Annotated in this window: 45 protein-coding genes (1 of these 45 running past the window's edge); 28 read left to right on the top strand and 17 right to left on the bottom strand. The window is 48.9% G+C overall.

All coding sequences use genetic code 11. From position 1 onward, the window contains the following. Window positions 1-2,199 carry the 3' portion of a T9SS C-terminal target domain-containing protein gene (locus EA392_11165; protein TVR38119.1) on the top strand. The gene continues 792 nt to the left of window position 1, outside the view, so 2,199 of the gene's 2,991 nt are visible here — the last part of the coding sequence; its start codon lies off the left edge, out of view; the stop codon is at window positions 2,197-2,199. A gap of 436 nt (window positions 2,200-2,635) precedes the next feature. On the opposite strand, the gene EA392_11160 is transcribed toward EA392_11165, so the two are convergent. Continuing rightward, entirely contained in the window at window positions 2,636-3,274 is a 639-nt protein-coding gene (locus tag EA392_11160) for a hypothetical protein (GenBank protein TVR38118.1), read from the bottom strand. Window positions 3,275-3,452: 178 nt separating this feature from the next. On the opposite strand from EA392_11160, the gene EA392_11155 reads away from it, so the two are divergent. The 6 genes from EA392_11155 to EA392_11130 are packed head-to-tail and all read left to right on the top strand — an operon-like array spanning window position 3,453 to window position 7,025. Next, on the top strand, window positions 3,453-4,019 hold the full coding sequence (locus EA392_11155; protein ID TVR38117.1) for a YeeE/YedE family protein: 567 nt from the start codon (window positions 3,453-3,455) through the stop codon (window positions 4,017-4,019). Between the two features lie 12 nt (window positions 4,020-4,031). After that, complete coding sequence (locus EA392_11150; protein TVR38116.1) at window positions 4,032-4,448, top strand: YeeE/YedE family protein; 417 nt, start codon at window positions 4,032-4,034, stop codon at window positions 4,446-4,448. Between the two features lie 16 nt (window positions 4,449-4,464). Then, window positions 4,465-4,998 carry a polyisoprenoid-binding protein gene (locus EA392_11145; GenBank protein ID TVR38115.1) on the top strand — a complete coding sequence of 178 codons (534 nt, stop codon included), beginning with the start codon at window positions 4,465-4,467 and terminating at the stop codon, window positions 4,996-4,998. Window positions 4,999-5,052: 54 nt separating this feature from the next. Continuing rightward, window positions 5,053-5,664: an SIS domain-containing protein gene (locus EA392_11140; GenBank protein TVR38114.1), complete on the top strand. Its 612-nt coding sequence runs from the start codon at window positions 5,053-5,055 to the stop codon at window positions 5,662-5,664. 1 nt (window position 5,665) lies between these two features. Then, window positions 5,666-6,448 (top strand): 3-deoxy-8-phosphooctulonate synthase, encoded by a 783-nt coding sequence (locus tag EA392_11135; GenBank protein TVR38113.1) that lies wholly within the window; start codon window positions 5,666-5,668, stop codon window positions 6,446-6,448. A gap of 1 nt (window position 6,449) precedes the next feature. Beyond that, window positions 6,450-7,025 carry an MOSC domain-containing protein gene (locus EA392_11130; protein ID TVR38112.1) on the top strand — a complete coding sequence of 192 codons (576 nt, stop codon included), beginning with the start codon at window positions 6,450-6,452 and terminating at the stop codon, window positions 7,023-7,025. Here the strand turns inward: EA392_11130 and EA392_11125 are convergent. The 6 genes from EA392_11125 to EA392_11100 all read right to left on the bottom strand — a co-directional run bounded on the left by EA392_11125 (window position 7,022) and on the right by EA392_11100 (window position 11,353). Continuing rightward, a complete protein-coding gene (locus tag EA392_11125; protein ID TVR38111.1) occupies window positions 7,022-7,669 on the bottom strand; it encodes an ATP-binding protein in 648 nt (215 codons plus the stop codon). The genes EA392_11130 and EA392_11125 overlap by 4 nt on opposite strands. A gap of 31 nt (window positions 7,670-7,700) precedes the next feature. Beyond that, window positions 7,701-8,249: a DUF4924 family protein gene (locus EA392_11120; protein TVR38110.1), complete on the bottom strand. Its 549-nt coding sequence runs from the start codon at window positions 8,247-8,249 to the stop codon at window positions 7,701-7,703. Window positions 8,250-8,257: 8 nt separating this feature from the next. Further along, entirely contained in the window at window positions 8,258-8,926 is a 669-nt protein-coding gene (locus tag EA392_11115) for an OmpH family outer membrane protein (GenBank protein ID TVR38109.1), read from the bottom strand. A gap of 81 nt (window positions 8,927-9,007) precedes the next feature. Continuing rightward, window positions 9,008-9,472: a DUF1987 domain-containing protein gene (locus EA392_11110; GenBank protein TVR38108.1), complete on the bottom strand. Its 465-nt coding sequence runs from the start codon at window positions 9,470-9,472 to the stop codon at window positions 9,008-9,010. Between the two features lie 98 nt (window positions 9,473-9,570). Continuing rightward, the gene (locus tag EA392_11105; protein TVR38107.1) at window positions 9,571-10,302 is read right to left on the bottom strand and encodes a response regulator; all 732 of its coding nucleotides are present in this window, start codon (window positions 10,300-10,302) and stop codon (window positions 9,571-9,573) included. After that, window positions 10,283-11,353, bottom strand: a complete 1,071-nt coding sequence (locus tag EA392_11100) for a hypothetical protein (GenBank protein TVR38106.1) — start codon at window positions 11,351-11,353, stop codon at window positions 10,283-10,285. Before EA392_11100 ends, EA392_11105 begins: the two co-directional genes overlap by 20 nt. A 59-nt stretch (window positions 11,354-11,412) precedes the next feature. On the opposite strand from EA392_11100, the gene EA392_11095 reads away from it, so the two are divergent. The 9 genes from EA392_11095 to EA392_11055 all read left to right on the top strand — a co-directional run bounded on the left by EA392_11095 (window position 11,413) and on the right by EA392_11055 (window position 22,957). After that, window positions 11,413-12,027, top strand: coding sequence for a DUF479 domain-containing protein (locus EA392_11095; GenBank protein TVR38105.1), 615 nt, complete (start codon window positions 11,413-11,415; stop codon window positions 12,025-12,027). A 57-nt stretch (window positions 12,028-12,084) separates the two neighbouring features. Further along, the gene (locus EA392_11090) at window positions 12,085-12,912 is read left to right on the top strand and encodes a hypothetical protein (protein TVR38104.1); all 828 of its coding nucleotides are present in this window, start codon (window positions 12,085-12,087) and stop codon (window positions 12,910-12,912) included. 111 nt (window positions 12,913-13,023) lie between these two features. Continuing rightward, a complete protein-coding gene (locus tag EA392_11085) occupies window positions 13,024-14,463 on the top strand; it encodes a lytic transglycosylase F (protein ID TVR38103.1) in 1,440 nt (479 codons plus the stop codon). Between the two features lie 224 nt (window positions 14,464-14,687). Continuing rightward, window positions 14,688-15,338 (top strand): hypothetical protein, encoded by a 651-nt coding sequence (locus EA392_11080; GenBank protein TVR38102.1) that lies wholly within the window; start codon window positions 14,688-14,690, stop codon window positions 15,336-15,338. An 82-nt stretch (window positions 15,339-15,420) separates the two neighbouring features. Then, complete coding sequence (locus tag EA392_11075; GenBank protein TVR38101.1) at window positions 15,421-15,789, top strand: BlaI/MecI/CopY family transcriptional regulator; 369 nt, start codon at window positions 15,421-15,423, stop codon at window positions 15,787-15,789. A gap of 5 nt (window positions 15,790-15,794) precedes the next feature. Beyond that, window positions 15,795-16,979, top strand: a complete 1,185-nt coding sequence (locus EA392_11070; GenBank protein TVR38100.1) for a TonB family protein — start codon at window positions 15,795-15,797, stop codon at window positions 16,977-16,979. A 121-nt stretch (window positions 16,980-17,100) separates the two neighbouring features. Then, window positions 17,101-18,915, top strand: a complete 1,815-nt coding sequence (locus tag EA392_11065; protein TVR38099.1) for a T9SS C-terminal target domain-containing protein — start codon at window positions 17,101-17,103, stop codon at window positions 18,913-18,915. Between the two features lie 790 nt (window positions 18,916-19,705). After that, the gene (locus tag EA392_11060; GenBank protein ID TVR38098.1) at window positions 19,706-21,877 is read left to right on the top strand and encodes a S9 family peptidase; all 2,172 of its coding nucleotides are present in this window, start codon (window positions 19,706-19,708) and stop codon (window positions 21,875-21,877) included. Window positions 21,878-21,898: 21 nt separating this feature from the next. Next, window positions 21,899-22,957, top strand: coding sequence for a DUF3810 domain-containing protein (locus tag EA392_11055; GenBank protein ID TVR38097.1), 1,059 nt, complete (start codon window positions 21,899-21,901; stop codon window positions 22,955-22,957). 29 nt (window positions 22,958-22,986) lie between these two features. On the opposite strand, the gene EA392_11050 is transcribed toward EA392_11055, so the two are convergent. After that, on the bottom strand, window positions 22,987-24,102 hold the full coding sequence (locus EA392_11050) for a PKD domain-containing protein (GenBank protein ID TVR38096.1): 1,116 nt from the start codon (window positions 24,100-24,102) through the stop codon (window positions 22,987-22,989). 2 nt (window positions 24,103-24,104) lie between these two features. Continuing rightward, complete coding sequence (locus tag EA392_11045) at window positions 24,105-24,668, bottom strand: sigma-70 family RNA polymerase sigma factor (GenBank protein TVR38125.1); 564 nt, start codon at window positions 24,666-24,668, stop codon at window positions 24,105-24,107. Window positions 24,669-24,918: 250 nt separating this feature from the next. On the opposite strand from EA392_11045, the gene EA392_11040 reads away from it, so the two are divergent. From EA392_11040 to EA392_11030, 3 genes are read left to right on the top strand one after another with little or no spacing between them, the layout of a single operon-like run. After that, on the top strand, window positions 24,919-25,584 hold the full coding sequence (locus EA392_11040) for a carboxypeptidase-like regulatory domain-containing protein (protein TVR38095.1): 666 nt from the start codon (window positions 24,919-24,921) through the stop codon (window positions 25,582-25,584). Between the two features lie 12 nt (window positions 25,585-25,596). Then, on the top strand, window positions 25,597-28,170 hold the full coding sequence (locus EA392_11035) for a TonB-dependent receptor (protein ID TVR38094.1): 2,574 nt from the start codon (window positions 25,597-25,599) through the stop codon (window positions 28,168-28,170). A gap of 16 nt (window positions 28,171-28,186) precedes the next feature. Further along, window positions 28,187-28,567: a hypothetical protein gene (locus EA392_11030; protein ID TVR38093.1), complete on the top strand. Its 381-nt coding sequence runs from the start codon at window positions 28,187-28,189 to the stop codon at window positions 28,565-28,567. Window positions 28,568-28,576: 9 nt separating this feature from the next. Here the strand turns inward: EA392_11030 and EA392_11025 are convergent, their stop codons facing one another. Both EA392_11025 and EA392_11020 read right to left on the bottom strand, forming a co-directional pair. Beyond that, window positions 28,577-28,999: an NUDIX domain-containing protein gene (locus EA392_11025; protein ID TVR38092.1), complete on the bottom strand. Its 423-nt coding sequence runs from the start codon at window positions 28,997-28,999 to the stop codon at window positions 28,577-28,579. Window positions 29,000-29,001: 2 nt separating this feature from the next. Beyond that, on the bottom strand, window positions 29,002-29,685 hold the full coding sequence (locus EA392_11020; GenBank protein TVR38091.1) for an SAM-dependent methyltransferase: 684 nt from the start codon (window positions 29,683-29,685) through the stop codon (window positions 29,002-29,004). 113 nt (window positions 29,686-29,798) lie between these two features. Between EA392_11020 and EA392_11015 the strand changes: the two genes are divergently transcribed. The 3 genes from EA392_11015 (at window position 29,799) to pbpC (ending at window position 41,203) form a co-directional block, all read left to right on the top strand. After that, the gene (locus tag EA392_11015) at window positions 29,799-33,146 is read left to right on the top strand and encodes a T9SS C-terminal target domain-containing protein (GenBank protein TVR38090.1); all 3,348 of its coding nucleotides are present in this window, start codon (window positions 29,799-29,801) and stop codon (window positions 33,144-33,146) included. A gap of 202 nt (window positions 33,147-33,348) precedes the next feature. Further along, complete coding sequence (locus tag EA392_11010) at window positions 33,349-38,886, top strand: hypothetical protein (protein ID TVR38089.1); 5,538 nt, start codon at window positions 33,349-33,351, stop codon at window positions 38,884-38,886. Next, the gene (gene pbpC, locus EA392_11005) at window positions 38,882-41,203 is read left to right on the top strand and encodes a penicillin-binding protein 1C (GenBank protein ID TVR38088.1); all 2,322 of its coding nucleotides are present in this window, start codon (window positions 38,882-38,884) and stop codon (window positions 41,201-41,203) included. Before EA392_11010 ends, pbpC begins: the two co-directional genes overlap by 5 nt. A gap of 45 nt (window positions 41,204-41,248) precedes the next feature. Here pbpC and EA392_11000 read toward each other — a convergent pair whose 3' ends face one another. From EA392_11000 to EA392_10990, 3 genes are read right to left on the bottom strand one after another with little or no spacing between them, the layout of a single operon-like run. After that, window positions 41,249-45,637, bottom strand: coding sequence for a hypothetical protein (locus EA392_11000; GenBank protein TVR38087.1), 4,389 nt, complete (start codon window positions 45,635-45,637; stop codon window positions 41,249-41,251). Between the two features lie 5 nt (window positions 45,638-45,642). After that, entirely contained in the window at window positions 45,643-46,707 is a 1,065-nt protein-coding gene (locus EA392_10995; GenBank protein ID TVR38086.1) for an efflux RND transporter periplasmic adaptor subunit, read from the bottom strand. Beyond that, window positions 46,704-47,192, bottom strand: coding sequence for a MarR family transcriptional regulator (locus EA392_10990; protein TVR38085.1), 489 nt, complete (start codon window positions 47,190-47,192; stop codon window positions 46,704-46,706). Before EA392_10990 ends, EA392_10995 begins: the two co-directional genes overlap by 4 nt. A gap of 438 nt (window positions 47,193-47,630) precedes the next feature. On the opposite strand from EA392_10990, the gene EA392_10985 reads away from it, so the two are divergent. Genes EA392_10985 through EA392_10975 form a run of 3 tightly spaced genes read left to right on the top strand, consistent with a single transcriptional unit; the run spans window position 47,631 to window position 49,935 of the window. Further along, window positions 47,631-48,170 carry a DUF2911 domain-containing protein gene (locus tag EA392_10985; protein ID TVR38084.1) on the top strand — a complete coding sequence of 180 codons (540 nt, stop codon included), beginning with the start codon at window positions 47,631-47,633 and terminating at the stop codon, window positions 48,168-48,170. A gap of 40 nt (window positions 48,171-48,210) precedes the next feature. Beyond that, window positions 48,211-49,194, top strand: coding sequence for a GTP 3',8-cyclase MoaA (gene moaA / locus EA392_10980; GenBank protein TVR38083.1), 984 nt, complete (start codon window positions 48,211-48,213; stop codon window positions 49,192-49,194). Between the two features lie 12 nt (window positions 49,195-49,206). Continuing rightward, a complete protein-coding gene (locus EA392_10975; protein TVR38082.1) occupies window positions 49,207-49,935 on the top strand; it encodes a sulfite exporter TauE/SafE family protein in 729 nt (242 codons plus the stop codon). A gap of 55 nt (window positions 49,936-49,990) precedes the next feature. On the opposite strand, the gene EA392_10970 is transcribed toward EA392_10975, so the two are convergent. Both EA392_10970 and hemB read right to left on the bottom strand, forming a co-directional pair. Next, a complete protein-coding gene (locus tag EA392_10970) occupies window positions 49,991-50,791 on the bottom strand; it encodes a DUF1566 domain-containing protein (GenBank protein ID TVR38081.1) in 801 nt (266 codons plus the stop codon). Between the two features lie 4 nt (window positions 50,792-50,795). Further along, on the bottom strand, window positions 50,796-51,770 hold the full coding sequence (gene hemB, locus EA392_10965) for a porphobilinogen synthase (GenBank protein ID TVR38124.1): 975 nt from the start codon (window positions 51,768-51,770) through the stop codon (window positions 50,796-50,798). A 119-nt stretch (window positions 51,771-51,889) separates the two neighbouring features. On the opposite strand from hemB, the gene EA392_10960 reads away from it, so the two are divergent. Beyond that, window positions 51,890-52,468, top strand: coding sequence for an ABC transporter ATP-binding protein (locus tag EA392_10960; protein ID TVR38123.1), 579 nt, complete (start codon window positions 51,890-51,892; stop codon window positions 52,466-52,468). After that, window positions 52,465-53,754, top strand: coding sequence for an ABC transporter permease (locus EA392_10955; GenBank protein ID TVR38080.1), 1,290 nt, complete (start codon window positions 52,465-52,467; stop codon window positions 53,752-53,754). Before EA392_10960 ends, EA392_10955 begins: the two co-directional genes overlap by 4 nt. A 4-nt stretch (window positions 53,755-53,758) precedes the next feature. Here EA392_10955 and EA392_10950 read toward each other — a convergent pair whose 3' ends face one another. Further along, window positions 53,759-54,514 (bottom strand): DUF4625 domain-containing protein, encoded by a 756-nt coding sequence (locus EA392_10950; GenBank protein TVR38079.1) that lies wholly within the window; start codon window positions 54,512-54,514, stop codon window positions 53,759-53,761. Between the two features lie 341 nt (window positions 54,515-54,855). Between EA392_10950 and EA392_10945 the strand changes: the two genes are divergently transcribed. Continuing rightward, window positions 54,856-57,671: hypothetical protein (locus EA392_10945; GenBank protein ID TVR38078.1), on the top strand; the 2,816-nt coding region annotated here is incomplete at its 3' end.

Below are 57,671 nucleotides of genomic sequence, written 5' to 3'. Positions count from 1 at the left end.
GTGGCCACCAACACTTTTATAGCCGAGGACGACTTTTCGTTGGATATCATATCGCTTGTCACAGACGACCATCACATCTGGGGTAGCTCAGGAATCTATGACAACCGTTTTTCAGGTCTTGAGAAGCCCATTCACATTGAATACTTCACCAACGACGGAACGCTGGAGTGGGAAATCGATGGTGGAATCAAGATACACTCTCCGGATACCCGTCCCCAGCAGAGCCTTCGGTTGTATGCCCGCTCCAATTACGGCTACAACCAAATAGATCACCAGATCTTTCCGATGAAGGATGTTCATTGGTTTAAGCGTTTGGTTCTTCGCAACGGAGCAAATGACGGACAGCAACTGGCCCGAACGCATTTCAGGGATGTGATGGCCCACAAGATTTTTTCGGAGATTGACGACGACAACATTTACGCTGCTTTCAAGCCTGTAAACGTGTATCTAAACGGCGAATACTGGGGGATGTACAATCTTCGTGAGCGTCAGGATCGCTGGTTTATTGAAAGCAACTACGGTTTTACGGATGTAGATTTTCTGGAAAGAGTGGCCACCACTCCCGATTCGCGCGACCAAAAAGCCGGCGACTGGGAAGACTACGACGCCATGCGCGACTACCTGATGCAAAACGACATGGCCGATGAAGAACACTATGCCGTGATTGAAGACTGGATTGATATTCGCAATTATGTGGATTACATGGTTACTGAAATATGGACGGCCAACCGCGACTGGCTTTCCAACAACATTAAATACTACAGGCCGCGCAACATGCCTGAAACCAAATGGAAATGGATACTTTGGGATACCGAATACGGCATGGGATGTTATCCGAACAATGACCACGGAAACCCCAATTTTGACGCGCTTCACATGGCCATGACATGGGGCGGTTGGCCACCCCACTGGGGTATTCAAAACAGTACCTATATGATGAATAACCTCAAAGACAATCCCGGTTTTGTGGAATACTTCATCACCCGTCACGCCGACTTACTCAATAGCTGGCTCAGAACCGACAGAGTGCAGGATCAGATTGAGTATTTTAAAGAACTATACGGTCAGGAAATTGACAAGCAAATTGAACGATGGGGCTACAACCTTTCAGTTTGGAACAACGCAGTGCAAATTCTCGAAAACTGGAATGCCCCGCGTGCGCACTGGTGCCGTCAGCATATCATGAATAAATGGGATCACGTTGAATCCGAACACGTCATCACCCTTAATGTGGAACCAGACGGTGCCGGAACTATTAAAGTGAACACCATCTTTACCGACGAAAACCCATGGAGCGGCTATTATTTTAAAGGAGTGCCTGTGAACCTCACCGCTGTCCCCAACACGGGCTACCAGTTTGTAGAATGGGTGGAATCCGGATTGGAAACGCATCACATTGAAGTTTGGATGCAGAGCGATTCCACCTTTACCGCCTTGTTCGAGCCGAGTAATGCCATTCCCACGCAAATCGTCATCAACGAAATTAATTACAAGTCTGCCCCCTTTCTCGATACGGAAGATTGGGTAGAGCTGACCAATGCCGGGCAAGCTCCGGTACTTTTGGAGAACTGGGAGTTTCGCGATGACAACGACAACAACCAGTATGTGTTTGGACCGGGTGCATGGCTGGCTCCAGGCGAGTTTCTGATTCTTGCCGAAGATCCTGTGGCATTTCTGATGCACCATCCAAACGTGGGTAATGTGCATGGGCCGTTTGACTTTGGCTTCAGTAGTAACGGAGAGTTGTTGAGGCTTTACAATGACAACATGGAGCTGATAGACCATGTGTTTTATGGAGTAAATCCTCCCTGGCCTACTACACCCAATGGACTGGGACCTACCTTGGAGCTGATTGACCCGTTGCTCGACAACACCTTGGCAGAAAACTGGTTTGCACGCCCGGAGGCGGGAGGTACACCCGGAGCACCCAACACCTTTGTAACCTCGTTGCAACAGCAGAGTAACGATTTGTTTGTGACGGTGTTTCCCAATCCTTCGGATGGCAATTTTTACATCCGTACATCTCCCAACGACTTGCCACTTCAACTTGAGGTGTACAACGGAATCGGACAAATGGTGGAGTCCGGTCAAATTCAAGAATCTCAGCACATGTTGAATATTAAAGGAAATGCAGGATTGTATGTTGTGAGATTCGAAAGCGCAAACGGAACCGCAACCATGCGCCTGGTAAAAAAGTAATCTGAGGAATTCAATGTTGCGCTCTGAAATAAGGGTCACAATGGTGCTTAGGTTTTGTAGATTGTCGTTTAGTTGCAAAACGATCTAAAAACAGTCTCTCAACCGCAAACACAACAAAACAAAGCGCTAATAAAAAGATAGTTGCGGCGTTTATGAATTCTAAATGGCAGCCAAAAATCCATAGTATTGGCAATCACTTACACCCCGTACATTCAGTTTCAAACTCCAAGAGGAATCGCTAATTTGGTTCATACTTCAAAGCACTCCGCGGTGATTTTTCACGAAAAGCCCCGATATTTGAAACGTTTTCATAGTAAGGATTAGTTGGTTTGAGTTTGGGTTTGAAGAAACCCTTACGAAACAAAAGCCCCGCTCCCCAGCGGGGCTTTTGTTTTCGGGTAATCCGTTGTGATTAAAATCTGTAGAAGAGTTTCCTCTAACCCTCCTCAGAGAGCAACGCTTTCAGATTCTTCATCGTTTTGTGCGGGCCATTTACGATAAAGGCGTTTACCAGCCACCCGGGAAGGTTTCCTCCGGGATCTGCAAAAAACTCGTATTCCACATCCGTGAATCCGTCGGGCCTGGGAGAAAGCAGCCAATGACCACCGGCTTCCCTGATGCGCACCATCTTCTTGTTTTCGGGATAAAGTTCAGGGGTGCTTTCAAGCTTAAAAACGATGGTGCCATCCGGATCCGATTTACGTGTAGAACGAATCACCACGTCGCGGTCGCTAAATGGGAATGGTGTTGAACTCACATACCGGCCCACCACAATATTGGCTCCATCGCGTTTCACAACCTTGGCTTCGGTGCAGTCTTCCTGCCATTGGGTATAGCGCTCCACATCACTGAGAATATCAGCAATCATCGAAGGTTCATAATTTAACTGCGCCACCACCCTGAACCTTTTGACCCTTGCTCCTTCATCGCGCATGGTGTACACCTGAATGCCATTACCCTCTTTGGCCAGTTTCCATTCATTTTTGCTCTTTTGGGCCAAGCCATCATGAATGCTACCGAAAGCCATTAAAAAGATAAGCGCGCAAGTAAAGGGGATACGTAATTGGTGAATCATGACTCCAAAATAACAGAGCAGCGCCCGGTGTGGGTCTCAGAACTGCAAAAAAAATGTTAAACTCCATATCTCTCCTACACCCTCCCTTTGTTTTGAGTTGGTATGTAACCCATGTTGCGGAGAATAAGAATACGCCTTCGTTACTTTGCACCACTAAAAACTACAAACCTGTCTCAACATGATTGAATGGATTTCTCAACCCTGGCCTTGGTATGTGGCCGGGCCGCTCATTGTTTTTGTAATGTTCCTGATGCTGTGGTTCGGCAAGCAGCTCGGGGTTTCTTCTTCCTTCCGAACAGCCTGCGCCATGACTGGAGCAGGTAAATACATCCCCTTCTTTGATATGAACTGGCGCGAGCAAATGTGGAACATCATGTTCGTGGCGGGAATTTTTCTCGGTGGGTTTATCGGGGGCAATCTTCTTTCTGATGGTCAACCCCTTGAGGTAGCTCCTCAAACCCTTCAGGACTTGAGTGAAATGGGTATTTCAGCCCCTGGCCACGATTTGGTGCCTACCGAAATTTTCTCGTGGGAGCAACTGTTTACTGTGCGCTCGCTCGTATTTCTCGTAGTGGGTGGTTTTCTCATCGGATTCGGAACGCGATGGGCCGGCGGTTGCACCTCAGGGCACGCAATTATGGGACTTTCAAACCTGCAGCTCCCCTCGCTGATTGCCGTAGTTGGCTTCTTCATCGGAGGGCTACTCATGACCCACATCTTGTTTCCATTTTTACTTCAACTTTAATATTCAACAGCTATGCTCAACATCATAAAGTTTCTCGTTGCCGGAACGTTGTTCGGCCTTATACTCACCAAATCTGAAGTGATTTCTTGGTATCGCATTCAGGAAATGTTTCGTTTTCAATCCTTTCACATGTACGGCATCATTGGCTCAGCAGTAATTCTGGGGGCAATCGTGGTGCAGGTCATTAAAAAACTGGGCATGAAGTCTATGGATGGCGAAGCCATATCATTGGCACCAAAAGACATGTCAATCACCCGTTATCTCGTTGGTGGAGCCCTTTTCGGGATGGGATGGGCCATGACCGGCTCATGCCCGGGACCGCTCTACGCCCACGTGGGATATGGTTACACAGTAATGCTGGTGGCCATTGTTAGTGCCGTTGCAGGTACCATGCTTTACGGAGCACTTCGCGAGAAGCTGCCGCACTAATCGTACCTTTGCGTACATGAAAAACCTGCTTCTTTCCATCTTTGCTGCCTCGGGCTTGCTGATGGTTGTTCCAACAACATCTGCCCAGGGTTTCTACCCTGATAAATCTTACATCGAGTTCACTGCCAAGAATTTCTGGGTGCGTACCGTTACAGGAACCATCACCGGATGGAAGGGCTCTGTGCAATTCAATCCATCCGAGCCGAACAAGGCCCAGTTTGATGTACGGGCTAAAGTGAAAACCATTGAAAGCGGTATCGAAGAGCGCGATGATCACCTTCGCTCTTCAGACTTTTTTCATGTTGAAGTGTATCCTGAGATGCGGTTCGAATCCAAGCGTGTTGAACAAAAGAACGAAGGATTTGTAGCTCACGGAAAGCTTACCATCAAGGATGTAACCCGTGAAGTGAGCCTTCCCTTTACAGCCGATGGCAACAAACTGGAAGGAAAGCTATCTATAAAGCGTCGCGATTACAATGTAGGTTTGGATCAGAGCAATTTCTCGGTGGGCAACGACATTGAAGTTCGCATTGTGTGTGTGCTGAAGTAAGTCCACGTGCAATTGCGCGCGGGTTTCGTACATTTGGCCTCCCAGATTGCTGCAATGCTTCAAGATAAAATAAAGCAACTTATTGCCCGCGAAGTAGCGGCTATTCAGAACATTCCGGTTGACGGTTCTATTGCTGGTGTGGTGGATCTCATCCACAAGCAGGTACATGAACGTTCAGGAAAAGTGGTCATCTCCGGAATCGGAAAAGCCGGGCAGATAGGCATCAACATTGCCACTACCCTGAGCTCAACCGGCACTCCGGCCATCTTTCTCCACCCTAGTGAGGCACAGCACGGAGATTTGGGTGTGCTTCAACCCAACGATGTGATGTTGCTGATTTCGAACTCGGGCAAAACCCGCGAAATTCTGGAGTTAGTGCAACTTACCCGCAACCTGTACCCCGAAATCAATATTATTGCCTTAAGTGGTCAGCAGGAATCTCCGCTTGCCGAACATGCGCATCATTTATTGTACACGGGAGACCCTCAGGAAATTTGTCCGCTCGGCCTCACTCCTACTACTTCTACCACGGTGATGACGGTTGTTGGCGACATTCTCATTGTGTTGCTGATGGAAAAGATTGGCTTTACCCGAGAGGAATACGCCAAGCGGCACCACAGCGGATACCTGGGTGATAAAGCGCGCCAAAACACCGATTTTCAATAAGATGACTCGTTTCTTTCTCATATCCGGGCCGTGTGCCATGGAAAATCCCGATACCGCGCTGCACATCGCGCAATCAGTAAAAGCCATCTGCAGCGATTTGGACATTGATTACATTTTTAAGGCCAGCTACCGCAAGGCCAACCGCTCTAGACTGGACAGTTTTACCGGAATCGGCGATGTGGAAGCGCTCAGTTACATCCAGCAAATCGGAAAAGAACTAGGTGTTCCTACCATTACTGATATTCATGAGAGCCACGAGGCAGCCATGGCAGCCGAATATGTTGATCACCTTCAAATCCCGGCTTTTCTGTGCCGGCAAACCGAACTATTGTTGGCAGCCGGCCGCACAGGCAAGGGTGTAAATGTGAAAAAAGGTCAGTTTGTGTCGCCCGAGGCCATGAAATTCGCAGTAGAGAAAGTTCAATCTACGGGTAACAAGAATGTATGGCTTTGTGAGCGTGGGTTCAGTTTCGGCTACCACGATTTGATTGTAGATGCCACGGCCATCGCAAGGCTTAAACAGCACGGGGTTCCGGTTGTGATGGATTGTACCCATTCGGTGCAAAAACCCAATACAACCCACGGTGTTACCGGTGGTGACCCTGAAATGATCGAAACCATTGCCCTGAGTGCCGTTGCCACCGGTGCCGATGGGTTTTTCATTGAAACACACCCCAACCCGGCCGAAGCCCAGAGCGATCCGCACACTATGCTGCAATTGGATAAACTGCGTGGCATCATGGAAAAAACCATGCGTGTGCGCAAGGCGTTGATAAATCAATGATATGGATTGGGAAAAGTTGCCTCAAAACGGAATAGTTCGTGGACTCTACACAACAACCAAGCCCGAGGAATTCATCACAGCGCCGTTTTCTGAACTTACCTTTGAAATAGAAGGCATTCCTGGCGACAGACACGCCGGAATATCGCGCCCAAGCGGCAGCCGCGAAAAGAAACTTTATCCAAAAGGTACAGCTATCAGAAACAATAGGCAATGGTCGGCATTGAGCGTGGAAGAGCTGGATGACATTGCCAAACGAATGGGCCTTGAAAAAATGCTACCCGAATGGGCCGGAGCCAATTTGTTGATTGAAGGGGTTGAGAAGCTGACTCAACTCCCGTCGCTGTCGTTGCTGAAATTTTTTCACGGAGAATTAGCCGGCCCTGTGCTGGTAGTGTACGGAGAGAACAAACCCTGTCATCATCCACACGCAGCAGCCGAAAAAGCATTGCAAAAAAAACTCCAGGTTGCGTTTTCGAAGGCTGCGGCGAATGGCCGGGGATTGGTTGGCTGGGTGGAAAAACCCGGTAAGGTACACGTGGGTGATGCCGTTGAGATTTGGGTTCCTCTAAAAAGTTAATCCAGCTCCTGATCAGCTCCTGGCAATAACTGAAACCTGTACCCTCGCTCGCCAGGCTTCATCTCTATCACTTCCCACTGTATAAGGCTCGCAAGTAGTTGCTCTGTTTCGGCAGGGCTTAACCGAAGTACCTGACGCACAAAACCAAAACCCACAGGACCTTTGCGCCTCATGCGGTCGAGCAGCTTCTGAACAGGTTTTGAAAAGGCAAGTTTTTCACCTTTTCGCTTTTTGTCCATTTTCCACAAACGCTCCATCACACCATTCGCTTCGAGCACCCTGTCTCCATCGCGGTAATAAGCTTTGAACGAGCCATCTGACTCCTTTACTTTGTGTGGACGAAGCATTGATGGCGCGATGATCACTTCAAGCACCGTTTTATCTTCGATATCCCAGATTACGGGTGTAAATGCCACCTCTGGATCGGTGTAGAGGTGCGATGCGGTTTCAATCATGTAGATTTCTTCCTCTGATGAAATACCGGAAATTTTACCGTTGTCTTTTACACCTATGAGGAGTCTGCCGCCGTCGGTATTGGCGAAGCTCACCATGGAACGCGCAATTTTTCGCGCATCATTCACCTGAAATTTAAAGTCGAGCTGTTGGTGTTCGCCCTCTGTTATGAGTCGTTCAATGGGATGCATACGTTAGCAACAGCAACGCCAGAGCTGTGGTTCAATTGTGTGAGAAATCCATTTCGCCGGACTTCATCTGCTTGTATTTGGCCGCAAGGAAGGCTGTGAGCTTACTGATACTGGCCATGGCCGTTTCTGTTTCTTCGGCAATCTGCGCTTTTTGTAAGCGCAGAAGCCACAGCCCATAAAGTGCATTGAACATCATTTCCACCTCGTTGGAAACGCGCCCACTTCGTTTTCGCAGCTCCTGCAGGTGAGTTGCTGCGTCGGCATAAAGCTGCTGGTAGGTTTTGTCTTTGGAGATGTTAAGCAAGGTATTGTGAAGGTAGAACAGCTCTATCACAATATCCTGTACTTCGCGCAGGTGCCCGGCTTGCTCAATCTTTTCGGACTTCATTTGCCGAATCATATTGCGGTACCAGTCTGCAGCGGCATCCACCACGGCATCGCCGTACGAATCAAACTGTTCTGCAATGGCTCCCACCGCATCCGGATTAAGCTCAATGGAACGCAACAAATCTTCCAATTGCCACATGTACAATATGTACTCAGCAATATTCTCGCGTTTTTTCTGATCGGCAATGACCATTGCAGGCTTTACTCTTTGGACGCTTTCTTCTTGCTGTAGGCCTCATTGAGACCATCCACTACATCACGTGTGATATCAAGCCCCTCGTTGGCAAGCAACAATTGCCCCCCTACCTGATAGGTAAGAATGTAATCGTACCGGCCATCTTCGTTCAGATCCTTCAGGTACTCGCGGATGTTTTTAAAGAACTGCTCCTGTGCGCGGGCTTCTTTTTTGCGAAAATCGCTGGCAGCTCGCTCCTGAAACTGGGCAATGTCCTGCTGCAGTCCCTGAAGTTCGATTTGAGCCTGCTCCAATTGAGATTGTGTCATGGTGGGCGCCTGACTTTCGAGCTCCAGGTAACGTTCTTCGGCGGCCCTCATTTTGCGCTCTATTTGCTTTTCGATGCGCATCTGCTCTTTCTCAAGCTCTTCGTACTTATCCACAATAAACTGGTACTCCTCATTGAGGGTTTCGGCATTTACAAACACGATACGTGCCCCTTTGGCAACAGGCAAACCGTCATCGGGTTGAAGAAGGGTATCTACTGCAAGCGTTTTAATTGCTTCTGCGTCTGCCGCATCGGTTTCCTGCGGTGTATCGGGTGCAGATCGGAAAAAGAGGTAAGCCACCGCAAGGAGCAGCACTACGTTGAGCCCGAGATTAATTTTGTTCATAAGCCGGTAAATTTCGGGCAAAAATAGGTGTTTCAACCCAAAGCAGGTCTATGCAATAAAGTACTCGGGTAACCTGAAAAAAAATGACGTGAAAGGAGAAAATCAGCTCACTTTTCGGTTGGGATGGAGCTGAATGGCGTCGTACACCAAAAATTCGAAAGGAATATCGGACACCATTTGGGAGTAGTCTTTTCCTACCTCCAGCATGTCTTCATCGCGTCGGTCGTAGCACCATCGCACCATCACACGGCAACCTTTGGATCGAGCTTCAAGGAGTCGATACAATACAAAGAGGAGTCTTTTGGAGGAGGCAATGTTGAGAAATTCGAGCTCAACTGTGAGGACAATTTTTAAGGGTGGGTCCTGACAAAGGCAATCGAGCCAGCCCAGGATAGATGAGTAAAACATCTCCGCGTTTTCAGGAATGCTTCTTCCTTGAATAATGAAGTCTCCGGACTCAGGATTAAAACTGATGAGCGGGGTAACATTAGTCGGCTCTCTGTACAAAATCTCCATAGCTGTGCGTTTGACCAATTGTACGTCAATGTCCGAAAATTGGTTGTTCATGTAAAGTGCTTTTCGGCAGAAAGCCCACTTGATTAGACCAACCTATGTCCGTTACAGACAAACGAATTTTACATTGGGCAGAAATTAACACCAAGTTGTTACAAACTCATGAGCTCCTTGAATCGGGAGGTTTGCCGACGTGAGACTTCAACCTTGTCGCCACTTTGAAGCGTAAGTTGTAAGCCTCCATTAAACCAGGGCTCTACTTTTTCAATCCACCGTAAATTGACCATGTGGCGGCGGTTTACCCGAAAAAAGTCACGGCCGTCAAGTCTTTTCTCAAGATTATTGAGAGATTTCAGGATCAGGGGTTTAAATTGATTGAAATACACCCTTACATAGTTACCTTCAGATTCGAATAGGCGCACATCTCCCAGGGTTACAAACCAGCATTTTTCGCCGTCTTTCAAAAAAATCTGGTCTGAAGATCGAAGCACACCATCTCGCACAGTGGGCTGATTGGGTGGTGTTTCGGCTTCTTCCAAATCGTTCAGTACTTTTTCGATAGCCAAACCAAGACGCTGCGGTTCTACCGGTTTCATCAGGTAATCCAGCGCATTCACCTCAAAGGCCTTGAGGGCAAACTCGTCATAAGCGGTCACAAAAATGACCCGCGGAACGTATTCCAGATCGTTGAGTAAATCAAATCCCGATTTACCCGGCATTTGGATGTCGAGGAAGATCAAATCAGGTTGGAGCTTATCAATCATATCGGTGGCTTCGTCTGCATTCTGGCACTCGCCCACCACCTCTATTTCGGGATGTTTGGTCAGTAAGCTCATAAGCTCTTTACGGGCAAGACGCTCATCATCAATGATCAATGTTTTCATAAGGATGTATTGTTTTTCGATTGAAAAATTCAATTCTGGCTTCTACCCCATCTGCGGATTGCTGAATTTGGAACCTGGCATCATCGCCAAAAAGTAAGGCGAGTCGCTTGCGCGTATTGGCCAGTCCAATTCCGGTATCGGCCGACTCTGTACTATTTAAAACACCGGTATTGCTCACACTGATATAAAAACCATCGCCCTGTTGGCGGGCAGCAAGTTTAATCTGCCCGCCTTTAACTAATTGAGAAATACCGTGCTTTACAGCGTTTTCTACAAGGGTTTGCAACATCAAGGGCGGAATCAGAACGTTAAACAGGCTATCATCAATATCAAAGCTCACTTCCAGGCGCTCTTCATAGCGAATACGCTCAAGGTCGAGGTAATTTCTTACCACCCGCAGTTCGTTTTCAAGAGGAACCAAAGGCTGTTTCCCTACCATCAATGTATTGCGCAGAATAGCCGAAAGTTGTGTCAGCGATTTCTTGGCAAGTTCGGGATTTTCATCAATAAGCGCGCGAATGCTGTTCATGGCATTGAACATAAAGTGCGGGTTGAGCTGTGATTTGAGGTTGCTCAGCTCGATTTCGCGCTTGCTGGCTTCCAGCCGCAGATTCTTCACTTCTTCTCTTTCGTAGTTTCGCAGATAGTTCCAAGCAAAATAAAGCAACGACCAAATGAAAAGCTGCGGTGCATAGGCCAGCGTAAGTTGTACGAGGTCAAAGAAGGGCCAAGCCACAAGCCGTTTTATTTCGGGGAAAAACAAGTCTGAAACCACCGCATGCAATGAAGCTGCAGCAAAGCCGAGCAAAACCGACATCAAAAACAATCGCCAGATAGCATGGTAAAAGCGAAACCGCAACCAGTGAAAAACCAGAACAATGGCCCGGAATCCGTGACTGGTAACAATACCCACTGTGAATACTGTGGCCCACACCTTCAATACAGGAAGCTCAAACTGACCGGTGAGAACTGTCCACAACGCAAGAATCAGGATGTAGACTAACCAGCCACTCAGCTGCATGACCCAATATAAACTACGCTTGTTTGCCATGTCTTATCTTTGCGAAAGATAAGGCAAACAGCGGCCCTTCGTGAATCAAATTGTGATCAATGGCCTCGTGGCTGTCTGCATGGCCCTGCATGAACTACCTCGCGCACATATACCTGTCGGGAAACGACCAGCAAATTCTCTGTGGAAACTTTATTGGCGATGGCATTCGCCGTAAAGAAAGCATGCACTTCAGTCACGGTGTACGTCGCGGCATTGAATTACACCATTTTATTGATGGCTTCACCGACCACCACCCTGAAACCGAAAATGCCAGAAAGCTGCTCAGACCGGTGTTAAGAAAGTACGCAGGTGTTGCGCTCGACATATATTTCGACCATTTTTTGGGTGCGAAATGGAATCAGTTTCACGAGCAGGCACTGGAGCACTTTGCCCACAACTGCCATGGACTGCTCGATACCTTTGAGCCCCGAATGCCTGAAAAAAGCCGCAGGTTCTATCATTACATGAAGGCGCACAACTGGTTGGTTAACTACCGAGACATGAAGGCGCTCAATACGGTTTTTGCCGGAATGTCGAGGCGTAGCAGGTTCCCCAATAACATGCACATAGCGGTAGAATTGCTGGAGGTTCACTACGAAGAGCTCGGTGCCCATTTTGAGCGCTTTTTTCCGGAATTACAACGGGCAAGCTCACGATTTCTCGATCAAAAATGAGCTGTCGAAAGATAAGTACACCGAGAGAACTGGATATTATGTGGTACTTTATTATCTTTGGGCTCGATTCAAAAGTTTGCAAACCTGCTGACCAACATGAAAAAACTAATACTCCTTGGCGCGGCTTTGATTGTGATGGCCGCAACAACCCACGCTGCTGTCATTGTAATTGAAGGACAGTACCAACTCCGCAACATCTATGTTCTCAACGGAAAATCCGGCTCTGGTGTAGGTTTTTGCACCTACGAAGTAACGGTAAACGGACAGGTAACTTCGGATGAAATAAACTCAGAGGCCTTTGAGGTTGACCTGAGTGTTTTTGGTTTTGAACTGGGCGATGACGTAGTGGTGAAAATCAAGCACCGCGACGACTGCCAGCCCAAGGTGATTAACCCCGGAGCACTGCAGCCCATGCCTACCTTTGAAGTGAAGGATATCTCAATAGGTGATGACGAAATCCTTCGCTGGACCACCGTCAATGAGCAAGGATCACTCCCTTACATCGTACAGCAGAAAAAGTGGAACAAATGGGTGAAGGTTGGTGAGGTAATCGGCAAAGGCACTTCCAACGAAAACACCTACGAGTTTAAGGTGCCCACCGTTTCAGGAAAGAATGAATACCGCGTAGTGCAAAACAATCCCAATGTAGGATATCGCGTATCCGAAACTGCTTCGATGATTTCCAACAAACCTGCCGTAACCTACGACTACGATCGCAGGGCACAGAAAATTCTGTTTAGCAACGAAACATCTTTTGAGGTTTACAATATTTACGGTCAGATTGTAAAGCGTGGGTTCGGATCAGCCATTGACATTTCCAACCTTTCCCGGAACACCTACTACATCACCTACGACGGCAGCACAGACGAATTTGTTAAGCGCTAGCCGCTGAACCAAAACATGGATAAAGGAGTTCTGAAAAGAGCTCCTTTTTTGTTGAGGTAACTTACTGGGCGTTTTAAACGTATAAGCAGGTTGCATGCTATTCCTGTGCACATGTTTACGGATAGCCCTACATATCGCAAACAGGTATGGTACCTGTTTTTAGCGCTCTTTCTGGCTTGCTCACCTCCTGCTGACAGGGATGATATAACAGCCTACTGGCAAGAGGCCGGGTACGCACCCGAGCTGCAAGACCTCAACGATATTATTCAGCGGGGTAAATTAGTAGTGCTTACCATGAGCAGCAGCCATTCCTATTTTCTCTATCGGGGTGAAGCAATGGGGTTTGAATACGAACTCCTGAGTGCTTATGCTTCAAGTATTGGAGTTGAGCTGGAAATAAGAATTGCCAGGGACGTCAATACCATTTTTGAAGAACTGCTTTCCGGCTCTGTGGATTTATTGGCTTGCAATCTCACCGTTACCAGAGAGCGCTCCGAAACGCTGGCCTTTACAGACCCTTACCTCTACTCCAAGCAAGTATTGGTGCAACGAAAACCCACCAACAGACATGATGAAGAGCTACTAAAAAGCCCCCTTGAACTTGCCGGAAGAAATGTGTTTGTGCACCAAAACAGTTCGTACTACAAACGTCTGCAAAGCCTTAGTGATGAGATTGGGGCCTCGCTCAACATTATGGAAGCTCCCGGTGATGTGGACCCTGAGCGGCTGATAAGAATGGTTTCCGAGGGAACCATTGACTTCACCGTTGCAGACGAGCATATTGCCCAACTCAATCAGGGATACTACCCCAACATTGATGTAAGCATGGCCATCAGCTTTCCGCAAAAAATTGCCTGGGCCTGCCGCAAGCAAAGCCGACTGCTTGTTCGCTCCCTCAACAACTGGCTCAATATGATGCGCACCAGTCCGCATATGGCCATCCTGAAGCATAAATACTACCACAGCCCCAAAACACAAACTGCCCGCTACCAGAGCGAGTTTGCATCCATGAGCGGCGGTCGCATCAGTCCATATGATGATCTGATTCAAAAATTCAGCTACCTGGTTGGGTGGGACTGGAGGCTGATTGCCGCACAAATTGCCCAGGAATCACAATTCAATCCGCGGGCCCGGTCGTGGGCCGGGGCATTTGGCCTGATGCAGCTTATGCCGCAAACTGCGGCGCAATTCGGAGTTGACAGTTCATCGTCCATTGAAGCCCATATCAAAGCCGGTATTCAATATCTCATGTGGCTCAACACCTATTGGGAAAATGAGATTCCCGACGACGAGGAGCGCATAAAGTTTGTGCTGGCGTCATACAACGTAGGTCTGGGCCATGTGATTGACGCCCGCAACCTCACAGAGCAGCACGGTGGTGATTCAAGCATATGGCACAACCACGTGAATTACTTCTTGCGGAATAAGTCCAAAGACCCATTTCGCGACAGCGAGTGGGTAAGGTACGGCTACTGCCGCTGTGAGGAGCCGGTGGAATACGTAGACAAAATTCTTAAGCGATACCGCCATTACCAGGAATTAATCAGCTAATCAGCGTGGCCATGTCGAAAAAGGAACTACAGCAAATGATTGATTGGATTGAAGCGCGAATTCGCTTTGTGGATAAGCTGATTACCGATGCCCGCAACACTTGTAACTACGGAAAGGAAATGCATTTTTCAGCACAGCGCGAAGTGTACCATGAAATGCTTGAAAAACTCCGCGCATCGGGCCAATAGAACAGATCCAAACCAATCACCTACTTTTGGAGCACCATGGCTCCTGAAACCACTCACTTCGAAACGCCACGTAATCTGAGGGTTTCGCACTTTACACCCAACGACATCGCTCCCACGCACTGCTGGATGGCCTTACACGGCTACGGGCAATTGGCTCCCTATTTTATCCGAAAGTTTGATGTGTTGGGTGAAGCAGAACATGCTGTATGTGCACCAGAGGGCCCACACCGTTTCTACCTTCAGGGCTTCAGTGGAAGGGTGGGCGCATCCTGGATGACAAAGGAAGATCGCCTCACCGATATTGCCGACAACCACCGCTACCTCAATTCTGTTTGGCAAGAATTTGTACTCAACAAAAAGCCACAGATAAAGGTGGCCCTGGGATTCTCGCAAGGCGCTGCCACACTGGTGCGTTGGGCATGTCAAAGCCCTATTCCACCCGACCACCTCGTTATTTGGAGCGGCTCCTTTCCTGAGGATATCAACTGGTTTACCGACGTTCAAAAGCTCAACACCATGCGGCTAAAAATTGTGGTGGGCACTGAAGATGAATTTATTTCAGAGTTGGCACTGCAGGAGCAAAGTGAAAGGCTGCAATCACGGGGACTGCAGTTTGAGCTTATCCGTTTTGAAGGTGGTCATGACATTCCGCGCGAGGAACTTCTGTCAATCACCCGCTTGCTTTGATTTTTTGACCTTTCCTCGTTTTGAAACTATTTTTTTAGTTGTTGAACTAAATGTTTAGTTACATTTGTGACAAATCGATGTCATGAGAGAACTTACCAAAGCAGAGGAACAAATCATGCAAATTGTGTGGGAGCTAGAGAAAGCCTTTGTGCGCGATATCATTGCCAAGCTTCCGGAGCCTAAACCGGCGTACAATACGGTATCTACCATTGTTCGCATTCTCGAGGAGAAGGCATTTCTGAGTCACCAAGCTTTTGGAAAAAGCCACCAATATTATCCGCTTATCAGCCGCAGCAAATACCGTGACTTTGCCACGCGAAAACTGCTCTCGGGATATTTCGGGGGAAGTTTTGAGAATCTCCTCTCCTATTTTGCCAAAGAACGCGACCTCAGTTTGAAGGACATTCAGCGCATTCTTGATGGCATCAATCAGGATGAAAACCAACACTAATTACGATGGACTCTCTCATTCAACTATTCTTTCAAGCGAACCTCCTTATGGCGGCCGGCTGCATACTCTACATCATTGTGATAGGTAAGCAACCTTTTTTTCAGGCCAATAGGGTGGCCATACATGTTATAGCGCTGCTGTCTTTTGCTGCACCGCAGTTTGCACCCATCACCAATACCCACATGCTCCCTACCATTCAGTTGCCGGTTCTTGAATTGGGTGCAATTTATGAGAATCAAGAAGCTGTGTCATCCATCAACGGGTGGATTATAGCTTATGGCCTGGTAACATTGATCCTGTTGATGCGACTTGCACTAGGATTTATAGCAATCATTCCTGCATTAAAGTCCAGCCGATTAACCAACGAAGGATACCGCGTTGTCTTAAACAACAAAGGCATTAATGCATCATTCTTTGGGCTGGTGTTTCTGGATGAAAAGCTTGGTGACGAAATGCGCCATATCATTCTCACCCACGAAAAAGTACACGTCCGGCAATTTCATTCTATTGATGCGTTGATATGGGAACTGATATGCGCCCTTTTCTGGATCAATCCATTTGTGTGGATAATGCGTTCAAGGCTGTTGCTTAACCTGGAACACATTGCCGATGCCCAAACAGAAATTACGGTTGGTCAGGGCGCCTACATAGAATCACTCGTTGCCAACAGTATGGGTAGCAGTATCCATCGCTTGTCCCTTCCTTTCATCCATAAAAGCAAACTCAAAAACAGAATAGCCATGATGCAGAACAAGCCAACCCGAAAGCCGTTGCGATACCTTATCGCTGCCCCGTTGATCGTCATTCTTGCTTTATCGGTTTCTCAGGCCAGGACCTTCTCAAGTGAGGCGGTGGAGCAGAACCCTTCCGATAGCCTATACACGATTGTTCATCTAATGCCATCCTTTCCGGGAGGAGAAGAAGCCTTTTTTCAATTTCTGGGAAGCGAAACGAAGTATCCGGAAGCAGCCCGGTTGGACTCCATTCAAGGGATGGTTTATGTATCATTCGTGATTTGGAAAAACGGAGAGGTTCGCGACGCCACAATCCTGAGAGGAGTTCACCCCACCATTGACGAAGAAGCCCTTCGCGTGGTGAGCCAGATGCCAGCCTGGAGCCCCGGAAAACTCGAAAGCGGCGAAGCCGTGAGTGTGATTTACAACCTACCCATGAAGTTTCAGCTCAAGTAGGTGTAAGGAAAAATCTCCCGTGCTCACCCTTCCTTTTCATTTCTGTTAGCATCCCATGAAGTTGTAATATCGGATTTGAAGCCATGCCTTTAAACCCGTATATTGCGCCAAACCTACAGGAATGATGAGAAAAATTACCCTTGCCGCAGCTTGTCTGCTAATGACCACAATTGCCTTTACGCAGGATCGCGGACTCCCCAAAGGCTTTGCCCCGGGTGAGCGCGAAATGATGCGTGAGTACCTTCAAAACCTCAATGCCGGTCCGCGCGACATAACCGACCCACCCACTATTCCGGTTCGAACCATGGCCGAATGGGAGGAATTACAGAGTCTTACGATTGCATGGGCCAGTTATCCCCGCATCCTGAAGCAAATTGTTGCTGCTTCAAAAAACGATGTTGAGATATTGATTCTTTGCAACAATCAGGAAACAGTATCCAATGCTCAGAGCTATTTGCTTTCCAATAATGCGGGTGGTCCTCCTCTTCCCGATCTCGAGAACGTAACCTTTCTGGAAGTACCCTACAACAGTGTGTGGATTCGCGACTATGGCGGAAATACCGTGTACGGCAACGATGTGGATTCGCTGATGATGGTAGATTGGATCTACAACCGACCTCGCCCCCTGGATGATGCCTCACCGGTTGGTGTAGCAGAACACAAAGGAATTCCCCTTATCCGCACACTTTTGCCCCCATATGATCTGGTAAACACAGGAGGAAATTTCCACGTTGATGGCCGCGGTACTGCATGGTCTTCTGAGCTTGTGGTTGAAGAAAACGAACCCGGAAACCCTTGGTCTTCTGGAAACGGCCTCACAGAAGAGCAGATTGACGAAATCAAAGCTGACTTTATGGGTATTGACCGCTATATCAAAATGACAGCTTTGCAATATGACAACATCAACCACATTGATATGCACTTCCGCCCCATGGACGAAGAGACCCTCCTTGTAGGTGAATTTCCTGAGGGCATTTCAGACGGACCGCAAATTAACGCCAATATTGAATATGTGCTGAGTAACTACAACTCTGTGTGGGGAACGCCCTACAGGGTTCACCGCATTCCCATGCCGTCGAGTGCAAGCGGTGGTTATCCCGGTTGGATTTTTGGAAATGCTTGGTACCGAACATATACCAACAGCTTCTTTACCAATAACACCTACGTAATGCCTGTTTACCGCGAGGAGTTCGACACAACCGCATTCAGGATTATCGAAGAACTGCTTCCGGGTTACAATATTGTGGGGATTGACTGTGACGATGGAAACAACCCCATTATTGCAGCGAGCGGCGCCATTCACTGCATAACAAAGGAAATCGGAGTAAATGAGCCGCTGCTCATCAGCCACCAACGACTGCGCGACACCGATGAAACGGAAGAAGATTATGCCCTCAGCGCCATGGTGAAACACAAAAGCGGAATAGCCTCGGTTTCGGTTTTTTGGAAGACCGACCTGGAAGACGACTATGAAGAAATTTTCCTTGATTTAACAGACCCTGCTGAAAACATCTGGAGCGCAGCCATTCCTGCCCAGCCGGGTGGTACCACGGTGTATTACTACATACACGCTGAAGCAAACAACGGCAAAACCATCAATCGGCCCATACCTGCTCCTCAGGCCTACTTCCCGTTTAAGGTGATGGCTATTACGAGCGTACTTGAAAACGAAATGAAAACCGGTTTCTCAGAAGTTTTCCCCAATCCGGCATCTGCCATAACATACATTGGTGTCAACAGCGTGGCCACCATTGATGCCCACATCTTCCTCACCGACATGCATGGACGCATGGTACAAGACATCTATCAGGGCGGCTTGGTTGTTGGGGAGAACAAGTTCTTTCTGGATGCCAGTAACTTATCTGCCGGCATGTACTTAATCGTGATTCGCAATGGTTTGGGTGAAATGGAAACCAAGCGGCTGGTAGTGCGGTAATTACCGTATACAAATGGTTAAAACACCCTGTTTTGCCGGCCAAAATCAACTTATTTGACTGAAAGTATTGTAGTATGAGGAAATACTTTCTATCATTGTGACCAATTAAACCAAAATCTAACTTTTTTAATTCTTTGAATCATGAAAAAAGTAATGTTAGCAGCGGCTGTAGTGGCCTTTGGGTTGTCTTTCACTTCTTGTAAAAGATGTGTAGAGTGCACGCACCCGATATTGGGAAGTACTGAGTTTTGTGATGGTAACAAAACTCAGCGCGACAACTACAAAACTTCGATGGAGCTATTGGGTTACAACTGTAACTAATCCCGCCCAGACTTAAAATTTCGAAAGCCGCCTCTCCCCAGAGGTGGCTTTTTGTGTTTTAGCAAAAATTCCGTACCATTGTAGGCAATTAAACCAAAACCTAACTTTTTAATTTTAGAATCATGAAAAAAGTATTGTTAGCAGTTGCTGTAGTAGCTTTCGGATTTTCATTTACCTCTTGCAAGAAATGTGAGGATTGTTCTTTAATCGGTGAGCCCGCTCAGGAGTACTGCGGAGATGATTTGGATGCAATCAAAGCATTGGGTGGGACTTGTAACTAATCACAGTTATTTCTCATTCGATACAACACGAGCCGTCTCTAAGGAGGCGGCTTTTTTTTTCATCCTGGCGAACTGCTTGTCAGGAAAAAACCCACTGGCACCCCTCACGCGCAATACCATGCCCAATCAGTAATTGCTTACGTCCACATTTTTTAAAAACCTTTAACTTCGGGGCAAATCAAAGAACCATGAAAAATTTTGTTCCATACCTCTTATTACTTGCTCCAATGGCAATTTCCTGCGACAGCGAACCACAAGCTCCCAGCCCCGCAGCTCAACTGCAATACCCCATCACTGAAAAAGTAGATCAGGTTGATGATTACTTCGGCAACCAGATTGAGGATCCTTTCCGCTGGCTCGAAGATGACAACGCCCCCGATACAGAAGCCTGGGTAAAGGAGCAAAACAAAGTGACGGAATCGTTCATGAGTCAAATACCCTACCGCAAAGCCATCCGGGAGCGTTTTGCGGAGTTGTACAACTACCCGAAAGTTTCCTCACCCCGAAAAGTAGGCGAGTATTATTTCTTCTATAAAAATACCGGGCTTCAAAACCAATCGGTTATTTATTATCAAAAAGGGCTGGACGGTGAGCCTAAAGTGTTTATAGACCCCAACGAATTATCTGAAGACGGAACTGTATCCATTGGTCTTCTGGGAGCATCGCCCGACCATCGCTACATGGCCTATACAGAATCAGCAGCCGGCTCAGATTGGTCAGTAATCAGAATTCGCGAAATTGAAAACAACACCGATCTCGAAGACGAACTTCGCTGGGTTAAATTTACCGGAGCGGCTTGGCTGGCCGATGGTTTCTACTACAGTCGCTATCCTGAACCGGAAAAAGGCAAAGAGTATTCCGGCGATAACAAGGACCACTCCATTTACTTTCACAAAGTAGGTACACCTCAGTCAGAAGACGTGCTGTTTTACCGCAACGAAAAGAACCCCAACCTATACCACTGGTGCAGCATCACCGAAGACAAGAAATACCTGCACATGTACGTAGCCGAAGGAACCGATGGGTACGAAACGCATATAAAAGACATGGAGAACGACGGTCCACTCACTCCCCTTTTCCGCGGATTTAAGAACAAAAGCAACATTGTGAATCACATTGATGGCCGACTTTTGGTTTACACCGATATTGACGCGCCCAATTACCGCTTGATTTCGCTTGACCCCAATGCTCCCCAAAAAGAAAACTGGGTAGAAATCATTCCCGAAGAAGAACATTTGCTGGATGGTGTGAGCACAGGTGGGGGCAAACTCTTTGCCGACTACCTTGAAAATGCCACTACCCGCCTCTACCAAATGGACTACAGCGGTGAAAACCGCAAAGAAATTAGCCTGCCGGGAGCTGGAAGTGCCGGAGGTCTGAGTGGTAAAAAAGATGACAAAATCCTTTTTTACACCTACACTTCCTTTAACTACCCACCTACCATTTTTAAATACGACGTGGAAAGTGGTGAGTCATCACTCTTTAACCAGCCCGAACTGGCTTTTGACCCCGGTGATTTTGAAAGCAAGCAAGTGTGGTACAAAAGCAAAGACGGAACCCCGGTTTCAATGTTTATCGTACACAAAAAAGGTCTGGAGTTAAACGGTAATAACCCAACCCTGCTCTACGGTTATGGCGGTTTTAACATCAGCCTCACTCCTTCATTTAGCGTTTCGAACATTATTCTGCTTGAGAATGGCGGTGTTTACGCGGTGGCTAATCTTCGCGGTGGCGGCGAATACGGCGAGGAATGGCACAAAGCCGGAATGAAGGAAAACAAGCAAAATGTGTTTGATGATTTTATTGCCGCTGCCGAATACCTGATCAAGGAACGTTACACCTCAAACGAGCGGCTGGCCATCCGCGGTGGCTCAAACGGAGGCCTCCTTGTAGGAGCGGCTATGACACAGCGGCCTGAGTTGTTTCAGGTAGCGATTCCGCAAGTAGGTGTGCTTGATATGCTTCGTTTTCATCGTTTTACGGTGGGTAAAGGCTGGATTCCTGAGTATGGGTGCGCCGACAGCTCTGATACAGAGTTTCGCTACTTGCTGGCCTACTCACCGCTGCACAATCTCAAAGACGGCACAGCCTATCCTGCAACCCTTATCACCACAGCAGACCACGACGACCGTGTAGTACCGGCACACAGCTTTAAGTTTGCTGCACGACTGCAGGAGGCACACCGCGGTAAAAACCCGGTTCTCATCAGGGTTGAAGTGGATGCTGGTCACGGAGCCGGTAAGCCTACCTCCAAAATCATCGAAGAGGCCAGTGATATATGGGCTTTTATGCTCTACAACATGGGCATTGAGTCACTTTACGGTGTCGGTCCTGGTGGCGGAGGTCTTGCTGCTCAATAACCTGGTTGCAGGTTTCATTCTGTGAGAAGATCCGCCTCCATACCTCCTTTGTCCGGATGGTGGTTGGGTTTGGCTGCCATTCTGTTTTTTGTGATTCTCCGTCATTTTCCCGGTCTGGCTGATACACTGTACGGAAACCTATTGTACCCGGTTGTGCGCGCCTTGATCGATCACACCATCGGGCTACTACCCTTTCCCGTGGTGTATTTGTTTCCGTGGGTGGTCATTTTCCTTTTGGTAAAGGCCCTCAGACGCTTTTCTTCGCGACGAGGACGCGTACGCGTCGCGCTCAACGCCTTAGGCTGGTTGGTGTTTTTATTCTACTCTCTTTGGGGATTTAACTACGCACGGCCCAATCTTTCAGAAAGAGGAATGTTAAGCCATGAGCAGCCATCAACGGAAGCACTTTTCGGTTTGGGGTTGCGTACAGTGGAGCAAATGAACCTCCTCAGACAGGATACCATGGCCGTAAATTTTCCTACCGACAGGGAGCTTGAAGCCCACCTGCGAAAAGAGGTGGGCTCGAAAATGGAAAGCTTCGGCATGAAAGACTTTACAAGGTGCAAGGTAAGAACCATTGGTCCACCCGGTGTATTGCGCCGATGGGGTATTACGGGCATTTACTTTCCCTTTACGGGTGAGGCATTACTGGAATCCTCACACCCCTGGCCCGAAAAACCCTTTGTGATGGCGCATGAACTTTCGCACAGCATGGGCATCACCGACGAGGGTGAAGCCAATCTTATTGCATATCTGGCGGGTAAAGAGGCGAGCCATATTGCCGTGCGTTACTGCGCGCACCTCAATATGTGGCAGTACCTTCGTTACGACTTGTCCAGACGGGCCCCCGAGATGGCAGATAGCCTGTACGGTATGCTCTCAGAGCGCGTGGAGCGAGACCTTGCCTTGTTGCGAAGCGAGCGTCAGAAGTTTAAGGAGTGGTTTCCGCAACTGGGAGACCAGGTGAACGACACCTACCTCCGTTTGCAAGGTGTTGATGCGGGCACCGAGTCCTATCTTTCGCTTCCTGTGCGTTTTTTGCAATACGAAAAGAGCGGTAACCTGGGGCCACCGCTCTAATCTTGATTCAGTAAGCTGGTTTATGAAGCTTATTGATCGCGAATTACCAACAGTTTAGAAACCTCCTGAGCAGGCTCGCCGTTGTTTCGCACATAGTGAATCACCACCATGTAGTTTCTTCCTTCGGGCATCATGGTATCTGAGCCATCCCACCGCGCATGCATACCGTGCCCTTCAAACACTACCGACCCATCAGGGCGCTGAATGGTAAATCGCACATTGTGCACATTGGTACCTTCCAGTTCAAAAAAGTCGTTAATGCCATCTCCGTTGGGCGTAAATGCCTGTGGATAAAACAGCGTGGAGGATGCAAATACATTGATTTCCATCTCATCCTGAAGCACCATACCATCAAAATCCGTAATGACCAGCCTTACGTTGAAATCACCTTCTTCGGAAAATGTCATGGTTGGCTCGGGGTCATAGCTCTTTTTGCCATTTCCAAAGTCCCATTCAAAAGAGCGTGCCTTGGTCACATTTCTGAATTGAACCGTAAGCGGTGCTTCACCGGTTACGCGGTCGGCAAGAATTCCCACTTCAACCAATTCAAAAGCGTGGTCATCATGGTCTTCTTCCAAATTCTCATGCGCAACAGTTTCGGTAAAATCCTCATTCTTAACAACTGGCTCCTGTTCCGTAAGCTCTTTCACAATCTCCTCATCACTGCCGGAATGTTCTGCGACAGCCGTTTCAAGCTGCGATTCTTCTGTTTCAGAGATATCCTCAGATAGCACAACTTCTTTTGGTAGTACTTCCTGAACGTCCGGGCTTCTTTCGGGCTTTGAAGGAACTAGCTTCTCCTCAATAATCTTCATTGATGTGCTGCTTTCCGTCTGATCCGGAGTCGCTGCTTCAACTCGTTTTTCAGGAGCAGTCACTTCAGATTGTGGCACAACATCCTGAACGATGCTCTGCTGAGGCACTTCGGGCGTGCCACTGAAGTACCATAAAGCCAAGGCGCCACCCACAACCGCAGCGGCAGGTGCAGCCCATTTCAACATAGAGCCTACCTGCGAACCGCCGTCGGCAGGTACATGGCTCGTTGGAATTTGCTGACGAATATTCTCCCAGAGTGCTTCAGGCACTTCGGGCTCAAACCCGTTGAGCGATTCCTTAATCTTATTTTCAAACAGATCTTCTTTCACAATCAGATATCTGAAGTTTTTCTTAATTCCATAATCATCTTTTTCAGGTGACCTTTGGCTTTGCGATACTGCGTTTTGCTTGTACTTTCGGTAATGCCCAGCATGTCAGCTATTTCTTTATGGCTGTACTCCTCCACTGCGTAGAGGTTAAATACTGTTCGGTAACCTGTGGGCAGCGTCTGAACCAAATCCATGATTTGCTCACGACTGATTGATGACTCACTGTCTAACTCCATCGAGTCATCCCAGCCATCATGGTGTGTGAGGAAATCGGCTCTGAAATCGTCATCGTATCGCATCTGTCGTTTTTGCCTGCGCAACTCATCTAGAATATTGTTGACAATGGTGCGCCGAATCCAGGCCCCAAGCGGACCTTTACCGTTGTACATGTGCAGCTTCTCAAAGACCTTTATAAAGCCATCCTGAAACAAATCGTAGGCATCATCACGGTTTGCTGCATACCTGTAACATACACCTAACATTTGCTTCGAGAAACGATCATACAACTGTTTTTGAGCGGATCCCAACCCTTTCAGGCATCGTTCTACCAGCTCTGCTTCGGTCATATTTTCACGCTTCTCACCCACAATGACTGTGCTTTGGCAAAATAGTTGTCCCGGTGGTTCAGATAATTCCAGAAAAGTTCTGAACCTTACTCATTCGGCTTCACTTTGGCCTTCATTTCTTTTCCAATTAACGACGCAATGATACAACACACGCTCCAACTTTTCTTCTGGCCCAGGCACAAGATAACCAACCATCGTCACATTTGTGCAAATGCTGTGCAGATAATCTCCGTAACTTAGCCGCCACATTATGCATTGGAATTTTTCACTTTTGGTTTATCCGCTTCTTTTGATGGCGGTTTTTTTGGGTCAGGTGTCGGAAGCAGATGCTCAACGCAGAAATGACGATGACCTAATTCAGTTCTCGGGTGTGGTAGTAACCGGCGACAGCCTTGTGCCTGTTCCGTTTGTGAACATCATGATTGCAGAGTCCTACCGCGGAACGATGTCGGACGTGAACGGCTATTTTTCTTTTGTGGCCCAAAAAGGCGACAGCATTGTTTTCTCGGCTGTAGGTTTCCGTACGCACGGCATTATCTTGCCCGATACCCTTACCGAGAAGAAGTATTCAATGATAGAAATTTTGTATCAGGATACTATTCAGCTATCTGAAGCCGTTATCTACCCCTGGCCAACCAAAGAACAATTCCGTGAGGCTTTTCTGGCATTGGACTTACCTGAAACAGATACCGAGCGCGCTGCAAGAAATCTGGCACGTGCCGATATGATTAGCCGAAGACAAGCCATGGGAGCTGACGGTAGCGAAAATTTTAAATTCCAAATGCAGAACTACCAGAACCGCATATACCACGCAGGCCAAGCGCCGCCAATGAATATTTTCAACCCCTTTGCATGGGCTCAATTTGTTGAAGCCTGGCGCGATGGGGCTTTCAAGAAAAAAGATTATCAGGACTAAGCAACACGAAGGGTGAGTCAATCCGCGGTTCGTTCGTTTCTGTACCTTCTTTTCGCGCTTTGGGCCACCTGCTTGACGGCCCAGGATGGAGCGGGATGGCTTCAGGGCCGCGTAATTGACGACCAGCGAAACCCCGTAGAGTTTGCCAATGTTTTTGCCAGGCAAGCCGGTGTAGGTGTGATGACCGATTCAACCGGTTTTTTTCGCATTCAATTGCCCGCCCTTGATTCGATGCAGGTAACCATTTCGCATGCCTCGTTTGAAATGCGCTCGTTTCAAATTTACCTCACCCCTGCCGAAACCCAAACCATTGAGGTAACATTGCGCATACGTGAGCTGGCAGATTTCGTAGTTGAAGACTACCAAATGAGAACCAGTCCCATGGAGAAGATTGAAATCAAATCGGCGAAACAACTACCCATGGTGAGGCCCGGCATTGAGGGTCTGCTCACCGGTGCCGTGGGCGTGGTATTGCGCAACGAAATGAGCAGCGCCTACTCAGTGCGTGGTGGTAGCTACGAAGAGAACCTTATTTATGTGAACGACATTGAAGTATACCGTCCTTTTCTGGTGCGCGTTGGCCAGCAGGAAGGCTTGAGTTTTCCGAATGTAGATATGATTGGTTCAGTGAGCTTTTCGGCGGGTGGATTTGAAGCAAGATACGGCGATAAGCTGGCATCGGTACTGGATATCAAATACAAGAAGCCAACCGAAGTAAGCGGTTCGGCTTCGGCGAGCTTGCTGGGTGGCTCAGTTCATTTTGAAGGCGCTTCTGAAAACCGCCGCTTTACCCACATCACGGGAGTGAGGTATATGACCAATCAATACGTGCTTGGCTCGCTGGATGAAGAAGGAGACTACCGCCCCTGGTTTGTCGATGCGCAAACCTACCTGACCTACGATATCAGCGAGCGGTTTCAGGTAGGGTTCCTGGGAAGCTACGGCCAAAACAACTACAACTTTGTTCCTCAAACAAGAAGAACAGAATTGGGCACATTGGCCGAAACCCTTCGGTTTACCGTGTTCTTTGAGGGCGAAGAGCAAACGCGTCACGAAACTGCTTTTGGCGCATTGGCCTTTGATTACAAGGTGGGAAAAAATTCGCTGATCAAACTCACCGGATCATTCTTCTCCACCGTTGAGAACGAGCATTTTGATATTCTGGGTCGCTATCGCCTGGAAGAAATTGAGCGTGATTTCGGGAATGATCAGTTTAACGAAGCAGCCCGCAGTCGCGGAGTGGGCGGCTTTCTGCGGCATGCAAGAAACGACCTCGAGGCGTACGTTACCAGTGTCTCACTCAAAGGCTTTCACGAGTTCCCCAAACACTACTTTCAATGGGGTGTGGACTACCGCCACGAGCAAATATTCGACAGAATTGACGAGTGGGAAATGATTGACTCAGCTGGGTTTTCTGTGCCTCACCCACCCGATTCTGTGGGCTACGTGAATCCGGCGGTTCAGCCCAACCATCAAATTATGCTGCCTTATGTGCTCAAATCAGAACTCACCATGCAGAGCAATCGCCTCATGGCCTATGTTCAGGACAGTTGGTCGAGAACGCTGGGCAACGGAGCCATCTTTACTGCCAACGCCGGATTGAGAGCCAATTACTGGGATTTCAACAACCAGCTCATATTTAGCCCACGGGCAAACTTTTCATACAAACCCAAGTGGGAAAAAGAAATCAATGATACAACCGTTCTGGTGCGCGATGTGGTCATAAAATTTGCCACAGGTCTGTACCAGCAACCTCCTTTTTACAGAGAATTGCGCGATTTTGAAGGAAGACTCAATCCGGCAATCAGGGCTCAGAGATCCATTCACTTCGTACTGGGCACCGATATTAATTTCCGCATGATGGACAGACCCTTCAAGTTTGTAGGAGAAATGTACTACAAGCACTTGCTGGACATCATTCCTTATGAGGTGGACAACGTAAGGCTTAGATACTATGCAGAGAATAATGCCACCGGGTATGCTACGGGGCTCGATCTGAAAATAAACGGAGAGTTTATCAAGGGCATAGAATCATGGGCGTCCATTTCGTTTATGCGAACACGCGAGGATATCAAAGACGATTTCTTTTACAGGCGATACAACGCCGCCGGAGATGAGATTTTTTCGGGTTTTACAGCAGACCAGGTGGCGGTTGACAGCGTGCGGTTTGAGCCGGGTTTTATTCCTCGCCCTACTGACCAGCTCATTAATTTCAACCTGTTTTTTCAGGACGAAATGCCCAACTGGCCTCAGTTCAAAGTGCATCTCAGCTTTTTGTACGGAACCGGTCTTCCCTTTGGCCCACCCACCCAAGAGCGCTATCGCGATACCCTTCGCACAACCTCATATCGCAGGGTAGATATTGGTTTCTCTTACGACTTACTGATGGGAATCAAATCATTGCGCAACTCACGCTTCTTCGGAAAACTCAATACCGCCTGGGTAAGTCTCGAAATCTTTAACCTGTTTGGCGCCAATAACGTGGTTAATTACCTTTGGATCAGAGATGATTCAAACCGCAGTTATGCCATTCCGAATTTTCTTACGGGAAGAAGGGTAAACCTCAAATTTGTGGTCAGGTTTTAACTTAAAGAGCTGCACAATGAAGCATATTACGCTATTTTCTCTCGCACTCCTCCTGTCTTTCGGAGTAATGGCACAGCGTCGGCAGGTTGTAAGCATTCACGAAAACGGTAACCCGGAGTTTGTGGTATGGACCAAAGGCAAAAACGAAAAATCTCGCGTTGTTAAAGAAGAGGCATATTACCCCGACGGCACGGTGGAATACACCGGGACCTATCGCCGCGAAAAAGAACACGGCACCTGGATTTTCTACTATGAGACAGGTATCAGAAAAATGAAGAAAAACTACCGCGACGGAGTTTTACAGGGCGTAACCAAAGAGTTTGCGCCCGACGGCTCTCTAAGAAATGAAATCCACTACCGGGATGGCCGTGTAGAACGGGAAATCAGGCATAAGTGATCAATTTGCTTATGGGGCTTGTTTCCTAAACTGCCACAGTTCAACCACCTTTTGATCAATCGGCAGATCCATTCTATCTGGAGTCAGTTGCCCTTCGTCTATCCAAATAAAAGTCTGTTTATCATCCGAGATCAGGGGCTGATTGGGATAAAAAAGCCTTACCTTGTAATACACGCTCAATACCTGAATAGGCTCTGCATGAAAAGTTGAAGGCTGAAAAAAGTCGGTGGTGTAAAAATGCTCCAGCACCTCAACCTCTGCATTGGCTTCTTCCAGAAACTCCCGTGTAAGGGCATCACGGGTGCCTTCACCAAATTCGAGTCCGCCACCCGGAAATTTCAAGTAATACGCTCCCTTTATCCGCTCCTTAGACAGCAGAATTTTACCGTTGTGCGAAGCAATTCCATACACCCTGATTGTGAACTTTGCCATATTTACAGCGGTTTAACAGCCAGTGTCATTTCTCTTTTTCCCGGAGGTCCGTCGAGTCGTTCCCAATGGAATCCGGCTGCTTTCAGATTCCGTCTGAATTGTCCCTGTGCACAATAAGTAACGAGCCTTCCGTCCGGTTTTAAAGCGCGGTACATCCGCTCAAACACCGGCACTTCCCACATGGAGGGCTGGGCCCGCGGACCAAAGGCATCAAAATACACAAGGTCATAAGGTTGGGCGGCTTCAAATTGTTTCACATCCATAGGAATAAGTCTGAATCGAAAATGATGAGTGATCATTCGCTCCTCAAGCGCCTGAGGGCTGTGCAGCGCATCAAGTGGCGGATAGGGAGCCGTGTTGTACGAAACCGGAAAATGCATTTTCTCCACCCATTCATCCCGAAGTGGAAACTTCTCGATGCTGTGATAAACTACCCGTTTTTGCAGTATTTCAGCGCGGTGCATGGTGAGCCAGGCATTGAGCCCTGTACCGAAACCCACCTCCAGAATACGCACCGGATCAAGGCATTCAGCGCAAGCCACAAATCCGTTTTCAACAAACACATGTAAGGCCTCTTGCACTGCACCGTGCTGCGAGTGATAGGTTTCATCCATTTCCGGCACGCGCAATGTACTGGAGCCATCGCCCGTTTGAAGCCATTCCAATGCTGAGTTGTCTTTCACCATCCTTAGGTTTCTTATTTTGCCCAAACTCTTTGGCCAAAGGTAGGTGGCTTTGTCTTATCTTTGGAAGTGCAAGGAAAAGGTGCCCTTGAGGGTGCTCAGAATGAGATAAAAATATGCGAAAACCTAACATTTTTACCCTTATTGCCAGTTTTCTGTTAGTTACGTTGCCATTGCTCCTTTCGGCACAGAAATGGGCGGAAATGATGCAGGATGGCAAGGCCAACTTTTATGAAATTCAAGCTGTTTTCGAGGCTGAATATACCGGCAACCCCAATGAGCGCGGCAGCGGTTACAAGCCCTACAAAAGATGGGAATTTGACACCGAGGAACGGGTGTACCCTTCCGGTGAGTTTCCTGCAAATTACCATGTTTTTAAAGAATACATGGATTTTATGGAGCGGAAGGGCGACCGCACATCAGCTTCTTCATCGCGCAGCCTGGGAAACTGGGAATCTTTGGGTCCTTACGATTGGGAGAATCAGGGTGGCTGGAACCCGGGTAACGGTCGGATAAATTTTATTGCCGAGGAGCCCGGCAACCCCAGCACCATATACGTAGGAATGCCTTCGGGTGGGCTTTGGAGAACAGAAGACGGTGGCGACACATGGACTCCCCTCACAGATTTTTTACCAAGCATGGGAGTTTCAGGCATTGCCATTGACCCAACCAATACCGACCTCATTTACATTGCAACCGGCGACCGCGATGCCAATGACTACATGGGCGTGGGTGTGCTGAAGTCAACCGATTACGGTGCCAGCTGGCAAACCACAGGCAAAACCTGGGAGTTGGCAAACGGCATCAAGAGCAACTGGCTCATTATGCACCCTACCGACTTCGAAACACTGTACCTCGGGAGCAACGAGGGGCTCTTCAAAACCACTGATGGTGCGGAATCCTGGGAACTCATCCTAAACGGCAATGTACGCGAGGTAGCACTTCACCCCTCCAACCCTGACATCGTTTATGCAGTGACCAATCGTTTTCACCGCTCCGAAAATGCCGGTGAAAGTTTTCAGCTCATCAACGAAGGTCTGCCTGCTATGAGTGAAGTGAACCGCATGTCGCTGGCAGTAAGCCCTGCTCTGCCCAACGCTGTTTACGTGCTTGCTGGTAGTGCTCAAACAAGTGGTTTCAGGGGGATTTACCGGTCAACAGACGCAGGAATGACTTTTACCGAGCGGGCAGACAGCCCCAACATACTTGGCTACAGCTCTGAAGGCACTAGCACAGGAGGTCAAAGCTGGTACGATCTTGCCATTGCAGCCGATCCAAACAATGGCAGCCGAATCATTACAGGGGGAATCAACGTGTGGAGAAGCACATCAGGCGGTCTCAATTACAACCCCATTTCTCACTGGGTATTTCCCACGAGTATAGGATACACACACGCCGATATCCACTTCCTCAGGTACTACGACAATCGTCTATACTGCGGTAGTGACGGGGGTATTTTTATCTCCTATGACCACGGAAACAACTGGATTGACCTGACTCAAGGCCTTAACATCACCCAAACCTACCGATTTGATTTTACGGAAGATGAGCCCTATAAAATCCTTGCCGGGACGCAAGACAACGGCACCAACTTTTTGATGGACGACGGAATTTTCTACCACATCCGCGGAGGCGACGGAAACGGCGCTGCCATCAACTGGGAAAATCCAGATATTATCTACACAGCGTACCCATACGGCAACATTCAACTGTCAACTGACGGTGGCGTTGAATATGTGAATCTGGCCGGTGATATTGAGGAGAACGGACTGTGGGTCACCCCTTACCTACTCGACCCCAATGACCCCAACATACTGTACGCCGCTTTCCAAAGCATTTGGAAGCACCACCCCGATGAAGGCTGGACCAACATGGGAGCATTTGGTTCAAGCTCCTTCAGAGCACTGGCCGTGGCCCCCGGAAATAGTGATTACATCTATGCAGCACGCGGTGGAGCTCTTGTATGGACGCACAACGGGGGCGAAAACTGGAGCGTCACCAACCAGGGCCTGGCCGGTACCAATATCACCGACATTGCGGTTAACCCCATCAACCCTGAAAACGTAATCGTTACATGCTCCGGCTATCAATCGGGCAACAAGGTTTACATCAGTTGGGATGGCGGTGAAACCTTCGAAAACATTTCATTCAACCTACCAAACATACCAGCACTTTCTGTGGTATTCGAAGAATCTGAAAACAATGGTATTTACGTAGGAATGGATGCCGGAGTGTACTACACCAATGACAGTCTCGCCAATTGGGTTGACTTTATGGAAGGGCTTCCCCGCACCAAGGCGCGGCAATTGAAAATGGCGCACAACATTGGTAAAATACGCGTGTCAACCTATGGAAGAGGATTTTGGGAGTCTGATTTGTACAATCCGCTGCCGGAGCCCCCGGTAGCCTCATTTAAAGCCAATGCAACAGTGATTTGTGCGGGAGACTCTGTGGTTTTTACAGATCTTTCATTCAATGCTGCTCCAGGTTGGCAGTGGCAGTTTGAAGGCGGTGCTCCGGCCCAATCCCAGGAGCGAGATCCTGTTGTCTATTTTCCCAACGAAGGTCTCTTCAGTGTTTCACTGGAGGTAGAAAACGCTTTTGGCACCGGGCAAACCACCGAAACGCATTTCATTCTTGTGTTGGGAGATGGTGCGGACACACCTTACAGCGAATCATTCGAAACGTTTGAATCACTTTTTGAAAATCAATGGGTGTCTGATAATCCCGATGAGGATGTTACCTGGGAACTCATTACTACAGTGGGGTATGAAAGCAACCAAAGCGTTTGGATTGACAACCTCCAGAATGTGAATGGCAGAGTGGACGAACTCAAAAGCCCAACCATAGATTTGAGCAACGTTGGAAGTGCCACGCTCTCCTTTAAAGCGGCATATGCGCAGCGTGATGCAAGTAATGACGATCGGCTGCGTGTGTACATCAGTAACGATTGCGGCCAGTCATGGAATCTGCGGGGACAATGGAGAGGTATGACCAACCTGCCCACAGCCGAGGCAACCGACACTCCTTTTGTACCGGAAAGCGCAGACCAATGGCAGGAAATCACTATCACCAATATCGGACAAAGCTATTGGGGGCCGGGATTCATGTTTATGTTCCGCTTTACCAACAACAACGGAAACAACATCTACATAGACGACATCAACCTTACTACCACCATGGTGAGTGTAGAGGAGTTGGATAAAGAACCTGCAACGGTGGAACTTTACCCCAACCCTGCCGTGGGATTCACTTACCTGGAGTTTGATTTGCCGACCAGCGCAAGAGTATCGTACCGCGTGATGGATGCAACCGGAAGACTGCTGAATGAAAAAGAGCTCGGACATCTCCCCGCCGGAGATTTCCGGGAAACCATCCACACCTATTCCTATCGCAGCGGCATGTATCTCGTGCAATTACAGATAAATGACCAGTCAGTAGTGCGCAAGTTGTTTGTGGATTGAGATCAAAATCGTGTTCCTTTTAGGAATTGATTTTGGTCGGTAACGATTTACTTTGAATATGCTAAGAGCGCATTTCGTTCGCATGCTTTTATGATAGTATCGGGTATCCATCAATTGTTGTAGCATTTTTGAGGTAGAGCACACTAAATACATAGAGGAGCAGTTAATTATCTACATTTGCCTACACCCCAATGCACCACTTATGCTCCAACCATCCAGGCTATTTACCGGCTTTTTTCTTGTTTTCATTTCGCTTTTGTCCGGATGCGGCTCAACAGAAGACCAGCATACTGACATTGATCCCTCTTTCGGCGCGTACATCAGCGGCTTCACAACGGGAGTTGTTTCTACCCATGATGATGTGCTCATCCGACTTGCCGAACCATATAGCGGCCCGCTAAATTTACAAACTCCCCTACCCGCTCAGGTACTCACATTCAAGCCCTCGCTTGATGGTACCTCCTCATGGGATGACGCCTCCACCATCCGGTTTACACCCAACAAACCCATGAAAGGTGACACCCATTACAAGGCCACGTTCAGACTGAGAAAACTGGTTGATGTGCCCCAAGCCTTTCACCATTTTCATTTCGACTTCCAAACCATTCAGCAGAATATCAGCGTGTATCCCGAAGGCTACACAACCTATAATATCGCTGAACTGGAGCGCGTGCGTTACAGCGGCCGCGTACTTTTTGCCGACAAAGTACAGATCGAAGACCTCGAGGAGGCTTTCTCTGCCATTCAGAACACCAATAAGCTGAGCATCACATGGGAGCCCCTCGCGGAAAAAGTTTTTCAATTTCATATTGAAGATGTTGCGCGCACCACGGAGCCGGGTAGCGTGGAACTGAAATGGAAAGCAAAAGCCCTTGACATGCTCTCAGACGGCAGCGAAGTGCTCGAAATACCTTCGCTACATGATTTTCGGGTTCTTCGCACCACGGTGAAACAAGCTCCCGAACAATCTATAAAACTGCATTTTTCTGATCCTATCGCCGACCAGTCGCTGGAGGGGCTCATCCTTCTAGAGGGTAGCTCACGACTCACCTACACCATTGACGGCCACGTTGTAACGCTCTATCCGGAGCAGCGAATCACTGGAAACAAAATGCTCACGGTACTTGAGTCGGTTCGCAATTCGGCCAACTACGCCATGGCAGAAGCCTATTCGCGAAATCTTGCTTTTACCGAGGAAAAGCCCAATGTGCGACTGGACACTAAGAAAACCATTATGCCTACCGGTCAAACCCTCGTATTGCCTTTTGAAGCCGTATCTCTCAAAGCTGTGGATGTGTATGTTACCAAAGTGTTCAACAATAACATTCTGCAGTTTTTTCAGTTCAACCGCCTTGGCGAGAGCGGCAATATCAACTATGTAGGCAGACACATATATCGCAAGCACGTCCCCATCGTTCCGGAAAACCCCGGAGACCTGCACACGTGGAACACGTATTTCCTGGACCTATCCGACGTGGTTAAGGTAGATCCCGGAGCCATCTACCGCGTTGAACTTCGCTACAAAAAAGAATACGCGGCATACTCTTGCGATGATCCCGAAACCGACGTCAATCAAGCATCTTCACTCACCTCTGCCAAAGACGGATGGACCACAGACGGAGAGTACTTTGTAGATAACTACTGGCGCAACTACCGCTATGACTGGGAAAACATGGACAACCCCTGCCACAACGCGTATTACAGTCCGTGGCAAACCCGCGCATCAACCACCGTTATGGGTGCCGATATGGGGCTCACTGCCAAACTGGGTGGCGACAAACAGATGCTGGTGGCTTTGAACGACCTGAATAACGCCAAACCCGTTGCCGGATGCAACATTAGCGTGTACGACCTTCAACAGCAGATTATCGGAACCGGAAAAACAGGGCGCGACGGGTTGGCCATGATTAAGTTGACAGGCAAACCATTTCTGGTGATGGCTCAACGAAACCAGCGCGCTGCCTACCTAAGGGTTGATGACTACGGTAGTCTTTCGCTGTCTCGGTTTGATGTAGGCGGAACTGCGGTTCAAGAAGGCGTAAAAGGCTACATCTATGGTGAGCGCGGCGTTTGGAGACCAGGTGACTCACTCTACCTCACTTTTGTGATGGAAGACAAGTTGAAACTCATTCCGCCGCTGCACCCTGTTAAAATGGAGCTCTACAACCCTCTGGGACAGTTGGTTCAGGAACGTGTGCAAGTAAGCGGCCTGAATGGGTTTTACGATTTCCGCACGAGCACGGGTGAAAACGACGTCACCGGAAATTATGAAGCCCGGTTCTCCATTGGCAACAGAAAGTTTTACAAAACCCTGAAAATTGAAACCGTAAAACCCAACCGCCTTAAAATAGATTTCAACTTTGACCATGCATTACTCACCCCAACAACGGGTGTGCAAACCAAAATGGCTGCACGGTGGCTGCACGGTGCCAAAGCCGGCAATCTCAAAGCCGATGTTGAACTTACCATCACACCTACCCTCACCAAATTCGATAAATGGCCAGGCTATGTGTTTGACCATATGCTGATGGATAGAAGCTCGTCAGAGCCGGTAACCATTTTCAAAGGTCAATTGAACAGCCAAGGTGAAGCCTCTATCCAAACGGATGTAGATGACTGGTTTGATAACGCCCCCGGTATGTTGAAACTCTCCTTCCGTACCAAGGTTTTTGAGCCCGGAGGCAGTTTCAGCGAAGATTTTCACTCCGTTCCATACGCACCTTTCAACTCCTTTGCAGGAGTGCGCATACCCGAGGGAACCCTTTGGGGCAATGCCCTGGAAACCGATCGCAATCATACCATTGAACTTACCAGCGTGCAGCCTGATGGAAAAGCTTCGGCTACCAAAGAACTTGAGGTAATCCTGTACAAACTCAATCGCCGTTGGTGGTATGACAGCTACGGGAGTTCTACTTTCAATTTCCTGAACAGCAGCAGCTACGAAACAAAACACGAAACCAAAGTTCAACTGAAGAACGGCGAGGGCAGCTACAACATCAACATCAAGCCCGAAGACTGGGGTCGTTACGCTTTGCTGGTGAAAGATCCTGAAAGTGGCCACAAGGCAGCCACTACTTTCTTTATGGACTGGCCTTACTGGATGCGCGCAAACCGCGCGGGCAGCGATGCTTCCACCATCCTCGCCATCAGCAGCGACAAAGAAGTATATGAGCCCGGCGAAACCATGCGCCTCACCTTTCCAGCACCTGAAGGCGGTCAGGCATTGGTTTCGGTTGAAAATGGCTCACGCGTGCTCAGTAACCAATGGGTTTCATCCACTTTGGGCGAGCAGCGCTTTGAAATTCCTGTAACGGCCAACATGGCGCCCAATGTGTATGTGCACGTTACGCTTATTCAGCCCCACGGTCAAACCGAGAACGACCGCCCCATGCGTCTGTACGGAATCATACCTGTGAAGGTAGAAAATCCGGATACCCGATTGAACCCCATTATAGAAACAGCTGAGGTATATCGCCCTGAAAGCAAAGAGGTGATTACAATCAGTGAGAAAAACGGGAAGGCCATGACTTATACACTTTCGGTGGTTGACGAAGGTCTGCTGGACCTTACCCGTTTCCGCACTCCCGACCCCCGAAATGCCTTCTATGCCCGTGAGGCATTGGGTGTACGCACGTGGGATATGTACGACCAGGTTATCGGGGCAATGGGCAACAAGCGCAGCAATCTTCTCACCATGGGTGGCGATGAAGAAGGCATGGATCCCTCTCAGCAAAAAGCCATGCGGTTTAAACCCATGGTGCGCCACCTCGGTCCTTTTTACCTCGCGAAAGGAACAAAAACTACGCACGAAATTAACATCCCCAACTACCTCGGATCTGTTCGGGTTATGGTGGTTGCCGGTGAAGAACCTGCGTACGGTAATGCCGAAAAAGCAATACCTGTGCGAACACCTCTGATGGTGCTGGGAACCCTGCCACGCGTATTGGGTCCTGGCGAAACAGTGCGCTTGCCGGTAAATGTGTTTGCCATGGAACCGCATGTGAAAAGCGTGAAAATAAAATTGGAGATGAATGGCATGCTTCAGTCCACTGCTGGCTCGGAGCAAACGCTCAGCTTTATCGAAACCGGCGATCAATTGGCCTTTTTTGAACTCAAAGTAGCCGAAAAGACCGGTATCGCGAAGATCAAAATCAAGGCCTCCAGCGGCAATGAAAGCTCTGTACACGAAATAGAACTGGACGTGCGTAGTCCCAATCCACACATGACCATTGTGCGCGATACGGTATTGCAACCGGGCGCGGAATGGAATGCCATGTACCGCTATTTTGGCGTACAGGGAACCAATGACGCAACCGTTGAATTGAGCTCATTCCCCGCCATTAACCTCGAGAAGCGTCTGAGTTATCTCATGCAATACCCGCACGGATGTTTGGAGCAGGTTACCTCCGGTGCTTTTCCACAATTGTTTTTGAATCGTTTGGTTGAATTGGACGCCGAAGCCCAGGCTCGCATCGATATGAATGTTCAGGAGGGATTGAAGGCACTAAGGTCGTTTCAGCACAGCTCAGGTGGTTTTGCCTATTGGCCCGGACAGCACGAAGTAAACGAATGGGCTACCAATTACGCCGGTCATTTTATGCTCGTAGCGTCTGAAAGAGGGTACCCCCTTTCGGGAGGTCTGAAGTCTGGCTGGCTGCGTTTTCAGGAAAGCAGAGCGCGGCACTGGGGATCTGTATCCTCTGGGAGCACCTCCTACTCCCAGCGAACGCAGGCATACCGGCTTTATACCCTGGCTTTGGCAGGATCACCCAACATAGGTGCCATGAACTTGATGCGTTCCATGGATCGGCTGGATTTATCGGCGCGCTGGATGCTTGCACTCGCCTATGCTGAATCCGGTCAGCCTGAAGTCGCCGAAAAAATGCTGGCGACCATCCATCCCGACATTCCGGAGTACACCGAAATGAGCTATACATTCGGTTCTGCCCTGCGCGATAAGTCCTTTGTGCTGCTTACCCTACTCAAACTGAACAAGAAAGCCGATGCTGCAAATATTGCCAAAGAACTGGCTGTCAAGCTCGGATCAAGTAACTGGATGAGTACGCAAACCACAGCTTTTGCTCTGATGGCCGTGTCTGAATTTTTAGGAAAACACACACCCGACGGTGGTTTACGAGCTTCCTACAACGGCAAAAGCATTTCTACAGGGCGCAGCGTGATTCAGGAAAAACTTCACCCCACTGCCGGCAAGGGCTCCTTTTCAGTGCGCAATGAAGGAAGCAGCCCTATGTTCGCAAGATTGCTCCTTGCTGGCGTGCCCATTGAAGGCAGGTCAGAACGTATTCAAAAGGACCTTGTGATGAAAATACAGTACATGAATCTCGAAGGCAAAGCTATCGACCCGGGAAGCTTACCTGCCGGAACCGACTTTAGTGTTGAAGTTGACATTCACAATCCGGGCAGCAAAGGCGATTTGAAGGAAGTGGCCCTCACACAGATTTTCCCCTCAGGTTGGGAAATTCTGAATACCCGAATGGCGCAGAGCGATGAGAGTGAGGAAAACAATGGCATGCAGGCCACCTATCAGGATATTCGCGACGACAGGGTGCTCACCTATTTTGACATTCCGCGCGGAAAGCGGGTAAAATTCCGCACCCGGCTCAATGCAACCTACGCCGGCTCGTACTACTTACCTACCGTTTTGTGTGCACCGATGTACGACGAATCTGTTATTGCTACCGAGCCCGGTAGATGGGTTCAAATCACTGTAAGCGATTAAACAAAAACTTTACATTACGGGCGTTACAGGATTCACTATCCTGTTTTTAGCATGGTGGTTTTGCCTGCCCAACCCTTTGTTCAGCGACCCCTTTTGCACAGTTGTGTCTGACCAAAGCGGACAGCTTCTCAATGCGAGAATCGCGGCTGATCAACAATGGCGTTTTGCACCGATTGACAGCGTGCCCTTTAAGTTTGCTACAGCGCTCATAACTTTTGAGGACCGTCGATTTTACACTCATTTTGGAGTTGACATTCGCGCGATGGCGCGGGCTATACGATCAAATCTTCTTGCGGAGGGCAAAAAAAGCGGAGCCAGCACGCTAACTATGCAACTTATGCGCATGAGTCGGAAGAAAGTATCGCGCAGTTTCTGGCAAAAGCTTATTGAAACAGCATGGGCATTGCGTGCCGAGTGGCGCTTCAGCAAAGATGAATTACTTCGTTTGTATGCTTCACATGCACCCTTTGGGGGAAACGTGGTTGGGCTGGAAGCGGCATCCTGGCGATATTACCACAAGCCTGCCCACGCCCTTACGTGGTCTGAAAGCGCGGTACTTGCCGTTCTACCCAACGCTCCCGGGCTCATCTATCCCGGCAGGAACCCGGATGCATTGCGCCAAAAGCGAAACTACCTTCTCTTGCGCTTGTATGAAAAGGGGTACCTCGACCGGGAGACCTATGAGCTCTCTTTGCTGGAAAACGTTCCGGGGCCCACCATGGCGCTTCCCGATCTTGCCCCTCACCTGACGGATCAGCTCATTCAACAAAATGCCGGAGGGCGCTCGCTGACCACCACACTCAACGGAAACCTGCAGGCCGAGGTGCAAAGAGGACTCAACCGCTACATTACAACCCTCTCCCGAAACCATATCCACAACGGGGCTGTACTGGTAGCCGACGTAGCCAGCGGCGAAGTGTTGGTTTACTGCGGAAATACTACTGAGCGTGAAAATGAATACGGAGAGCAAAACAACATGATTGTTACTCCCCGCAGCTCAGGCTCCATTCTTAAGCCTTTTCTGTTTGCGCAAATGGTTCAAAACCGGCAATTAACACCCTGGCAAATTGTGCCCGACATACCCACACAGATAGGCGGTTTCGCTCCCCGAAACTTTGATGAACAATACTCAGGAGCCGTAAAAGCCGATGCAGCACTTGCCGCATCGCTCAATATACCTGCCGTAAGAATGCTGCGTGAATACGGTGTACCTTCCTTTCACTACGATTTGCAAAAACTGGGCTTCAGCACCATTACGCAAAGCCCGGGGCACTATGGTTTGAGCCTGATTCTGGGAGGGGCAGAAACCAAATTGTGGGATTTGGTAAATGCCTACCGCGAAATTCCGTTGGTGCTCAGCCGCGATAAGAATGTTAACAGGACTGACGGAATCCATGTGTTGCGAAATGATGAGTATGCAGAAAAGCCCCAATGGAATCTTCATGCAGGCGTGGCGTGGAGCGTAACCGAAGCATTGAGTGAGGTAAAGAGACCGCTGATTGACGTGAATTGGCTCACTTTTTCGAGTAGCAGAAAAGTATCCTGGAAAACCGGAACCAGTCTCGGTTTGCGCGATGCGTGGGCCGTGGGCTACGATAGCGGCTTTGTGGTGGGCGTGTGGGTAGGCAATGCCTCCGGCGAAGGCAGGCCGGGCCTTACAGGCCTGCAAGCCGCCGCACCATTGCTTTTTGATATCTTCAACAAATTGCCCAACCGACCAGCGCTGCCCCGTCCAGGTCTGTATATACAGGCAGTAGATATTTGCATTGAAAGCGGAATGCGTGCAGGCAGACATTGCGGCAACATTGAGAGCAAGGACATTCCTTTACCTGCTCTCGAAACTGTTGCGTGTACCTTTTGCGTTCCTGTTCAGCTCGATGCATCCGGCAGATATCGTGTGCATAAACTTTGCTACGTACCATCCGAATCGCGCGAAGAAAAGCGCTTTGTATTGCCTCCGCTGCAGGAGTGGTATTATCGCCGAAATCACCCCGAATACCGCGGGTTGCCTCCTTGGTTGCCCGAATGCAATGAAAGTGCTTCGGGAAGTGTCATGCAGCTTATTTATCCCACCACCACGGCCCGTGTTCTTGTTCCGAGAGAAGTGGATGGCAACCTCGAATCCATCGTTTTGAAAGCAGCGCATCGCAATGCAGAAGCCATTATTTACTGGCACCTGAATGACCAATACTTAGGAGCCACATCGGGACTGCACCATCTTGAAGTAAGCCCTGAGCCCGGCAACTACGATTTAACGCTGGTGGATGACAAGGGCGCGGTGGTCAAAGAAACCTTGACGGTGGTCGTGGGCAGGTGAGATCAGTAGCCACAAAACGAAAGCCGGCACCAGCAATTCATCGGACTACTCCCTCACTCCCAGTCCTCCCGTAAGGCGAAAAAGCTCAACCTCGGCGGCTTTGGCGGCAAACTGCGCACTGAGTAGCCGGCCCTCGGCATCTACCAGTGCAACCTGTGCTTCGCGCACTTCCAGATCACTGATGCCGCCCCACTCATAGCTTTTCATAGCGATTTCCAAATTGCTTCTTGCTACATCAACGTTTTGAAATTCAAGCTCCACCCACTCGCGGTTGTGCACATAATCGCTGTAAGCAGTATAAAGGGAATGTTGCAATTCAAGCTGACGTAACTCGTAAGCCGCCTGCCCGGCAATCAGCTCCAGTTTTTTATTCTGCACCTCGCGGCGGGTATTGAAGCCATTGAAAATGTTAAATGTAGCCGTAATTCCATAGGAAGGGCCCAAACTGCGGTTGCTTTGCAAAATACCTACCTCATTGCGAGCCTGGTTAAACTGGTAATTGGCAAACACCCCCACCTGCGGACTGTAGTAGCTGCGCGCCTCTGCAACCTCGTGCTCGGTGGCACGCAAGGATGACCTGGCTGCGTGTAATTCCGGGTTTTGTTGCTCCATACTGCCAAGCAAATCTCCATAAGGAGCCATTTCGGGAAGTTCAATGTTACCTTCTACCTTAACAGGCAGGTCGGGATTGCGGGCAAGCATAGTATTGAGGTCGGCACGTGCGCGTTTCAGGGCCATGCGCTGCTGAAGCAGGTTGCTCTTATCGGCGTTCTGATCTACTCTAGCCTGAAGCAGCGCCTGCTCAGAACCGGAACCGATTTTCTCGCGCTCAGCGGCAATAGCCACGCGTTGTTCAGAAAGTTGCAATGCCTCTTCAATCACACGAACCTGTTTTTCGATCTGAAGCACAGTGTAAAAGGCAACCGCTACGTTAGCCACCATTTGCTCAACCGCTGCGCGCGCCTGCATCTCCCCTTCTATCTCCCACTCTGCCAGTTTGTTTTTGGTTACAAACATGCGCGTACCGTCAAAAATGGTCCAATTGAGCATGGCGTTGGTAGCAAATCCACTCGAGGCTGCACCTGTTGCTTCCTGTGACCTTCCATCGAAAAACACAAGGCGAATATCCGTGCTCGCAGCGTCAGCAGTCGCCCCTAAGTCAATAGTGGGAAGGAAACCCGCGTTGCCCAAGGTATTGTTGTTGGCGGCAATGTCTGCCTGAGAGCGGGCCATTACAATCTGATGGTTTTTTTCTAACGCGATGGCCACGGCTTCGGCCAAAGTGAGCGTTTCGGCATTCTCAGAGGTTTGGGCCTGAAGCGAATTGCTTAGCAGCAGCAATCCTGCAAAAGCTCCGAAGGCCGCGTTCTTCAGTTTGAGCTGGCGCAGTGATTTACGCGACAACATGCTGTAAAGGGCCGGAATAACATACAAGGTAAGTACAAGCGAAAAGAGTAGTCCTCCGATGATGGCCATGCCCATGGGAGCCCTACTGGTTGAGGCAGCACCAAGCGCCAGCGCAATGGGGAGTACTCCAAGTACTGTTGCCATGCTGGTCATCAGAATAGGGCGAAAACGCAAACCGGCAGCTTCCACAGCCGATTCAGTTACGGATTTGCCCCGCGCCTGAATCTGGTTGGCAAACTCCACAATCAAAATTCCATTTTTGGTTACAATTCCGGTGAGGACGATGATTCCAATCTGGCTGAAAATGTTAAGCGTCTGACCAAAAAGGAACAATACCAATACCGCTCCCGTCATAGCAAGCGGTACGGTGAACATAATAATCAAAGGGTCAACAAAACTTTCGAACTGAGCGGCAAGAACGAGATATACAAGCACCAGCGAAAGCAAAAATGCAAACACCAGGCTGTTGGAGCTCTCCTTGAACTCCTTGGATGTTCCTGCCAATGTGGTTCGGAAGGTATCATCAAGCACTGCTGCCGCAATACGATCCATCTCGTCAATGGCCTCGCCCAATGATACTCCACTCGCCGGATTGGCCGAAACCGTAGCAGAGGCAAATCGATTGTAGCGAAACAGTTGTGGCGGGGCCGTTTCTTCGTAAAGCTCCACCACATTGTCGAGCTGAACCTGACCGCCGTGCTCATTGCGAACGTACACAGACTGAAGGTCGAGTGGCTCGTTTCGATTGGCGCGTGTAGCCTCTCCAATTACCTGATATTGCTTGCCATTCATGATAAAGTACCCAAAACGCTGGCCCGAAAAAAGCAATTGCAGGGTTTCGGCTACATCCGACACGGTAACCCCCAGGGCGCGGGCACGGTCGCGATCAATGCGCACATTCAGTTCGGGCTTGTTGAACTTGAGGTTCAGATCGGACACGCTGAATTTATCACTGTTGCGTACCGCTTCCATAAATTCGGGGACGGTTTCCTTTAGCTTTTCAAAAGTTGAGCCTTGCAGAACGTACTGCACGGGCAGACCCCCTCGTCTATCTCCACCAATGGTTTGCTGTTGCGATACAAAGGTGCGTGCAAAGGTCATGTCGCGCAGAACTTCACTCAACTCGTCTGCCACTTGCTGCTGCGATTTTTCGCGGTCTTCAGGCTCCGTGAGACGCACCCGGGCAAAGCCAGTGTTGGCAGCGGTACTCGATCCAAAACTGGGCGATGTTACGGTGAGTGCTGTCATTTTCTCCGGACGGTCGTCTAACACGCGCATCACTTGCTTCATAAAGGTGTCCATCCTGTCAAAAGAAACCCCTTCAGGCGCAGTGGCATTGATAACGAGGGCACTTTTATCTTCGAGCGGGGCAAGTTCCGACGGAATTTTACTTCCCACCCAAAACACAAGTCCCAACGAGATGATCATCACCGGAATAGCCACCCAACGCACGTTCATAAATCGCTTGAGCGAGCGCTCATAGGCCGAGCCCAAATTGTTGAAATGTTTCTCTGACCATTGAAAGAAAGCACCTTGCGTTTTGGATTGCTTCAGAAACCGGCTGCTCATCATGGGTGTGAGCGTGAGTGATACCACCGACGAAATAATAACCGCACCGGCCACCACAATTCCAAATTCGCGGAAGAGCCTGCCGGTAAGTCCTTCGAGAAAAATAATGGGCAAAAACACCGCAATCAATGTAATAGTCGTTGAAATCACCGCAAAAACAATTTCCTGTGTGCCTTTGTAGCCGGCCTCAAGGGAGTCAAGCCCCTTCTCTATTTTAGCGTAGATGTTTTCCATCACCACAATGGCGTCGTCAACTACAAGGCCTGTGGCGAGTACAATTCCCAACAAAGTAAGAATGTTGATGGTATAGCCCATCACGTACATCACAAAAAACCCTCCAATCAGCGAGATAGGGATGGTAATAACGGGGATAAGGGTGGTTCTCCAGTTTCGCAGAAAGAAGAAAATCACAAGTACCACCAACCCGAAGGCCAGCAAAATAGTATCGCGCACTTCGCGCAGCGCCTTTCGTATAGGAGCCGTGCTGTCAATCACCATGTTATAATTCAGGTCATCGGGTGCCTCTTTCTTGATTTGTTCCACGCGGCGCTCAAACTCGTCGGCAATTTCAATATGGTTGGCTCCCTGTTGCGGCGACAGGGCCACTGCCACCTGCGGATAGGTATAGTCACCGCGCAAAAGGGTTCGTTCGGCCTCGGGTAAAAGGTTGGCCTTTCCAACATCGCGCAAGCGCACTACCGCACCGTTCTCCTCGCGAATGATAAGATCATCAAATTCGTCGGGGGTGACCAGTCGGCCGTCGGTGCGGATAATCAGCTCCTGGGTATAGCCTTCAATTCGTCCTGACGGCAGCTCAACGTTCTCGCGGTTTAGCGCCGTGCGAACATCAAGAGGAGTTAAACCGTAAGATGCAAGCCGCGCAGGATCGAGCTGCAGCTTCATGGCGTACTTTTTCTCTCCCCAAATATTGATAAAGCTCACGCCCGGTATGGTTTGAAGTCTCTCCTTGAAAAGATTGGTGGCGATATCACTTAACTCCAGCAGCGAGCGATTCGGGCTGGAGATGGTCATTGAAAGTATGGGAAATGCATCGGCATCGGCCTTTTGCACAATGGGCGGATCTACATCGGGTGGAAGCAGACGGGTAGCTCCCGACACCCTGTCGCGCACATCGTTGGCCGCGGCTTCCATGTCGATTTCGAGCGAAAACTCAACTGTGATGGTGCTCCTGCCATCGGTGCTGATAGAAGAGATGGATTCAATTCCGGCAATTCCATTGATGCGCTCTTCAAGCACTTCAGTGATTTGCGACTCCATGACGTCGGCGTTGGCTCCCACGTAATTGGTAGTTACGGTTACAATGGGCGGATCAACATTGGGGAACTCGCGCACCCCCAGGTAGGTGTAACCTATCACACCAAATACCACAATCACAATGGATAGCACTGTGGTTAAAACCGGACGGTTGATGAAAATCGCTGAGAGGTTGGTGTTCATTTCGCTCAGGAATCGGAAGTGGTAGGTTCAATAGCCCTCACGCGAATGCCATTGCGGAGTTGCAGAAGACCGGTTACGGCCAAACTATCGCCGGGAGCGATGCCCGAAACGATTTGTGTGCGGCTATCGGTGCGAATGTCGGTGGTTACCTCCCTGGAAACCGCTTTTCCGTTTTCAATAACAAACACGTTTTTGGTGGTCATCTGTTGCACAATGGCTTCGGCGGGTACGAGCAGCGCGTTGTTGATGCTCTCGAGTTTGATTTCAACACGGGCAAAGGCTCCGGGAAAAAGCAAGTAATCCGGATTCGGACAAAGTGCTCTAACAGTGGCTGTGCGGGTTCCGGCATCAATCATAGCCTCAACGGCATATACTTCGGCGGCAAAAACACTATCTACGCCTGTTACGGAGAAAGAAACAGGTGTACCCGCTTTCAAATGTGCGCGGTATCGCTCAGGAACGGCAAACTCAATTTTAACAGGGTCGAGTTGCTTGAGGGTGGCCAGTTCTGCATTGGTGTCCATCATGGCTCCTTCGCTTACGCGTCGCAACCCAACTACTCCTGTAAACGGAGCAATCACTTCCGTGCGTTCGATCTGCGCACGAACCACCTCCTGCTCTGCCCTGTTGGTTTGCAGCATGGTTTGCACCTGATCGTACTCCTCTGCACTGATTGCTTTGATTTCGAGAAGCCGTTTTTTGCGCTGCTCTTCACGGGTAAGCAGGCTATCTTGCAATTGTAAAGCCCTCAAGCTCGCTTGTAAATCGCGATCGTTAATCTTGGCAAGCAGAGTTCCGCGATGCACGACGCTTCCTTCGCGGAAGTTCAGTTTTTGAAGCCGGCCTGCGGTTTCGCTTCTCAACACCACCTCTTCGTTGGCCAGAATAGTGCCGGTAACGTTGATTTTTCGCTCCAGCATTTCGGGCTTTACCACTATCACCTCAGCGGTAATTGCCCCAGCACCCGCAGGGCCTGATTTCTGGCTTTCAGCACCTCCTGACTCACATGAGGTCATTGCTGACCATCCGAGTAGCGCACTTGCAACGGGCATTAAAACTCGCTTTATCATGAATTGGAAGATGAAAGTGAAGATTTTTTGTAATCAAGCTTTACATCCTGTGCCGGAAGTCGATTCAGGTTTTCGTATACCGATTGCAGGACTTTATCGAGACAGGCGCGGTCTTCACTGTTGAGGCTTTGCAGGGCTGCATCGTCCACAAAACTAAATGCGGCTTTGATTTCCGGGATGACTTGTTCGCCTTTGGGTGTCAGAACTATGAAATATTCTCGCCTGTCTTCGGCATTCTGCTTGCGGCGCACGTATCCATAGTCACTGAGGTAGTCAATAATGCGCACCATGGCACTTTTATCCTGGTTGATGATTTCGCCCAGATCTTTTTGAGTAAGAGGCTCCGTAGCGGTGCCGATGCGGTACAGGAGGTAAAAGTGTCGTTCAATATCGAGGTGGCTGAGCCGGGAAGAAATGGCTCCTATGTATGCTTTGGTAATGAGCGCGAACGACTTACCAAGCGGATAAAATGTTTCTTTCATCATGAAAAGTTGAGCTGCAAATTTACATGATGGTTTCGTTTGTCAACTAATGTTTCTGTTAACTGATGTCAAAACATGCTTTTTTTGAGGAAAGTTCAACACGATCATATATTGAAGGCTGCTAAGTTCAAAGAAGGTGCATTTAAAAACTACAGTCCGTGTTAAACCCAAAATGTGCAATAAGCACCGCTCATAGCATATTCGATACAGATAATCAATCTTTTACAGCTCACTTCGGCAGGCTCAGTACAAGTGCTTCGCTGCACTGATAAAGTGATTCTCCCCGCCTGCCGGCGGGCAGGCCCGCCTACCATGCCTCCGGCAGGTAAACCGGCAGGCAGGTAGTTCGGAGTTTACAACTCCTCCTATTGCATAAGTTGGGTTAAACTTTAAGGCAGTACGGTGGTTTCTCTGTATTGTCGAACCAAACTGTTTTTCCGAATGTCAACTTCCGCCCTGATTATTATTACTTCCATTGCGGTGGTCACTCTTCTGCTACTCTATGCGATTCGTAAGATGCGCGCCGTGAGTCCAACTGCAATTTCGCAATTGGAAGCTCCTTGCGGAATGGTTGTGGTGCGATATAGTTCTCCACGCAAACGCGGACGGAAAGTTTTCGGTCATCTTGTCCCTTTCGGTGAGGTGTGGCGCACAGGGGCCAATGAGAGCACCACCATAGAGTCTTCGTGCCCAATGGTGGTAGGCGGAACCACCTTGCCCGCCGGTCGTTATGCACTTTTTACCATTCCGGGAGAAGACAAGTGGACCATCATCTTCAACTCCAGGATAGCATGGTGGGGAGCCAAACTCAATTCAAAAGCTCCGCACAATCCGGCTTTCGATGCAGTGCGCATTGAAGTGCCTGCTGAAACCCTTCCGGAAACCACTGAAGAACTCAGCATTGAGTTACATAACGAACCCGAACCGCAACTCACCTTAAACTGGGATAGAACAAGGGTTACGGTTCCCATTAACCGCTGAGTTTCTCTGGGTAGCCGGGTGAAATGGTTACCTTTGTGATATGTCGCTAACCGATTCTCTGGGCCGGAAACACAATTATCTGCGCATCTCCCTCACCGACCGGTGTAATCTGCGCTGCCTATACTGCATGCCCCACAATGATATGCAGTTTATGCCACCGGCTCGTTTGATGTCGGCCGATGAAATACAAAGATTTGCTGAGATATTCGTGGAACTTGGGGTGCGAAAAATCCGACTTACCGGTGGCGAGCCACTGATGCGCAGAGATGCAGGCACCATAGTTGAAAATCTATCTTCCCTCAAGGTTAAACTAGCCATCACCACCAACGGGTACTTTCTGCATCGTTACTTTGATACATTCGAAAAAGTGGGGTTAAACTCCATCAACCTCAGTTTGGATACGCTCCGCAAGGATCGTTTTGAGGTAATGTCGCAGCGCAAAGGCTTTGACCGCACATGGCAAAACATTGAAGAAGCCATTCGCAGAGGTTTTTACGTGAAGCTCAACATGGTGGTAATGAAGAACAGAAACGAAGACGAAATCAACGACTTTGTAGAACTCACCAGGCACATGCCCATCCATGTGCGTTTCATTGAGTTTATGCCTTTTGCTGAAAACCGGTGGGATATTTCGCAAACCGTGAGCTATGCTTCTATTCTGAAGCGCATTGAACAAAGTCATTCGTATGCACGCATTGCGGATGCCGCCAACGATACCGCCCGCAATTTTCGGGTGCAAGGTTCACCCGGTACTTTTGCAGTAATCAGTTCTGTGACCAATCCATTTTGCGACACTTGCAACCGCATTCGGCTTACCGCAGATGGAAAAATCAAGAATTGCCTTTTCGCGCAGCACGAAACCGATTTGCTCACCGTTCTTCGCAATGGCGGCGATGTGGAGCGATTAATCAAAGAAAATATTGCAGCCAAGCACGCCGCACGGGGCGGACTGCCGGAATTCAGCGCTGAACAAGCTCCGGAGTTGTTCTCAAAGAATCGCTCAATGATTTCAATTGGCGGGTAGAATAGCCCAAAAATGGCACTGTTTTTTAAACTACTGCTTTTCATAGCCGCATTTCTTTACGCCATGGTTGGCCACGGAGGAGCGAGTAGCTACCTTGCCATATTTGCCCTATCCGACAGTGTCTCGCCCGAGCAAATGCGATCTACAGCACTCGTTATGAATATTTCCGTTTCATTGGTTTCCTTTCTCTCCTACCGGGCCAACAAACATTTTGAGGGTAAAGTTCTGATGGTCATTTTGTCTGCGTCTGTGCCGGCGGCCTTTATTGGCGGAATGATTCGACTTCCGGGAAGCCTCTATCTTACACTTCTGGGTGGAGTGTTGCTGCTCGTTGGACTTCGGGTTGCCGGACTTGGCAAAGAAACTGGTGAACTAAGCCCGATGCCCATGTACGGTGGCATTTTGGCCGGTTTGATGATAGGTTTGCTGTCTGGAATAGTAGGAATTGGTGGTGGCGTGTTGCTCAGCCCATTGATTTTACTGATGCGATGGGCACCAATTAAAACCACCGCTGGTATCTCGGCTGCGTTTATATTTTTTAATTCCGTTGCAGGCATTATCGGAATCTATTCGAGCGGACAACTTGATATCCATCCAGAAACCGGATGGTGGATTGCCCTCGTAATTATTGGTGGTTTTGCCGGAGCACTGCTGGGAAGTCGTTGGATGGCTCCCCAAACCATTCGCTACGCACTGGCTGTGGTACTTCTTTTTGCGGGCGTAAAGCTTTTGCTTTTCTGAGAGATCGGGCGCATTCAATTCTGATTGGCCGCCTTTTGCCGAAGTATCTATGAAACTAATCTCTTCGGATGCAGCGGCACCTCAATTGCACATTTTTCTGCACCTCCTCTACCTCACCCGTTGTAAAGTCAATGGCCTCTGCGTGCGATGCCGATACCTCCGTGCTGGTCCAATATGATTCTTCCCCAAAATTGCCAATCTCTTCGCGTTTATTGTACATCTCCAACAGCTCATTTCGCGATGGCAAATACCAGTCATTCATACCATAGGCTGAAAGGTTGTTACAAACTTTGGCCGCAGCAGTATTTCCGACTACCTGCCCGGAAATGTCCATTGTATTCAATAGACCATTGCTGGGATTGGTGGCTCCCACAAACTGGTTATTGGGACCCCACACCGCAAAATTCTGGTCAAACGGAAAAACCCAAAACAACTGACTCTGGAATACAAAGGTTTGATACATGACCGTAGTGAGTGAGATCTGGTTTCCGTATCCAGTGCCCGCTTCATTCTTGGCATAAGCATACACCGAATAGATTTTACCTACCTCCAGAAACGGGGCCTCTACTGAGAATGTACCAACCCCTTCACCTGAAGCGATGCAGGTTATCACTGCATCCTCGCCCAATCCTGTTCGCAGGCAAATACCCCGTTCAGAAACCGGGCTCCCGCCATCGCTCATCACCTCACCAACGGCTAAGGCAGTTTGTATGCCCGTAGGTTCGGCAGATAACGTAGAAACTTCGGGAACACCCACAGGATCGGTCTCTTCTTCGTCTTTGCTACAGGCACTGAAGAGAATGAGTGCTGTCATCATCACGATGACAAAAGGGTAGCTTATACATGGTATATGCATCACGTTACTTTTGATGCATCAGCTGTGCAAACTCCTTCGCAAAATACGACAAAATTATTTGTGCGCCGGCGCGATGTATACTCAGCAGCATTTCGGACATGGCTTGCTCGTAGTTGAGCCAGCCTTTATCGGCCGCAGCCTTCAGCATCGCATACTCACCGCTTACGTTGTAGGCCGCCACAGGTACGGGCGACATCTGGCTGAGCTCCATGATTACGTCGAGGTAGCACAAAGCAGGCTTCACCATCAGGAAATCAGCCCCTTCAGCGAGATCGGATTCAGCCTCCCGGATGGCCTCAAGCCTGTTGGCCGGATCCATCTGGTAGGTTTTCTTGTCGCCACTTTTGGGCGCCGAATCGAGTGCATCGCGAAAAGGACCGTAATAGGCACTTGCGTACTTGGCGGTGTAACTCATGATGCTCACGTTGCTGCAGTTTGCTTCATCCAGCGCCTTCCGAATGTAGCCTACCCTGCCATCCATCATATCGGAAGGGCCAATGATATCAAAGCCCGCCTGCGCCTGCGCTACTGCCATGTCTGCCAGAATGGGTAGCGTTTCATCGTTCAGAATTTCTCCGTTTTCAACGAGACCATCGTGGCCATCCGAGCTGTATGGATCCATCGCTACATCGCTCATCAACGCCACTTCCGGAAAACGCTCTTTAATGGCCCGGGCAGCCTTGAGATAAAAATTCTCGGGGTGATAGCTGTAAGTGGCGTGTTTGTCTTTGAGCGCATCATCCACTGCAGGAAAAAGGACAAAAGACTGAATTCCCAGCTTCAGACAGCTCTCTACTTCGCGCAGCAGCAAATCGGCGCTAAACCGGCTTATTCCGGGCAGCGAGTCCACAGGTATTTCACGTTGGGTTCCATCAACAAGGAACATTGGGTACATCAACTGCCTGACATGCAGCTCGGTTTCGCGCACCATATCTCGAATGGCGGCTGACTTGCGGTTTCGGCGGGGTCGGATATTCATGTCAATGCGTAACTTTAGGGCTTCCATGCAAAGAAACAACATTGAAATTGAATTCTGCTGAAACATCCTGCCACATTGAAGCTTCGGGTTTGCATTACAGCTACTCCGGGGGCACCAAAATGAGCTTTCCTGATTTGTGTTTCGGGCGCGGCGAGCACTGGTTGATTACAGGTTCGTCGGGATCGGGCAAAACCACGTTGCTGCATTTACTCGCAGGTCTTCGCCAACCGGATGGCGGCACTGTGTCTGTAAACGGCAACAGCCTCGCGGAGATGCGACGGGCAGAGCTCGACAGATTTCGGGGGCGTGAAATTGGTATTGTGTTTCAAACCTCTCATTTTGTGCAATCGCTCAACGTGCTCGAAAACCTTGAACTCGCAGCTTTTCTCGCCGGAAAAAAGTGTGATCATACACGGAATAAAAACCTGTTGGAGCGCCTTGGTCTTCAAGACAAGGGTCGTAAGAAGCCGCACCAACTCAGCGTTGGTGAACAACAGCGGGCAGGCATTGCGCGCGCCATGGTAAACCGCCCGTCGGTGGTGTTGGCCGATGAGCCTACTGCCAGTCTGGACGATGAAAACTGCCGTAAAATGATTGAACTTCTGCGCCAGGAATGCTCCGAAAGCAATGCAACACTCATCACGGTAACGCACGATCAGCGGGTTAAAGAACTTATTCAAAAAGTGGTGGCACTATGAATCTGACTTACATCAGCCTGAAGAATATTCTGAGCAAACCACTGTCGAGCACGTTGAGCCTCCTGCTGCTGGTTCTGGGTGTAGCAATGATTTCCTTCATGATGGTAGTGAACGATGGTTTGGACAAGGACTTTCGGAAAAACATCAAGGACATTGATATGGTGGTTGGGGCAAAGGGTAGTCCGCTTCAACTGATTCTATCCGCAGTTTATCAGATTGATAACCCAACCGGTAACATCAATTACCTTGATGTGAAGAAAGCGTTGCGCAATCCGCTGGTTGAAAAAACCATTCCGCTGGCCTACGGCGATAACTACGCAGGCTATCGGATTGTGGGCAGTACCGAAGACTACCCCGCTCACTATGAAATGGAACTGGCAACGGGCGCGTTGTGGCACCGACCTTTTGAATGTACCATCGGCGCCGCTGCCGCAAAAGCTACAGACCTCGGTGTAGGTGATACTTTTTTCTCTATGCACGGGCTGAGCGACGACGATACCCACGTGCACGACAACATCGCCTTTAAAATTGTGGGTATTTTTAAGGAGTCAGGAACGGTGCTCGACAGGCTTATTCTCACATCCATTGAAAGTGTATGGCTTGTGCACGACGACCACGACCACGCAACCTGCGACGACCCTACCCACGATCACGGCCCTATTCAGAAGCGCGACACCCTAAACAATGAGCCAGCCTACGACCCATTTGCGGAGGATTACCAACCCATGCCCGTAGGCCCCGATCGCGAAATCACAGCCATGCTCGTGCAGTTCAAAAGTGCCATGGGACTCATGACCCTGCCCAACATGATTAACCGGAGCACCAACTTTCAATCGGCTTTGCCCGCCATTGAAATCAATCGGCTCTTTGACCTATTCGGGGCGGGTATTGCGGCCTTGAGGATGATTGCTCTGGCCATCATTATTATTTCGGCGTTGAGTATGTTTATATCTCTGTACAATAGCCTGAAAGAACGACGTTATGAACTTGCACTGATGCGCTCAATGGGCGCCTCCCCTGCCCGATTGTTCTTGCTCATTCTGATTGAAGCCAATTTACTGGCAGTTGCTGGAATTGCGATTGGCTTTATGGTATCGCGCTTTGGACTCATTGCAGCTCAACAGTTTGCCTCTTCTCAACTCAGTGGTTCGCTAGTGCGGTGGGTTCCTTTGGTAGATGAGTACACGCTTTTTGTGTTGGTGATGGTGGTGGCCAATCTGGCTGCTATTATTCCCGCCTACCAATCAACCAAGCTCATCATCTCTGACGTGCTCTCAAAAAAGTAATGGACTACTGAACTTGCACAGGGTGCGAGAAAAACGACATATGTCCGTCGTTGTCGGTAGCATCTATTTGCAGCGAATAGCTGCCGGGAGCAGCGTTTCCACTGATTTGAATCGCGCCCAGCCAATTGAAGTCGTAGAACGTAAAATCACTCTCTTCAATTTCCACTAGTTGGTTATGTAATCCTGATGCACCTGTGATTTGCACACGAAAACGATCAATACCCGATGCATCGGAAATGTATCCGTTGATCATGAGTGAGTCGCCGGCCGCCAGTTGCAGCACCCCTCCTGTTGCCGGCGGCAGAAAAGAGCTTATCATGATTTCGGGTTCTTCAGGCGTATTAAAGATCATAAACTCCTCTACTTTGCTCTGGCTGTTACCATTGGCATCTGCCACCTGAACCATTAAACGATATCTGCCGGCCAGTATGCTTTCGCTCAAAGAGATGTCAATTACCCGGCTGAATTCTTTGGCGTTAATGTCGCTGAAAACCTCGAAAAAAGCCATTCGCTCGGTAGCCGTCAAAGCAGTATTCGACATGTTTTCGAGTCGCACAAGGACCTCCGCCAGCTTTTCATTGTCGGTTATAAAAAGCTCAAGTTGTAATGATTGTCCTGCCTGCGCAGATTCAATACTACCCTGGCCATTTATCAGAAACACCTCTATTTTGGGATCTTCATTATCCACACTGATTTTTCCGCAATGGCTAAAAAATACCAGCCCAAAGGCGGCAGCGCTCAAAATGCAAATTGCTCTCATATCAGGAGTTTTGGGCGAGAAAATTAATGAATATCTACAGAATATTGGCCTGTTATCTGATTCTACAATCTACGTCCATAGAGCTCCGAAGTAATGATTTGCCGGCTACGATTGTTAAAAACTTGATATTGTCAGATGAATGAATGAAATTTGCTGATAAACTGTACTTAAAAACCGACTAACTAAGTAGGCTAAGCGCAGTAATCCAACACCCGATCCAACCGAATGAACGACCATAAAAAACGCTGATTATGAAACATTTCAACCAATTACCAACCCAACTACTTACCCTATTTATTACTCTTGTCTCTATTCAGGCATTAGCTGGCGAAAGTAGGCCAGTGCTTGCCGAAGTAGGGCTCGAATGCCCCGAAACAGATCCGGTACAATGTTTTTCGGACATCCCTGAACCTAATGTTGATGGCATCGCTCTAAACGGCGAATGCTCAGGAGGCATGGTGGTATGGGACGGAGATGTTGTGGATGGAGACGATTGCTCCGGCACTGTTACGCGCACTTATATTGGTATTGACGGCTGCCAAAACGAATACACTTGCGTACAGGTATTTCAGTACAACGACACGGAGGCTCCCCAATTTGTGGATGACATTGAAGACATAGCCGTTGAATGCGAAGAAGATGTACCTCCACTTGAAGGCATTCCAGCTATTGACAATTGCAGTGCAGACGTCAGCACGTGGTTCTTTGAGACCCCAATTGTCGCGGGCGAAGAAACTTGTGAGCTCACAACCGCAGTGGGTCCCGGTGTAGATTGGAGTATTGTGCTTTTTAACCTACCCGGTGCCACAGATTATTTTGTATTTGAGCCCGGAGTGGGTAGCATGGAGGTATACGGTGACGGATCTGCTATTATCACAGGTACAGTATTCGCAAACAACAACCCGAATCAGCAGTGGCTGGTATTTATGCGGCTTGAAAACAAGCGCAACTGGACGGACTGGAACGCCTTAGGACGAAGCTACAAAGACGACCTTTTTCTTGCCGAGGACCATTACCTCAATTGGGACTATTATGAACTTGACAACAACAATTCTTTCCTGATTGGTGCCGGTGATTTTGAAGGCTCCTTTCTCCAGCTGAGCCATATGCCTGCCAATTATTTCTTCGGTTTTCAGTGCGGTACTGCGGCCAACGGCCGCAATGCCAATAACGGATTGGCCGGTTGGTTTCACTACGAAGGAATTCTCAACGGAAACAACGTTTCAGGCCATGGAGATATCAATGTTGACAAAGAGTGCGAAGAAAACCCCGGAACCGAAGTGGTGTGTGTATTCGAAATTGAGCGCTTCTTCATTGCCGCCGATGACTGTGGTAACGTGAACATCGTAAACCAAACCATTACGGTTGATGACACCACCCCACCTGAGTTTACTGCAACGCCTGACAATCTGTTTTTTGAGTGCTTTGCAGATGTACCTGCGCCGGATTTATCTGAACTGGCTGCAGAAGATAACTGCGGTGGACTTGTAGAAATCACCTATGGAGGCGATATTTTTGTCTCTGGCGACGAGTGTAACGGCATTATTCACCGCACCTTCGATGCAGTTGATGAATGTGGAAATCTCGCCAAACACATTCAGGTTATCACCGTTGCTGACACCGTGGCACCCGTTTTGGCCGGGGTACCGGGCAATCTCGACCTGTCTTGCGAAGATGAAATTCCTGCACCTGCGGAAATAGTGGCTACAGATAATTGCACAACCGCAATGGCAGTGATGTTCAATGAGGAAATCGATCAGAACGAAGAATGTCCGCAGGCATCTGCAATCACCCGGACCTGGATGGCGTCCGATGAATGTGGTAACACCACGGTGGCCACCCAGATCATTACCATTGTTGACGACCAGGCTCCCGAAATCACCGAGTGCCCTGCTGACGAGGTATACAGCTGTATAACAGATGTGCCCGATGCCGACATTTCATTGGTATCTGCTACCGATAACTGTGGTGAGGTAATCATCACACATGCAGGTGATGAGTGGGAAGGCGATGATTGTGAAGGCACCATCATCCGCACCTACATCGCAACTGATGAGTGCGGAAACAGCACTGAATGCGTGCAGACCATAACCTATAACGACAGCATTGCGCCTGTTTTCATCAACCCACCTGCAGTTCAAATATCTGTAGATTGTGCCAATGTGCCCGAAGCCGAAGAGATAGAGGCAGAAGATAACTGTAGCGAAGTGGATATCGATTTCGAAGAAACCTTCTTCTCCGGTGGATGTCCGGGAGTGATTCAGCGCGTATGGACAGCAACTGACCAATGCGGAAATCAAACAGTTTTTGAGCAGTTTATTACCTTGGTAGACACTGTTGCCCCTACGCTTCACAATTTACCTGAAAACACCGTTATCGAATGTGACCAGGCCATTCCTCCCATTGCCGAAGTAACAGCTACCGACAATTGTGATGCGTCTGTAAATGTGCTATTTGAGGAAACAACAGAACCCGGCGACTGTCCGCAATCGTTTACCATCTTCCGGACATGGACAGCTATAGACACCTGTGAAAATACAGCCAGCTACACCCAGATCATTGAAGTGGTAGATACCACTCCTCCTACTTTCGATATGGAGGATTCTGAAATCACCCTTTCCTGCGAAGAAGAGGCAGACATTGTTCCTCCTTCTGCCTTTGACAACTGTTCTGAAGTTGTAGAGATTACATCAGCACTCGATGTCGTTGATGGAGAGTGCGAAAATGAGTGGACTGAAATTTATACCTGGACAGCCACGGACGAATGCAATAACAACGCAAGCGTTTCGCTTACCATTCACTACGTGGACAATACTGCTCCTGTATTCATTCAGACTCCTGCCGACCTTTTCCTGGATTGTATTGTAGATGTACCCGTACCGGATATTGATCAGTTGGCTGCTGAAGACAACTGCGGCGATGTGGAAATCACCCACGAGGGTGACGACATGAGCGGTACCGACTGCGACGCTGTAATCAGCCGTACCTACCGTGCTACCGACGCTTGCGGTAACTTTACCGAGTACGTACAAACCATCACCGTGGCCGACACCCTGGCTCCGATGCTGGCCGGCGTACCGATGGATACCGAAGCAAGCTGCAACAACATCCCCGAGGTGGCTGTAGTAACCGCTACTGATAACTGCACCGAGGAAGT

Source organism: Cryomorphaceae bacterium, assembly GCA_007695365.1.
Lineage (GTDB): Bacteria > Bacteroidota > Bacteroidia > Flavobacteriales_D > SKUL01 > SKUL01.
Note: the sequence above shows the minus strand (reverse complement) of the source record. Positions and strands in the feature narration are given on the sequence as shown.

Excerpts from the sequence above, each read along its gene's own strand:
- EA392_11160 (TVR38118.1), bottom strand. The coding sequence starts at position 3,274 with ATGATTCACCAATTACGTATCCCCTTTACTTGCGCGCTTATCTTTTTA.
- EA392_11155 (TVR38117.1), top strand. The coding sequence starts at position 3,453 with ATGATTGAATGGATTTCTCAACCCTGGCCTTGGTATGTGGCCGGGCCG.
- EA392_11150 (TVR38116.1), top strand. The coding sequence starts at position 4,032 with ATGCTCAACATCATAAAGTTTCTCGTTGCCGGAACGTTGTTCGGCCTT.
- EA392_11145 (TVR38115.1), top strand. The coding sequence starts at position 4,465 with ATGAAAAACCTGCTTCTTTCCATCTTTGCTGCCTCGGGCTTGCTGATG.
- EA392_11140 (TVR38114.1), top strand. The coding sequence starts at position 5,053 with ATGCTTCAAGATAAAATAAAGCAACTTATTGCCCGCGAAGTAGCGGCT.
- EA392_11135 (TVR38113.1), top strand. The coding sequence starts at position 5,666 with ATGACTCGTTTCTTTCTCATATCCGGGCCGTGTGCCATGGAAAATCCC.
- EA392_11130 (TVR38112.1), top strand. The coding sequence starts at position 6,450 with ATGGATTGGGAAAAGTTGCCTCAAAACGGAATAGTTCGTGGACTCTAC.
- EA392_11125 (TVR38111.1), bottom strand. The coding sequence starts at position 7,669 with ATGCATCCCATTGAACGACTCATAACAGAGGGCGAACACCAACAGCTC.
- EA392_11120 (TVR38110.1), bottom strand. The coding sequence starts at position 8,249 with ATGGTCATTGCCGATCAGAAAAAACGCGAGAATATTGCTGAGTACATA.
- EA392_11110 (TVR38108.1), bottom strand. The coding sequence starts at position 9,472 with ATGAACAACCAATTTTCGGACATTGACGTACAATTGGTCAAACGCACA.
- EA392_11105 (TVR38107.1), bottom strand. The coding sequence starts at position 10,302 with ATGAAAACATTGATCATTGATGATGAGCGTCTTGCCCGTAAAGAGCTT.
- EA392_11100 (TVR38106.1), bottom strand. The coding sequence starts at position 11,353 with ATGGCAAACAAGCGTAGTTTATATTGGGTCATGCAGCTGAGTGGCTGG.
- EA392_11095 (TVR38105.1), top strand. The coding sequence starts at position 11,413 with ATGGCCTCGTGGCTGTCTGCATGGCCCTGCATGAACTACCTCGCGCAC.
- EA392_11085 (TVR38103.1), top strand. The coding sequence starts at position 13,024 with ATGTTTACGGATAGCCCTACATATCGCAAACAGGTATGGTACCTGTTT.
- EA392_11080 (TVR38102.1), top strand. The coding sequence starts at position 14,688 with ATGGCTCCTGAAACCACTCACTTCGAAACGCCACGTAATCTGAGGGTT.
- EA392_11075 (TVR38101.1), top strand. The coding sequence starts at position 15,421 with ATGAGAGAACTTACCAAAGCAGAGGAACAAATCATGCAAATTGTGTGG.
- EA392_11070 (TVR38100.1), top strand. The coding sequence starts at position 15,795 with ATGGACTCTCTCATTCAACTATTCTTTCAAGCGAACCTCCTTATGGCG.
- EA392_11065 (TVR38099.1), top strand. The coding sequence starts at position 17,101 with ATGATGAGAAAAATTACCCTTGCCGCAGCTTGTCTGCTAATGACCACA.
- EA392_11060 (TVR38098.1), top strand. The coding sequence starts at position 19,706 with ATGAAAAATTTTGTTCCATACCTCTTATTACTTGCTCCAATGGCAATT.
- EA392_11045 (TVR38125.1), bottom strand. The coding sequence starts at position 24,668 with ATGACCGAAGCAGAGCTGGTAGAACGATGCCTGAAAGGGTTGGGATCC.
- EA392_11040 (TVR38095.1), top strand. The coding sequence starts at position 24,919 with ATGCATTGGAATTTTTCACTTTTGGTTTATCCGCTTCTTTTGATGGCG.
- EA392_11030 (TVR38093.1), top strand. The coding sequence starts at position 28,187 with ATGAAGCATATTACGCTATTTTCTCTCGCACTCCTCCTGTCTTTCGGA.
- EA392_11025 (TVR38092.1), bottom strand. The coding sequence starts at position 28,999 with ATGGCAAAGTTCACAATCAGGGTGTATGGAATTGCTTCGCACAACGGT.
- EA392_11020 (TVR38091.1), bottom strand. The coding sequence starts at position 29,685 with ATGGTGAAAGACAACTCAGCATTGGAATGGCTTCAAACGGGCGATGGC.
- EA392_11015 (TVR38090.1), top strand. The coding sequence starts at position 29,799 with ATGCGAAAACCTAACATTTTTACCCTTATTGCCAGTTTTCTGTTAGTT.
- EA392_11010 (TVR38089.1), top strand. The coding sequence starts at position 33,349 with ATGCTCCAACCATCCAGGCTATTTACCGGCTTTTTTCTTGTTTTCATT.
- EA392_11000 (TVR38087.1), bottom strand. The coding sequence starts at position 45,637 with ATGAACACCAACCTCTCAGCGATTTTCATCAACCGTCCGGTTTTAACC.
- EA392_10995 (TVR38086.1), bottom strand. The coding sequence starts at position 46,707 with ATGATAAAGCGAGTTTTAATGCCCGTTGCAAGTGCGCTACTCGGATGG.
- EA392_10990 (TVR38085.1), bottom strand. The coding sequence starts at position 47,192 with ATGATGAAAGAAACATTTTATCCGCTTGGTAAGTCGTTCGCGCTCATT.
- EA392_10985 (TVR38084.1), top strand. The coding sequence starts at position 47,631 with ATGTCAACTTCCGCCCTGATTATTATTACTTCCATTGCGGTGGTCACT.
- moaA (TVR38083.1), top strand. The coding sequence starts at position 48,211 with ATGTCGCTAACCGATTCTCTGGGCCGGAAACACAATTATCTGCGCATC.
- EA392_10975 (TVR38082.1), top strand. The coding sequence starts at position 49,207 with ATGGCACTGTTTTTTAAACTACTGCTTTTCATAGCCGCATTTCTTTAC.
- EA392_10970 (TVR38081.1), bottom strand. The coding sequence starts at position 50,791 with ATGCATATACCATGTATAAGCTACCCTTTTGTCATCGTGATGATGACA.
- hemB (TVR38124.1), bottom strand. The coding sequence starts at position 51,770 with ATGAATATCCGACCCCGCCGAAACCGCAAGTCAGCCGCCATTCGAGAT.
- EA392_10960 (TVR38123.1), top strand. The coding sequence starts at position 51,890 with ATGAGCTTTCCTGATTTGTGTTTCGGGCGCGGCGAGCACTGGTTGATT.
- EA392_10955 (TVR38080.1), top strand. The coding sequence starts at position 52,465 with ATGAATCTGACTTACATCAGCCTGAAGAATATTCTGAGCAAACCACTG.
- EA392_10950 (TVR38079.1), bottom strand. The coding sequence starts at position 54,514 with ATGAGAGCAATTTGCATTTTGAGCGCTGCCGCCTTTGGGCTGGTATTT.